Annotated in this window: 54 protein-coding genes and 3 pseudogenes (1 of these 57 only partly in view); 29 read left to right on the top strand and 28 right to left on the bottom strand. The window is 62.8% G+C overall.

What is annotated here, in order from left to right:
* Positions 1-513 carry the beginning of an IS1182 family transposase gene (locus C4S73_RS20360; RefSeq protein ID WP_103874362.1) on the bottom strand. It extends 927 nt beyond the left edge of the window, so only the first 513 of its 1,440 coding nucleotides appear in the window; its start codon is at positions 511-513; the stop codon falls past the left edge of the window.
* A 555-nt stretch (positions 514-1,068) separates the two neighbouring features.
* Positions 1,069-1,668 carry a hypothetical protein gene (locus C4S73_RS28740; RefSeq protein ID WP_244595697.1) on the bottom strand — a complete coding sequence of 200 codons (600 nt, stop codon included), beginning with the start codon at positions 1,666-1,668 and terminating at the stop codon, positions 1,069-1,071.
* A gap of 781 nt (positions 1,669-2,449) precedes the next feature.
* On the opposite strand from C4S73_RS28740, the gene C4S73_RS20350 reads away from it, so the two are divergent.
* From C4S73_RS20350 to C4S73_RS20340, 3 genes are read left to right on the top strand one after another with little or no spacing between them, the layout of a single operon-like run.
* Entirely contained in the window at positions 2,450-3,190 is a 741-nt protein-coding gene (locus C4S73_RS20350; RefSeq protein ID WP_103874361.1) for an ATP-binding cassette domain-containing protein, read from the top strand.
* Between the two features lie 20 nt (positions 3,191-3,210).
* Complete coding sequence (locus C4S73_RS20345) at positions 3,211-4,236, top strand: ABC transporter permease (RefSeq protein ID WP_103874466.1); 1,026 nt, start codon at positions 3,211-3,213, stop codon at positions 4,234-4,236.
* 39 nt (positions 4,237-4,275) lie between these two features.
* Positions 4,276-5,289 (top strand): sugar-binding protein, encoded by a 1,014-nt coding sequence (locus C4S73_RS20340; RefSeq protein WP_103874360.1) that lies wholly within the window; start codon positions 4,276-4,278, stop codon positions 5,287-5,289.
* 158 nt (positions 5,290-5,447) lie between these two features.
* Here C4S73_RS20340 and C4S73_RS20335 read toward each other — a convergent pair whose 3' ends face one another.
* Positions 5,448-5,627, bottom strand: coding sequence for a hypothetical protein (locus tag C4S73_RS20335; RefSeq protein ID WP_200828064.1), 180 nt, complete (start codon positions 5,625-5,627; stop codon positions 5,448-5,450).
* Between the two features lie 102 nt (positions 5,628-5,729).
* On the opposite strand from C4S73_RS20335, the pseudogene C4S73_RS28735 reads away from it, so the two are divergent.
* Together C4S73_RS28735 and C4S73_RS20325 are read left to right on the top strand one after the other, a co-directional pair.
* Positions 5,730-5,849: pseudogene (locus tag C4S73_RS28735) on the top strand (LysR family transcriptional regulator); the annotation flags it as partial.
* A gap of 348 nt (positions 5,850-6,197) precedes the next feature.
* The gene (locus tag C4S73_RS20325; RefSeq protein WP_103874359.1) at positions 6,198-6,383 is read left to right on the top strand and encodes a hypothetical protein; all 186 of its coding nucleotides are present in this window, start codon (positions 6,198-6,200) and stop codon (positions 6,381-6,383) included.
* A gap of 23 nt (positions 6,384-6,406) precedes the next feature.
* Here C4S73_RS20325 and C4S73_RS20320 read toward each other — a convergent pair whose 3' ends face one another.
* From C4S73_RS20320 to C4S73_RS28335, 3 genes are all read right to left on the bottom strand, one after another.
* On the bottom strand, positions 6,407-8,494 hold the full coding sequence (locus tag C4S73_RS20320) for an ATP-dependent helicase (RefSeq protein WP_103874358.1): 2,088 nt from the start codon (positions 8,492-8,494) through the stop codon (positions 6,407-6,409).
* Positions 8,495-8,955: 461 nt separating this feature from the next.
* Positions 8,956-9,432, bottom strand: coding sequence for a Ros/MucR family transcriptional regulator (locus C4S73_RS20315; protein WP_103874357.1), 477 nt, complete (start codon positions 9,430-9,432; stop codon positions 8,956-8,958).
* A 489-nt stretch (positions 9,433-9,921) separates the two neighbouring features.
* Positions 9,922-10,092 (bottom strand): hypothetical protein, encoded by a 171-nt coding sequence (locus C4S73_RS28335; protein WP_160115850.1) that lies wholly within the window; start codon positions 10,090-10,092, stop codon positions 9,922-9,924.
* Between the two features lie 136 nt (positions 10,093-10,228).
* Between C4S73_RS28335 and C4S73_RS20310 the strand changes: the two genes are divergently transcribed.
* From C4S73_RS20310 to C4S73_RS20300, 3 genes are all read left to right on the top strand, one after another.
* Entirely contained in the window at positions 10,229-10,489 is a 261-nt protein-coding gene (locus C4S73_RS20310) for a hypothetical protein (RefSeq protein ID WP_103874356.1), read from the top strand.
* 3 nt (positions 10,490-10,492) lie between these two features.
* On the top strand, positions 10,493-10,933 hold the full coding sequence (locus C4S73_RS28330) for a hypothetical protein (RefSeq protein ID WP_103874355.1): 441 nt from the start codon (positions 10,493-10,495) through the stop codon (positions 10,931-10,933).
* A 70-nt stretch (positions 10,934-11,003) separates the two neighbouring features.
* Positions 11,004-11,204 (top strand): hypothetical protein, encoded by a 201-nt coding sequence (locus C4S73_RS20300; RefSeq protein WP_103874354.1) that lies wholly within the window; start codon positions 11,004-11,006, stop codon positions 11,202-11,204.
* Positions 11,205-11,210: 6 nt separating this feature from the next.
* On the opposite strand, the gene C4S73_RS20295 is transcribed toward C4S73_RS20300, so the two are convergent.
* A complete protein-coding gene (locus C4S73_RS20295) occupies positions 11,211-11,447 on the bottom strand; it encodes a hypothetical protein (RefSeq protein ID WP_103874353.1) in 237 nt (78 codons plus the stop codon).
* A gap of 57 nt (positions 11,448-11,504) precedes the next feature.
* Between C4S73_RS20295 and C4S73_RS28730 the strand changes: the two genes are divergently transcribed.
* The 8 genes from C4S73_RS28730 (at position 11,505) to C4S73_RS20255 (ending at position 17,583) form a co-directional block, all read left to right on the top strand.
* Positions 11,505-11,942, top strand: coding sequence for a methyltransferase (locus C4S73_RS28730; RefSeq protein WP_342210587.1), 438 nt, complete (start codon positions 11,505-11,507; stop codon positions 11,940-11,942).
* A gap of 217 nt (positions 11,943-12,159) precedes the next feature.
* Entirely contained in the window at positions 12,160-12,651 is a 492-nt protein-coding gene (locus C4S73_RS20285; RefSeq protein WP_342210584.1) for a DUF1236 domain-containing protein, read from the top strand.
* Between the two features lie 90 nt (positions 12,652-12,741).
* Positions 12,742-12,993, top strand: coding sequence for a hypothetical protein (locus C4S73_RS20280; RefSeq protein ID WP_103874351.1), 252 nt, complete (start codon positions 12,742-12,744; stop codon positions 12,991-12,993).
* A 59-nt stretch (positions 12,994-13,052) separates the two neighbouring features.
* Positions 13,053-14,951, top strand: coding sequence for an AI-2E family transporter (locus C4S73_RS20275; protein WP_103874350.1), 1,899 nt, complete (start codon positions 13,053-13,055; stop codon positions 14,949-14,951).
* Between the two features lie 340 nt (positions 14,952-15,291).
* Positions 15,292-15,918, top strand: coding sequence for a tyrosine-type recombinase/integrase (locus tag C4S73_RS20270; protein WP_103874349.1), 627 nt, complete (start codon positions 15,292-15,294; stop codon positions 15,916-15,918).
* Between the two features lie 274 nt (positions 15,919-16,192).
* Positions 16,193-17,020: a hypothetical protein gene (locus tag C4S73_RS28325; protein WP_160115849.1), complete on the top strand. Its 828-nt coding sequence runs from the start codon at positions 16,193-16,195 to the stop codon at positions 17,018-17,020.
* Positions 17,021-17,134: 114 nt separating this feature from the next.
* Complete coding sequence (locus C4S73_RS20260) at positions 17,135-17,338, top strand: hypothetical protein (RefSeq protein ID WP_103874348.1); 204 nt, start codon at positions 17,135-17,137, stop codon at positions 17,336-17,338.
* The gene (locus C4S73_RS20255; RefSeq protein WP_103874347.1) at positions 17,338-17,583 is read left to right on the top strand and encodes a hypothetical protein; all 246 of its coding nucleotides are present in this window, start codon (positions 17,338-17,340) and stop codon (positions 17,581-17,583) included. The genes C4S73_RS20260 and C4S73_RS20255 overlap by 1 nt, the downstream gene beginning before the upstream one ends.
* Here the strand turns inward: C4S73_RS20255 and C4S73_RS20250 are convergent.
* On the bottom strand, positions 17,580-18,269 hold the full coding sequence (locus C4S73_RS20250; protein ID WP_103874346.1) for an SOS response-associated peptidase: 690 nt from the start codon (positions 18,267-18,269) through the stop codon (positions 17,580-17,582). The genes C4S73_RS20255 and C4S73_RS20250 overlap by 4 nt on opposite strands.
* Positions 18,270-18,684: 415 nt before the next feature.
* Here C4S73_RS20250 and C4S73_RS20245 point away from each other — a divergent pair, with 415 nt between their 5' ends.
* Positions 18,685-19,257, top strand: coding sequence for a L,D-transpeptidase (locus C4S73_RS20245; RefSeq protein WP_244595696.1), 573 nt, complete (start codon positions 18,685-18,687; stop codon positions 19,255-19,257).
* A gap of 1,141 nt (positions 19,258-20,398) precedes the next feature.
* Here C4S73_RS20245 and C4S73_RS20235 read toward each other — a convergent pair.
* Together C4S73_RS20235 and C4S73_RS20225 are read right to left on the bottom strand one after the other, a co-directional pair.
* Positions 20,399-22,317: pseudogene (locus C4S73_RS20235) on the bottom strand (excinuclease ABC subunit UvrA); the annotation flags it as partial.
* A 1,187-nt stretch (positions 22,318-23,504) separates the two neighbouring features.
* Positions 23,505-25,598: a catalase gene (locus tag C4S73_RS20225; RefSeq protein WP_103874343.1), complete on the bottom strand. Its 2,094-nt coding sequence runs from the start codon at positions 25,596-25,598 to the stop codon at positions 23,505-23,507.
* A gap of 413 nt (positions 25,599-26,011) precedes the next feature.
* Between C4S73_RS20225 and C4S73_RS20220 the strand changes: the two genes are divergently transcribed.
* The 3 genes and pseudogenes from C4S73_RS20220 to C4S73_RS28725 form a co-directional block, all read left to right on the top strand.
* Positions 26,012-26,428 (top strand): CopG family transcriptional regulator, encoded by a 417-nt coding sequence (locus C4S73_RS20220; protein WP_103874342.1) that lies wholly within the window; start codon positions 26,012-26,014, stop codon positions 26,426-26,428.
* A 17-nt stretch (positions 26,429-26,445) separates the two neighbouring features.
* Positions 26,446-27,552 (top strand): extracellular catalytic domain type 1 short-chain-length polyhydroxyalkanoate depolymerase, encoded by a 1,107-nt coding sequence (locus tag C4S73_RS20215; protein ID WP_103874341.1) that lies wholly within the window; start codon positions 26,446-26,448, stop codon positions 27,550-27,552.
* Positions 27,553-27,881: 329 nt separating this feature from the next.
* Positions 27,882-27,998: pseudogene (locus C4S73_RS28725) on the top strand (IS5/IS1182 family transposase); the annotation flags it as partial.
* 2 nt (positions 27,999-28,000) lie between these two features.
* Here C4S73_RS28725 and C4S73_RS20205 read toward each other — a convergent pair.
* Positions 28,001-29,281 (bottom strand): phospholipase D-like domain-containing protein, encoded by a 1,281-nt coding sequence (locus tag C4S73_RS20205; RefSeq protein ID WP_103874340.1) that lies wholly within the window; start codon positions 29,279-29,281, stop codon positions 28,001-28,003.
* Positions 29,282-29,321: 40 nt separating this feature from the next.
* A complete protein-coding gene (locus C4S73_RS20200) occupies positions 29,322-30,908 on the bottom strand; it encodes an OpgD/OpgG family glucan biosynthesis protein (protein WP_103874339.1) in 1,587 nt (528 codons plus the stop codon).
* A gap of 338 nt (positions 30,909-31,246) precedes the next feature.
* Between C4S73_RS20200 and C4S73_RS28010 the strand changes: the two genes are divergently transcribed.
* Positions 31,247-31,576: a hypothetical protein gene (locus tag C4S73_RS28010; protein ID WP_146071446.1), complete on the top strand. Its 330-nt coding sequence runs from the start codon at positions 31,247-31,249 to the stop codon at positions 31,574-31,576.
* Between the two features lie 180 nt (positions 31,577-31,756).
* On the opposite strand, the gene C4S73_RS28320 is transcribed toward C4S73_RS28010, so the two are convergent.
* Positions 31,757-31,903, bottom strand: a complete 147-nt coding sequence (locus C4S73_RS28320) for a hypothetical protein (RefSeq protein ID WP_160115848.1) — start codon at positions 31,901-31,903, stop codon at positions 31,757-31,759.
* A 146-nt stretch (positions 31,904-32,049) separates the two neighbouring features.
* On the opposite strand from C4S73_RS28320, the gene C4S73_RS20190 reads away from it, so the two are divergent.
* Positions 32,050-32,805 (top strand): amino acid ABC transporter ATP-binding protein, encoded by a 756-nt coding sequence (locus C4S73_RS20190; protein ID WP_103874465.1) that lies wholly within the window; start codon positions 32,050-32,052, stop codon positions 32,803-32,805.
* Between the two features lie 59 nt (positions 32,806-32,864).
* Here C4S73_RS20190 and C4S73_RS20185 read toward each other — a convergent pair whose 3' ends face one another.
* The 8 genes from C4S73_RS20185 to C4S73_RS20150 form a co-directional block, all read right to left on the bottom strand.
* Entirely contained in the window at positions 32,865-33,836 is a 972-nt protein-coding gene (locus tag C4S73_RS20185; protein ID WP_103874337.1) for an SMP-30/gluconolactonase/LRE family protein, read from the bottom strand.
* A complete protein-coding gene (locus tag C4S73_RS20180) occupies positions 33,833-35,119 on the bottom strand; it encodes a TRAP transporter large permease (RefSeq protein WP_103874336.1) in 1,287 nt (428 codons plus the stop codon). The genes C4S73_RS20185 and C4S73_RS20180 overlap by 4 nt, the downstream gene beginning before the upstream one ends.
* A gap of 3 nt (positions 35,120-35,122) precedes the next feature.
* Positions 35,123-35,677 carry a TRAP transporter small permease gene (locus C4S73_RS20175; RefSeq protein WP_103874335.1) on the bottom strand — a complete coding sequence of 185 codons (555 nt, stop codon included), beginning with the start codon at positions 35,675-35,677 and terminating at the stop codon, positions 35,123-35,125.
* Positions 35,677-36,690, bottom strand: a complete 1,014-nt coding sequence (locus C4S73_RS20170) for a TRAP transporter substrate-binding protein (RefSeq protein ID WP_103874334.1) — start codon at positions 36,688-36,690, stop codon at positions 35,677-35,679. Before C4S73_RS20170 ends, C4S73_RS20175 begins: the two co-directional genes overlap by 1 nt.
* Positions 36,691-36,755: 65 nt before the next feature.
* Positions 36,756-37,775: a Gfo/Idh/MocA family protein gene (locus C4S73_RS20165; protein WP_103874333.1), complete on the bottom strand. Its 1,020-nt coding sequence runs from the start codon at positions 37,773-37,775 to the stop codon at positions 36,756-36,758.
* Positions 37,772-38,881, bottom strand: coding sequence for an isocitrate/isopropylmalate dehydrogenase family protein (locus C4S73_RS20160; RefSeq protein WP_103874332.1), 1,110 nt, complete (start codon positions 38,879-38,881; stop codon positions 37,772-37,774). Before C4S73_RS20160 ends, C4S73_RS20165 begins: the two co-directional genes overlap by 4 nt.
* A complete protein-coding gene (locus C4S73_RS20155) occupies positions 38,878-39,672 on the bottom strand; it encodes a GntR family transcriptional regulator (protein ID WP_200828063.1) in 795 nt (264 codons plus the stop codon). Before C4S73_RS20155 ends, C4S73_RS20160 begins: the two co-directional genes overlap by 4 nt.
* A gap of 10 nt (positions 39,673-39,682) precedes the next feature.
* The gene (locus C4S73_RS20150) at positions 39,683-40,741 is read right to left on the bottom strand and encodes an Ldh family oxidoreductase (RefSeq protein ID WP_103874330.1); all 1,059 of its coding nucleotides are present in this window, start codon (positions 40,739-40,741) and stop codon (positions 39,683-39,685) included.
* 250 nt (positions 40,742-40,991) lie between these two features.
* On the opposite strand from C4S73_RS20150, the gene C4S73_RS20145 reads away from it, so the two are divergent.
* From C4S73_RS20145 to C4S73_RS20120, 6 genes are all read left to right on the top strand, one after another.
* Entirely contained in the window at positions 40,992-41,786 is a 795-nt protein-coding gene (locus C4S73_RS20145; protein WP_103874329.1) for an ABC transporter ATP-binding protein, read from the top strand.
* Complete coding sequence (locus C4S73_RS20140) at positions 41,783-42,679, top strand: ABC transporter permease (protein WP_244595695.1); 897 nt, start codon at positions 41,783-41,785, stop codon at positions 42,677-42,679. Before C4S73_RS20145 ends, C4S73_RS20140 begins: the two co-directional genes overlap by 4 nt.
* Positions 42,680-42,723: 44 nt before the next feature.
* Positions 42,724-43,731, top strand: a complete 1,008-nt coding sequence (locus tag C4S73_RS20135; protein ID WP_103874327.1) for an ABC transporter substrate-binding protein — start codon at positions 42,724-42,726, stop codon at positions 43,729-43,731.
* 38 nt (positions 43,732-43,769) lie between these two features.
* The gene (gene nanR, locus C4S73_RS20130; RefSeq protein ID WP_103874326.1) at positions 43,770-44,498 is read left to right on the top strand and encodes a transcriptional regulator NanR; all 729 of its coding nucleotides are present in this window, start codon (positions 43,770-43,772) and stop codon (positions 44,496-44,498) included.
* Between the two features lie 37 nt (positions 44,499-44,535).
* Entirely contained in the window at positions 44,536-44,835 is a 300-nt protein-coding gene (locus C4S73_RS20125; RefSeq protein ID WP_103874325.1) for a putative quinol monooxygenase, read from the top strand.
* Positions 44,836-44,928: 93 nt separating this feature from the next.
* Positions 44,929-45,930: an ABC transporter substrate-binding protein gene (locus tag C4S73_RS20120; RefSeq protein WP_103874324.1), complete on the top strand. Its 1,002-nt coding sequence runs from the start codon at positions 44,929-44,931 to the stop codon at positions 45,928-45,930.
* Positions 45,931-46,551: 621 nt separating this feature from the next.
* On the opposite strand, the gene C4S73_RS20115 is transcribed toward C4S73_RS20120, so the two are convergent.
* The 7 genes from C4S73_RS20115 to C4S73_RS20085 are packed head-to-tail and all read right to left on the bottom strand — an operon-like array spanning position 46,552 to position 55,176.
* The gene (locus C4S73_RS20115; RefSeq protein ID WP_244595694.1) at positions 46,552-47,646 is read right to left on the bottom strand and encodes a M24 family metallopeptidase; all 1,095 of its coding nucleotides are present in this window, start codon (positions 47,644-47,646) and stop codon (positions 46,552-46,554) included.
* Positions 47,643-48,863: a M20 family metallopeptidase gene (locus tag C4S73_RS20110; RefSeq protein WP_103874322.1), complete on the bottom strand. Its 1,221-nt coding sequence runs from the start codon at positions 48,861-48,863 to the stop codon at positions 47,643-47,645. The genes C4S73_RS20115 and C4S73_RS20110 overlap by 4 nt, the downstream gene beginning before the upstream one ends.
* Positions 48,864-48,880: 17 nt before the next feature.
* A complete protein-coding gene (locus C4S73_RS20105; RefSeq protein WP_103874321.1) occupies positions 48,881-50,503 on the bottom strand; it encodes a dipeptide ABC transporter ATP-binding protein in 1,623 nt (540 codons plus the stop codon).
* Between the two features lie 4 nt (positions 50,504-50,507).
* Positions 50,508-51,332: an ABC transporter permease gene (locus C4S73_RS20100; protein WP_103874320.1), complete on the bottom strand. Its 825-nt coding sequence runs from the start codon at positions 51,330-51,332 to the stop codon at positions 50,508-50,510.
* Entirely contained in the window at positions 51,325-52,272 is a 948-nt protein-coding gene (locus C4S73_RS20095; RefSeq protein ID WP_103874319.1) for an ABC transporter permease, read from the bottom strand. The genes C4S73_RS20100 and C4S73_RS20095 overlap by 8 nt, the downstream gene beginning before the upstream one ends.
* 19 nt (positions 52,273-52,291) lie before the next feature.
* Complete coding sequence (locus C4S73_RS20090) at positions 52,292-53,845, bottom strand: ABC transporter substrate-binding protein (protein ID WP_103874318.1); 1,554 nt, start codon at positions 53,843-53,845, stop codon at positions 52,292-52,294.
* 11 nt (positions 53,846-53,856) lie between these two features.
* The gene (locus C4S73_RS20085; protein WP_244595693.1) at positions 53,857-55,176 is read right to left on the bottom strand and encodes a M20 family metallopeptidase; all 1,320 of its coding nucleotides are present in this window, start codon (positions 55,174-55,176) and stop codon (positions 53,857-53,859) included.
* 128 nt (positions 55,177-55,304) lie between these two features.
* Here C4S73_RS20085 and C4S73_RS20080 point away from each other — a divergent pair, with 128 nt between their 5' ends.
* Positions 55,305-56,114 carry a GntR family transcriptional regulator gene (locus C4S73_RS20080; RefSeq protein WP_244595692.1) on the top strand — a complete coding sequence of 270 codons (810 nt, stop codon included), beginning with the start codon at positions 55,305-55,307 and terminating at the stop codon, positions 56,112-56,114.
* The last annotated feature ends 128 nt before the right edge of the window (positions 56,115-56,242 follow it).

Genomic DNA, 56,242 nt, shown 5'->3' with positions numbered 1-56,242 from the left:
CTCGGCGACTTGCTCCAGACGCTTCTGGAGCTTGTAGGCCGTGAAGTTCTTGTCGCGGCTGTTCACCGCCTTGAACTTGCTGCCGTCAATCGCGACCAGGGCGCTCCCGAACAGGCCGATCTGACGGCACAGCACCACGAACTGCGCGCAAGCGGCCTGGATGGCCGAGCCATTGTCCTTCCGGAAGTCGGCGATCGTCTTATGGTCAGGCGCCAGTCGGCCGGTCAGCCACATCAGCTCGACATTCCGCTGAGCCTCGCGCTCCAAGCGGCGGCTGGACTGGACCTTGTTCAGGTAGCCGTAGACGTAGAGCTTCAGCAGCGTCGCCGGATGGTAGGCTGGCCGCCCCGTCACCGCCGGCGTCACGCCCTCGAAGCCCAACGCCCCCAGCTCCAGTTCATCGACGAAGACATCGACCACCCGCACCGGGTTCTCATCGGCCACATAGTCGTCAAGACAATCAGGAAGCAGCGTCGGCTGGCGCCGGTCAGAACCTTGGACGAAGCGGCTCAAATCCCACCTCCCGACTGCAACGTCAGGAGTCTAACTCAATAGCGCGTTTTCACACAGCCTCGGCCCATAGCTGACGCTTTCGGCATCCCCTTTCGGGCATCCCGATTTGGCCTACAGCGAGACGCGAAGACTGTCCGTCCCGCAGGGCGTAGTTGAGCGACATTATTCGGTGATCCAGATCGCGCATAAGCTCTCGCCCGGCAAGGTAACAGTCTCAATCCCTCGCTCATCTCCCGAGCATTTTCGTTGTGCAGTCGCGCCGGATAATCTCGATAACAGTCGCGGTGGTGCGCTCAAGATAACTTCGCCCGTCGCTAAGCGCCGTCGGGCTGATGTAGCTCTGCGGCCCGATGTGGGTTGCCAGGGCGAGCGAGTGTACCGTGACCTTCCCGGCGTCCAGCGCCCGGTTCCAGCCGCTGCGTCGCCATAAGCGCCAGCGCTGGACGAAGATTCCTATGCCCACCCGCTCGATCCAGTCGTTCGCGCTGGTGAGCCGGTAAAGGTGGAGCGCATGCGTGAGGTCGTTGGCTCCGTTGTGGAAACCACCGAGCGTGATTAGCCACAGTGAGCGCGAAGCTGGTGGAAAAGCTCCTCGACCGCGCCGGTGGCCACTTGGGCACCACCGCTGTAGCAGAGCAGGACGACTGGCATGCCGCTGGTGGGTTCGTAGCCCGCAAGCTGGAGTTGGTCGGCGATTTGCGACCCCACCGCCCGATTGTAGAGCGGGCGGTACCGTCGGTCGGCAGCCATAAAGGTCTGCATGACGTTATGCAGGAACAGCGTAATGCCCGCGTGCCGCCGGAGCCAATCCCACACGGGACGCCCCATGAGCGGCGCCGCCAATGGCGAATAGGGCTGGATCTGCCCCAGCACGCGCAGCTCAGGTGCATCGGCGATGAGGGCCTTAACGAGTTGGCCGCCGTCGCGCGTGTCGGTGAAGCGGCGCTTGCCGATCCCGTCTAGGTAGACCACGTAGGCGTCTGGCGGCCGCTCTGGATCGGCGCCTCGGGCGTAGGGCACTTCCGACGGGAGCGTGGCGGCAGGTGCGCGCCGGCCGATGGTATAGAGCATTAGCTCGTAGCGAGCGAGCAAGCCCTCGGTAAGCAAGATCGGGCCGATCGCCAGCAGTGTGACGAGCAGGAGATGGTCGCTCACACGTTCTCCTCCCGCGCTCCAGCGATGATCCTCGCGATTAACTGCCGGACCACCTCGACCGTGGCGGCAAGCGCGCCTATCGGCGTCACCGTCGCGCGTCATGACCGACAACGGCTCCGGCTCCAAAGCTCATGCCTGCCGCGATCTCGGCCTGCGCCAGATTCTTCCGGCTTCTGCCAGCGCATGAGCACATATAACCTTCAATCTGCGCGCGCCCCCTACCCCGCGGAATGGCCCGACGAAGGGCTGTCGCGACGATGACGACCAGCTCCAAACCCGGGTCCGGCTCGACCGGGAATCCGACGCTCTCCGCGAGGATGAACCAAAGATCGGGAGGGCGGCCGCGCGTGAATGACGAAGCCGTCTATTGAGCGTAGGATCGTGTTCGGAGCCTTCCGCCGAGAACGCGTTTCGAGGAAATGGGCATGGGGCACGGCAGACGTCCTCGTTGGCGCGCTTATGACAATAGCGGCGCAGGCGGAACTCTGCGCGATCAGCGCGATGCGCCGACATCCACCTCTATCGAGTATTCGGACCCGCGAATTCGGCATCGGCCCAGAAAAGCAATCAATTTTCGAATTAAACTGTTGCAATGACACGCCGATCACTGACCTTCGACGCATCATCAAGTTTTAAATTCCTTATCGATACATAATATCTGTCTTTGGTGGAATTTTGACCATCATAAATTGCAGCAGCTGAAACGAAGGACTTGAGTGACTGCAGCTTGAGCCAGTGCCCGTAGCAGAGGCACGCCTCGAAACAAGGGTGGAATCGACTCATGCCGCTTCTGGAGCTTCAGGGCATCTCAAAGCATTTCGGCGCGATCGAAGCTCTCAAGGGCATCGACCTGGCGATCGATGCCGGCGAGGTCGTCGGCCTGATGGGCGACAATGGTGCCGGCAAATCGACCTTGGTGAAGATTGTCGCCGGCAATTTTCTTCCCTCCGAGGGAGAGCTTCGCCTTGATGGCATCGTCAAGCACTTTCGCAGGCCGGTCGACGCCCGGACTGACGGGATCGAGGTCGTCTATCAGGACCTCGCCCTCTGTGATAATCTGACTGCGGCCGCCAATGTCTTCCTCGGGCGCGAATTGAAACGCCGCATCGGTCCGCTGGTCATCCTTGACTACAAGGCGATGTACGCCCGCGCCGCAGAACTGTTCAAGGAACTGAAGTCGGAGACCCGCCCCCGCGATCTCGTGAAACTGATGTCCGGCGGCCAGCGCCAGGCTGTGGCGATCGCGCGGACACGCCTTGCCAATGCGAAGATGGTGCTGATGGACGAGCCGACGGCGGCGATCAGCGTTCGCCAGGTCGCCGAGGTGCTGGACCTGATCCACCGGCTCAAGGATCGCGGCATCGCCGTCGTCCTCATCAGTCACCGCATGCCGGACGTGTTTTCCGTCTGTGACCGGGTGGTCGTGATGAGGCGAGGACGCAAGGTCGCGGACAAGGCGATTGCGTCGAGTTCTCCTGAAGAGGTGACCGGACTGATCACCGGCGCCATTCAGGCCGCCTGATGCTGCGCAAGGAGCCCTCCATGTCGAGCGACACATTCCGCCCGATCCCGAGCAGTGTCGCCATCGAGGACGTCACGGGCCTGCGGGAGCGGAGCCTCCTGCAGAAGCTGCTCGCGAGCCAGCCGTTCTGGGTGACGATCGCTCTGATCGCCATGATCCTCGTGATGACATGGGATCAACCGGACGCGTTCGCCTCGGCCGACAACTTCTTCAACATCACGCGGAACTTCGCCTTCATCGGCATCATGGCGATCGGCATGACGGCCGTTATCCTCACCGGCGGCATCGATTTATCGGTCGGGTCGATCATGGGGCTCGCCGGCGTCGTCAGCGGACTCGTCCTCCAGGCCGAGGGGCATTGGCTGCTCGCGATCCTCGCCGGCCTTCTCACCGGCGCGGCGGTCGGGGTCGTGAACGGCGTGCTGATTTCCTATGTCGGCCTGCCGGCCTTCGTCGTCACGCTCGGCATGCTGTCGGGCGCCCGATCGCTTGCCATCGTCCTGTCCGAAAACAAGATGATCTACGAATTCGGCCCTTGGGGAGACACCTTCAACGCCATCGGCGGCGGGGCCATCTTCGGCATTGCCAACCCGGTCTGGGTGCTGCTCGCGCTGGCCATCATCTTCAGCATCATCCTGAACTTCACCGGCTGGGGCAATTATCTCTATGCCATCGGCAGCAATGAGAACGCCGCCCGCCTGACCGGCGTGCCGGTCCGGCGGATCAAGCTGCAGGCCTATATCGTCTCAGGCCTGACCGCCGCCCTGAGCTCCGTTCTCATCGTCGGCTGGCAAGGCTCCGCCATCAATGCGCTCGGACAGGGCTACGAATTGCGGGTGATCGCTTCGACCGTGATCGGCGGCGCCGATCTGATGGGTGGCCAGGGCGGAGCCTACGGCGCCGTGATCGGGGCTGCGCTGATCGAGGTGATCCGCAATTCCCTGCTCATGGCCGGGGTCGATTCCAACTGGCAGGGCGCCTTCGTCGGCCTGTTCATCGTATTGGCGGTTCTGCTGCAGCGGATCCGCGGCAAGGGTTCGGCATGAGGAAGACCGGACGACAATAACCACCAGGAGGAGAGGCTCATGAAAACGCTGACTTTAGGTGTCGCCGCGCTCGCACTGCTCGCCGTTGGAGGAGAAGCCCAGTCTCAGGGCAAGAAATACGTCTTCGCCCTGGTGCCCAAGAACATGAACAATCCCTTCTTCGACCAGGCCCGCGACGGCTGCAAGAAGGCCGAGAAGGAACTCAATGGCGCGATCGAGTGCCTTTATATCGGGCCCGGCGAGCATGGCGGCGGCGATGAACAGGTCCAGGTCATCAACGATCTCATTGCCAAGAAGGTCGACGGCATCGCCGTCTCGCCGTCAAATGCGGCAGCGATGGGAAAGGCGCTCGAGGGCGCAAAGAAAGCGGGAATTCCGGTTCTGACCTGGGATTCCGACCTGCTTGCGAAGGACAAGGGCCTGCGCGCCGCCTATGTCGGTACCTATAACTACGACATCGGCGTCAATCTCGCGAAGCTCGTCCAGCAGATCAAGCCGAAGGGTGGCACGATCTGCATCCAGTCGGGTGGTGCGGCGGCTGCAAACCATAACGAGCGCATGCAAGGGATTCGCGATACGCTTGCCGGCGCGAAATCGGCCTCCGCGCCGGGTGCCAAGCTCACCGGCCAGCATGGCTGGACCGAGGCCGCGGGTTGCCCGCTCTATACCAATGACGACTTCCCGCTATCGGTGCAGCAGATGGAGGATACGCTCGGCAAGAACCCCAAGCTCGATGCCTTCGTGCCGACCGGCGGCTTCCCGCAATTCATCCCGCAAGCGTATCGCAAGGTCGCCGAGAAGTATAAGGCCCGCATCGATGACGGTTCTCTTGCGCTGGTCGTCGCAGATACGCTGCCCGTCCAGATGGATCTCCTGAAGGCAGGCCTGTCCAAGGGACAAGTCGGTCAGCGCCCCTTCGAGATGGGCTACAAGACCATGTTCTTCCTGAAGGAAATGAAGGACGGCAAACCCGCCCCGAAGGATCCCACCTATACCGGCCTAGATGTCTGCACGCCGCAGACTGCCGCGACCTGCGTCGGCGCCGGGAGCTAAAGCACCGGCCCGAAAAGTGGATTGCGGTTTTCGGGGCAAAGCCGATGCAATCACAGATGCTTAGCTCGTCATCGGACTGGATACGATATCCGGTCCGATGATCTAAGGCAGGGCGGGATGTCATCCCGCTCTGGCGCTGACTTCGCCCGGGCTCGCAGTCAGCCGCGATACGGAGCCAGGCAGGCGCCCCAGAACAGGCTGGAAAAGTACCGTGTTGGCGGCCCGATCCCGGCAGCCTCCAGCAAGGCAGCGACCTCGTTCTCCGAGGCAGGCGGATCGGCGCCCGGCAAAATCTTGGCGCGCTTTGCCTCGACTTCGTCGGGCCTGGCACCGTGCACGCGCCAGCGCTCTGCCCAGGCCGCCTGCAGCAGAGGTTCGGCAGCATAGGCAAAGCGATTGCCGGCAAGAATGAGAGGAGCGCCGGGCTTCAGCCGTGACGCAAGCTAACCCGTGTTCTGGAGGACTGGATGAAGCCCGTGGCGCCGCTCTGTCTCTATTATCCTGGCCGAAAAAACCCATCTGCCGCGTTCAAAGCATTTATCGATCTTGCTCGCGAATTTACCACTGGCCTGAGAGAGGCTGATGGTCGGTGGGCGCGCCACACTGTCGGCACCAGCGCCGCGTCCTCGCAGTGGCGATGTCTTCGAACCGGTCATGATGCGACCTCAAGCAGTTCGAGCTGACGGGGCAAAGCGCTAGTCAGGGCGCCCCACTGCGAAGCCATCGCGGTGGCATTTCGGTGAAGAAGCGTGAGCGCTCCTTCCAGTGATCAGGGCCGGGTGGCATACGGTGCACGCGCGCCTGCTGGGGCTAAACCAACCCCTGGCAGCAGGGGAGCACCTTGCAAAGGCCACTGCCTGATGGTGCACTAGCTCATCGTCGCCCGCGTCAGAAGGACGGAGAAGTAAATGCCCGAGCATGATCGCGAGGATCTCGACAACCGGATCGCAATCGCCCGCCGAAACATCGCTGAGCTGACGGAGCGGGCAGCCGTTGCATCAGGCGATGCGGCTGAGGAACGGGTGGCCACTAGGATGGAAGAGCAGCAGGCGTTGCTGGACAGCCTCCAAACACAGCGCGAGGCGCTGGGGTAGTTCGTCGTAAATCGGGGCCGCCTTCATCGCCACATGCTCCGCATGCGCGCGGCGACATCGAGTCGGACTGTATTGCTGGATGCGCGGACGTGGCCACCGGCGGGGTTGGTAATGGGCCACGCCGCTTGCTCGAAATGAGGAAGGAGATTGCTCGGGATGAAGCGGGTTCGAGATGCATAGACATGACGGTCGCCTCGCGCCGCTTGCCCGTGCGTGAAAAACCGCTGCGGGATGATCAGTTGAAGATCATCCTTTGCCCTGGTCATGGCCACGTAAAGCAGGCGCCGCTCTTCCTCGATCCCGTCTGTTTCCCCGACCGCAAGATCGATCGGAATACAGCCGTCGACGACATTGAGCACGAAGACCGATTTCCACTCCTGTCCCTTGGCGGAATGGATGGTCGACAGGATCAGATAGTCTTCATCGAGATGGGGTGGTCCTGCTTCATCGCTGGTCGCGTCTGGTGGGTCCAGCGTAAGCTCGGTCAGGAAGCGCTCCCGCGATGGATAGCCTGACGCGATCTGTTCAAGCTGCACGAGATCGGCCCGGCGCGTCGAGAAGTCCTCATGGATTCTCTCAAGATGCGGCTCGTACCAAAGCCGCGCCCGCTCCATCTCGGCAGGCCAGCCGAGGCTGCCCTGACGCAAGACGCCGACTGCTCTGGTGAAATCATCCCAGTCGTCGCCGGCACGGGGCGGCGGCGGCGCGTCGGATAAGGCTCCGATAACGTCGGTGGCGGCGCCGATATGATCAAGCACACGTTGCGCGGAGGTTGGCCCGACGCCAGGGAGCAACTGCAGCAATCGAAAACCCGCGACACGATCTCTGGGGTTCTCGACGAAACGCAGCAGGGCAAGCACGTCCTTGACGTGGGCAGCGTCCAGAAATTTCAGCCCGCCAAATTTCTTGAAGGGAATATTGCGCCGCGTGAGTTCGACTTCGAGCGGGCCGCTATGGTGTGAGGCGCGAAACAGTACCGCCTGTTGCTTCAGCGTCGAACCACCCTCGCGATTCTCCAGCACACGTTCGGCGACGAAGCGCGCCTGATCGGCTTCGTCGCGCACATTGACAAGCCGAGGTTTGGCCGCCGATTCCCGCTCTGTCCAGAGATTCTTCGTGAACCGCTCGCGTGCCAGTTCGATCACACCATTGGCGGCCGTGAGGATTGGCTGAGTGGAGCGGTAATTGCGATCGAGCGTGATGATGTCGGCGGGCGGGCTGAAGATCTGAGGAAAATCAAGGATGTTCCGGATCTCGGCCGCGCGAAAGGAATAGATCGACTGGGCGTCGTCGCCGACCACTGTCAGGCCGCGCCCATCAGGCTTCAGAGCGACAAGGATCGAGGACTGGAGCCGGTTGGTATCCTGATACTCATCGACGAAGAGATGGTCGAAGCGCCCCCCGATGTCGGCCGCGATGTCCGGGTCGCTCACCGCCTGCGCCCAGCACAGCAGCAGGTCGTCGTAATCCAAAACATTCTGCGCCTGCTTGGCCTCGACATAGGCGGCAAACAGCTCTTTGAGCTCCGCAGCCCAGGCCGCGCACCATGGGAAAGATGCGCCAAGCACGGTTTCGATCGGTTGCTCCGCATTCACGCAGCGAGAATAGATCGCCAGGCAGGTGCCCTTCTTCGGAAAGCGCTCTTCGGTCTTCGAGAAGCCGACGTCATGCCGCACCAGATTCATGAGATCGGCGCTGTCTTCACGGTCATGGATCGTGAAACTCGGTTCCAGCCCGAGCTCAGGTCCATAGTCGCGCAGCAGGCGCGCGCCGATACCATGAAAAGTGCCTGACCAGGTCAGGGCGTCCGTCATGACTGCCGCGCCCTCTCCAAGCACGTTCCGCGCGATGCGCTCGACGCGTCGCGTCATCTCTGTCGCAGCCCGCCGGGAAAAGGTCAGAAGCATCATGCGCCGTGGATCGGCGCCGTTCACGATGAGATGTGCGACCCGATGGGCCAGCGTGTTGGTTTTCCCCGATCCAGCTCCAGCGATGACCAGCAGTGGAGTTGGCGCAGAGGTTCCGCTTCCATGCTCGACGGCGCGCCGCTGAGCATCGTTGAGCTTGTCGAGATAGGGCGCTGGACGCGGCGGCGAATCGAGAGCGATCATGCCCCGATTTGACCACGTTTCGTGTTTTGTTCGCAATGGACCCGGCGCGGAGCAGTGCCCATCCGTAGCCGCTACCGTCATCTCCAATTCTGCGACCGGGCGGCGCATGGGGAACTATCGCGTCCCTGAAAGCTCCCTCAATCAGCAGGACGACAGCGACGTATCCCGCCGTGCTGAATGACGAGCGTATCAAGACCAATCCAGCCACCGAGGGTATAGAACACGGAGCCACTGGATACGAGCAAGCGCGTCAGCGACAGAACGAATGCGCGACGCTGGCAGTGACACGAATGACACAATTGACGGCTTGACCGAGTCCGAAGAAGCCGTTCGGCAGGCAGCAGAAGACATCCGAACCGGACAGACGCGAGCCAGCGCGACTGATGAAGTGCCTGTGTTCGACTGGCTTGCCGCCCAAGATCTAGTCGAACTTTGCCACCGGACGTCGGCTGTTCAGAGGATCAGCGCGGCGCCATGGCCTCGGGCGTCCGCTTGGCCGTTGCCTGCTTGGCTAGCTCGACCGGCGGCGGAGGTGCAACAACGGCCTTGCGACCAAGTCCAGCCGCCTTAGCCAATGCCGAGCGAGTCTCGGAATAGGCCGGCGCAACCATCGGATAATCGGCGGGCAAGCCCCATTTCGTCCGGTATTGCTCGGGCGTCAGGCCATATTTGTTGCCGAGATGACGCTTCAGCGATTTGAACGACTGACCGTCTTCCAGGCAAATGATTGCCTCCGGGGTCACCGACTTCCGGATCGAGACGGCAGGGACCAGCGGCGCCGCGGCCGGCGCTTCGGGCTCGCCACCGAGCTTAGATAACGCAGCATGAGTGCTCGCAATCAACGCCGCGAGCTCACCCGCAGGAACATTGTTGTTTGCAACGTATGCCGAGACAATCGACGCCGTCAGGTCGAGGAGCTCTTCGTTATTCTCGGTCATCTCCGGGCCTTTGTCTTGATTTTAAGCGAGGCCAACGCTGCCCGCGGAAGGTGATTAGCCTAGGAAAGGGCGGACGCCAAGTGTTCAAGATTAGAGGCTTGGGCGCCGATCGGGGGTCAAACGGAATGCCGATTCGCATGTGACCTGCTGTGTGCTGATGCTGGGCACCTTCGAAACCCTCAGCCAGAAGGTCTCGAGCGTCTGCTTCACGGCAGAGCATCAATGTCAGCTATTGGCGCAATTCGCCCGGCGCACCTCAATCGCTTCAATGGCTGGCTTGGGTAGCTAGCGGACGCTGGTTGATCCTCGCCGATCAGCTGCGCCAACCTTCGTCGAAAGTCGTGTCGTTATTCCGACGCTTCGAAGTGAAGCGAATTCCGCAATTCTATTTGCGCTTTTCGATCTCGGCCAAATAAGAGCGCACGGCGCGTTCGGTGGAGGTGATGGCTGCTTTATGCAGATACATTGCGCGCGGCTCGGGCTCAGGCCTTAGACTTTCCAAGCCGTGGCCTCATCGCGCGCCATGTCCCATTTCATAAGGGCGCTGACCAATTCGACGAGTTCCGCCGCCGGGGGCGTGCCTTCCTCGCGGTCGGCCAAATTGCGAACCCGCTCGGTCGCGACCTCGTATTCATCAAGGCTGGGAATTGGTGTCGTCATTGGCGTTCTCCTAAGGCCTAAGCGGGTCCTCACCAATTCCGTTCCATGGTCTGGAACAGAGCCCGCTCTGCTCCGTTGAATTGCCACTAGCGCGGTTCGTTAAGGGCGACGGCCACAACATTTAAAGGATTCAGCCATGGAAAACGGCTTCAAGACGATGTCTCAGAGCGCAGATGAAGGTCGCAGTGGAAGCGAACCCAGCGAAGAGGGCCGAGGAAGTGTCGCATCACAGCTGAAGTCGTACGGCGTCGACACGAACCAGATGACCGAAGCTGCGACTGAACGCGCGAGCGAGCTTCAGCAGCTTATCATCGAAGAGATCCGCGCTCGCCCAATGCGAGCCATCGGATGGGCCGCCGCGGCCGGTGTTGTTTTCGGCTTTTGGGCGGCGAAGTAGGTCGTGGGCGCGCTGATCGCATACCTGGCCGCCGAAGCGACAGCGGCCCTGAAACGGAAGGGACTTATCTTTGGCTTGTTGGCCATAGGTGGGTTGATCTCAATTTTTGCGGTCGGTTACGCACTTGACGCCGGGCATAGCGTACTAATGTTCCGCTATGGATCGGTAGCGGCCAGCTTGATTGTTGCCGGAGGTCTGCTGGGGTTAGCCATAGGCTGCCATGTTGCCGCGAAGGTCATTGCTCGGCGACCTCGTATGGTGGAGGCCAAGAAGTTGGCGTCGCCGTACCTTGTTGCTCCCCACCCGGCGCCCTATTCCAAAGAGAGATTGATTGCCGTGGCCGCTGGCTTAGCGGGGGCTGCCACCGCGATAGCGGCGCTCATCAAATTCAAACGCCTTAGGACGCTGCCCCGAGGCAGGTCCGAAATTAGCTACCGCCCATAGGCCAACTCAGCTTGGGCTTCGCCTCGCGCCCACCGCGTTCTGTCTTAACCTCGGGTCTAGGAGAGAGATCATGGATGGTCGGTTGCTAGCGCTGAAACTCAACAAGCAGTTCCCGGGTTGGGACTGGATCGCGGAGGTCGCTGAGAAGGCCGGCGAAACGCGCGACAAGGTCGAGTGGCATTTGCAAGAAGATATGGATCCGCCTGCGAATATAGAGCGCGCCGCGCAGGAACTATTGCGTTCCTCGCTTCCTGAGGATGTCTTCCAGTAGACTTTCTTATGGCGCGGGTGGCTGACGATCCGTCCGACTCAGAAATTGGCTGAACGCCTGTGGGATTTCGACAAATTCTTGATCCTCTTGGGCGAGGTCGAATTCAACCACAGCCTGGGTCAGCTCGTCAAATTCAAGGTCTTCGTCAAACGCTGTTGGATCCGCGAGAAGCTCGGCGGCTCTCAAGATTGCCACCTTGCGTTGCTCGTAGGAGGAAATGCTAAAAGGTGCTGAGCTCGGCATAATAACTCTCCTCTACGCTACTGACGGCAAAGCTAGCCACAGCAACTCGGAGAGTCGATTGCAAAATTTACAGAGTTCGCGACGGAGCCCCGACTTAATCTCCGCGGCCCTCATACTCATGATAGCCGCGGCCGACTGCCGATAGCCACACGCAAAATTCAGCAGGCGGGCCTGACCGACCGGGTAACGGCTGTCGGTGGCGACTTCTTCGCCGATCCATTGCCCACGGCGGACGTCATCACCATGGGGATGATTTTGCACGACTGGAACCTTGAGAAGAAGAAGGTGCTTATTCGGAAGGCGTATGATGCCTTGCCCCCGGGCCGTGCGTATGATGCCTTGCCCCCGGGCGGTGCATTTGTAGTTATCGAGGGCACTCATCGACGATGCAAGACGCGAGAATGCATTCGGTCTGATGATGTCTCTCAACATGCTGAAAGAATTTGGCGATGCCTTCGATTACTCGGGATCGGACTTTGCGGGCTGGTGTCGTGAGGTCGGATTTCGGTACTTCAACATCATCCCGCTGACGGGCCGTCGCGCGCTGCGGTCGCCTACAAATAGCTCGATTGCGATTTGAGTTCGTCGCCCTGGCCCTTGATATTGGCCGAGCGGTTGCTTTTTGGCCGTTTGCCGACCGCTTCGAGATAGCGCGATCCATCGGTTTTGAATTGTTTAGCCGGGCTAAGTCGTTCATTATGAACGGTTATTCATGGAACCTATTTTCTGGCCGCCAGTTTGGATTTGCGGCAGGGGCCACATGAAAGGGAGAAAAACCATGATCAAGAACATTGTTCTCATCGCCGCTCTCGCCATCGTTCCTGCGACCGCATTCGCGCAGTCGAATTCGGGCGCAGCTGGTGGCGCAGCCAGCGGCGCGGCCACCGGTGCTGTCGGCGGTGCCATCGTCGGCGGACCTGCCGGCGCGGCCGTGGGCGCAGTCGGGGGTGCTGCGGCCGGCGCGATCGTCGGAGGTATTGCGGCCGATCACCGGACCGAATTCCGCACGTATGTAAGGGAGCAGAAGGTGCCTTCGGTGGCTTATCGCGAGAAGGTCGTGGTCGGCGCGGTTTTGCCTGACACGGTTACCTATCGCGAGGTGCCGGCGAAGTATGGCAAGACGGAATATCGCTACACCGTGGTCAACGACCAGACTGTCCTGGTTGAGCCGAAGACCCGCCGGATCGTTCAGATCATCGAATGATAGACTGGAGCCCATCCATTATTGGATGGGCTCCTTTCATTTATTCGCCTCGGGGATTTGCCATCCAATAAAGAATTAGGGAGATACACCATGATAAAATCGATTTTGTTCGCCGCTGGTATCGCAGCGACCGCATTCATCGCCGCGCCGGCCCAATCGCAGATTAGGGTCGAAACGAGGATCGATCGGCCTGGCTATGACGGCCCCCGCTATGGGGAGCGGCGAGGGTATGAAATGCGCCGGGTCGAGCGGCGCCGGTTTGATGACTGCCGAATGGTGGAAAAGCGACGCGTCAATCGCTTCGGCGAGGTCGTCGTGAGACGCACACGAATTTGCGGCTGAACATAAAGAGGCAGCGATTCCGTCGCTGCCTCCTTGCACCTGGAATACGGGGCTCGCAGATGTCGCTCGCATCGCCGCAACGCCGACTTACTGCAGAATCCCCAGGTGGGCTTGGGAGCGTCGCAACTTGCGCCTTGATCATTGCAACGCTGTATGTGGGGCGCGAGGTCTTCGTTCCTGTTGCGCTGGCGGTCCTGTTTAGCTTCGTCCTGGCGCCTCTGGTTAAACTGCTCCAGAAGTTTAAACTGCCCCGATCGATCGCTGTAATTAGCGTCGTATTATGCGCATTTGCCATAATTGCGGGCCTGGCGATGGCCATGGTGGGCCAAGCCACACAGCTGGCCGGTGACTTGCCAATTTATCAGAGTACGATGCGTGAGAAGATCGCGTCGCTTAAGGGCTCCGATCCCGGGACGGGTGTGCTCTCACGTGCTGCCGATGTGCTCCAAGACCTTAGTAAGGAGCTCGACAGGCCGAATACCCCGCCGTCAACGCGGCTGCCGTCGGCTGTTCCGGAAACCAGACCCATCCCTGTCGAGATCCACCAGCCCCAACCCGGCGCTCTCGAAACATTGCGCGCTTTTTTGACGCCCCTGATCCAACCGCTCACCACAACCGGCATCGTCTTGATCTTCGTTGTTTTCATCTTGCTCGCGCGCGAAGATCTCAGAAACCGCTTCATCCGGCTAACGGGCACGGATGACCTGCAAAAAACGACAGCTGCGTTCGATGATGCTGCGAAGCGACTGAGCCGGCTTTTTCTGACGCAGTTGTTGGTCAACTGTGGCTTTGGACTGGTCATCGGAATCGGCCTGTGGCTGATTGGGGTTCCCAGCGCCCTCCTTTGGGGCATCCTATCCACGATCCTCAGATTTGTGCCCTATTTGGGCGCCATACTCTCTGCAATTTTTCCGATCGTGATCGCTGCTGCAGTCGATCCCGGATGGACCATGTTGGCTTGGACGGCCGCACTCTTTCTGATCGCAGAACCCTTGGCTGGCCACGTGGTCGAGCCCCTTGTCTATGGTCGTTCTACGGGGCTTTCTCCCGTCGCCATTATCGTTGCCGCAACATTCTGGACCTGGCTGTGGGGGCCCGTCGGGTTGGTCCTGGCTACGCCCTTGACGGTATGCCTCGTCGTGCTCGGCCGTCATGTCGATCGACTGGAGTTTCTTGATGTTCTGCTGGGCGATCGTCCGCCATTGTCGGCACCGGAGATCTTTTACCAGCGTGTCCTGGCTGGAGATCCTGCCGAGGCTGCTGACAAGGCCGAAGAAGTTCTCAAGGAACGTTCTCTCTCCGCATATTACGACGAGGTAGCCTTGGAGGGCTTGCGATTGGCCGCAGCCGACGTTTCGCGTGGCGTCCTTGACGTAGAGCGCCAGTCGCAGATCCTCGATACGGTTCGTGAGGTTTTGGACGATCTCTCCGATCACGATGATCTGAAACCTACCTCTGGCGAGATGACTCAGGATGCGGAAGCCGGCGCAGCGGTGGACCAGACTGATGAGGCGGAAGGTGCCGCCGACTTGCCCATCCTGTCCGAAGATCAGATCGCCGAGGCTTTCCGTGGAGAGGGACGAATTGTCCTAATCGCCGCGCAGTCTAGCCTCGACGAAGCTGCGGCCTTGATGATAGCCCAGATTCTTGGAAAGCACGGCTTGCTGGCGCGCGCCCTGCCGCCCGATACATTATCGAGTGCAAAGTTGTCGGCGCTTGTCCAATCCGAACCCGCATTAATCTGTCTTTGCTATCTAAGCGGAAAAAGCGGTGCTCACATGCGCTATGCAATCAAGCGCCTACGTCGACGCATGCCATCACTCGCGATCATTCTGGCTTCATTCTCCCCGGAGGCAAATGCGGATGGTCTCGGTGAAGCACTGCTTGCCGATCAAAGCGAGACGACACTCCGCGGCACATGCAAAGCTTGCCTTGATCGAGCGTCTGCCGCTGGTTAGAGCCGGACCGGCGCCCACCGTCATCGGCAATAGCGTGCGAGTGCATTCGACAAGCGTCATCTGATCGTGGCTCAAAAGATTGCTTTGGAACATGCAAGTCCAGCGGTCGCTATGAAGTCCTCAGAGAGGCAAAGCCGTCTGGCAGTAGGCGTGCCAGCACGACCGCTGCTGACGGTCGCGGCTTTCCGGAGCCGGGAACGTCCGCTTCTAGGCAGGGAGCCAACGTCTGCAGATGGCGCAAGCTGCGCTCCTCCTCGCGTATTTCACCACGAGGCGTGAGAGACCCGTCCACATTTGATGGAATTTTCCAGGATGCGGCGTCCCAAGAAGGGGATCTGCCGTGGATATCCAGGCGCAGAACCAAAAGCCTCGTAATGCGTGGAACCTCGGTCGCATCATCGGACCGAAGCCGCCTCTGAAGCCAAAGCACATCTGGGCGTTGCGAACCCGACTTCAGCATGAGGGGCGAACCCGCGATCTCGCCATGTTCAATCTTGCGATCGACAGCAAGCTGCGCGGGTGCGATCTCGTTCGCCTTCGCGTCGCCGATGTCGTCCTCGGAGGCACCGTTCGCCTCCGAACCGCGATCGTTCAGCAGAAGACGGGGCGGCCGGTACCATTCGAACTGACGGACTCAGCCCGCGAAGCGCTTACTGCCTGGCTTAGAATGCGAGGTTCCCGAGAAGACGACTGGCTTTTCCCGAGCCGTAGCCGGCACGGCGATCACATTACAACGCGCCAGTACGGCCGCCTCCTGGACAGCTGGGTAGCGCTGATCGGATTGGATCCAGCGCTCTACGGGACGCACAGTCTCCGGCGAACGAAGGTTGCGCTGATCTATAAGCGCACAGGCAATCTCCGCGCCTGCCAACTTCTTCTAGGCCACACGAAACTGGAAAGCACCGTGCGCTACCTCGGTATCGAGGTCGACGACGCGCTTCTCCTTTCGGAGCAAACGGACCTATGAGCTTTGGCACGGCGGGCTCCCCCCGTGCCCCTTCCGCCGTTCGGCCAACGGCAAAGTCGGGTGGTGAGCGGCCCTTAGCTCAACGCCGGAAAGCGGACATCGGCCGCCGCCGACCGGCTCGGGCCCCGCCGGAACAGCGCCCATCACCGCGCCGTCATATATCCGCGCCCTTCGTAACGATCCGTTCTTTCTATCGCCCTTTCCTCATTGTGGAATTTGGCCGAATCCCGGCATGGTGCCGATCTGGATTGGCCTATGCCTGAGGAGACGACTTATGGATGCGCGCGTGGGCGGACGTGATGCAGGCATGAGATATATCGGCAAGGCAGCGCTGCTCGCGGGCGTCAGCGGCGCCGCTCTGGCCATCGCCTGCTGGTTGCCCGCACCGGTAGCGGCTGCGACCTACATGGCCAGCAATGAGACCGAGCTGCGCAACGCCATCGTGGCGGCAAACGCCGATGCCGATTCCACCGCGACGATCCTGCTGACCGGCAGCTTCACGGTGTTGCCCACCACCCCACTGCCGACGCCCACCAAGTCCATGACGATCGACACACAGGGCTTCGTCCTGTCCGCCGTCGTCACTCCTCCTATCACCCCGGGCACCGTCCCGTTCTCCGGCAGTTTTCCTGCCGGCACGCTGACCATCGCGGGCACGCTCGCGGGCGGTCCTTCGACGGCGACAATTGGGGCCGGAGCAGGCTTAAGTTTAAACAGCCAGGTCGCGGCCGGGACTGCTCAGGTCATCAACAACGGCTCGATCTCGGGAGGCGCAGCAAGCGTTAGCGGGCGGTCGGGCGGCCTCGGTGTCGCCATGACGAATGTCTGGACGCTGGTCAATAACGGCACGATCAGTGGCGGGACAGGAATCGCTTTCGCCGGGGCCTCCAACGGTGCGGCCGGCGTCACGATGAGCAGCGGCGGCACGATCATCAACAACAGCAGCGGCACCACTGGTGCTGCCAAGAAGGGCAGGCGCTGGGTCGAGCCGACACTGAAAGCCGAGGTCGTTTTCGCGCCTGGACGAATGACGGCAAACTGCGTCACGCATCATTCAAGGGAGTTCGCGATGATGCCGACGCGGGCGAAATTTTCGAGCTGAAAAACTAGCCTATCCCAATCGTCGCGGTGAAATGGATAACCGCTGCGCGCTCGCTGCGCTTGACTCTGGAATCGGTTTGTTCTGATTTTGTTCTCATAACTGAGGACCTCATCCATGGCATCACCAGCCCCGAAAATTGATGGCGAACTGGACGATATCGAATGCGAAATCGCGGAGCTGATCGCTGAGCACGGCAGCGAACGCGCTGCGATGCGCGCGCTGCTGGCTGACGCTGATCAAGCGGTCTCGCGCGGCTACCTGAAGGGCAAGTTCTCGGAAGGCGCGCGGCGTCCCCAGATCATCGAGGAGGAGCCGTAATGGTTCAGCGCAGCAAACGCAGCATGCCGAGGACCAAGGTCGAGGAAATGAAGGCCGTGCTAAAGCCATTTCACTCGGAGGTTCGCCGTTGGTGCGGCGAGATCCCAATCGGCTCGACGGTGTATGTGGCGCTTGAGAGCTTGAATTCAGCGCTGCTGCTGACCGATCAGCAATTCAACGCCGAAATCGACGGCCGCTCCCAAGGCAAGGGGGATAACGGTCTCCAAGATTTCGATTGCCCCTAGAGGGGCAGTTCATCCGAGAAGGGCTCGATCGTGCGCGGATCGTCGTCGCCTTCGCCAGTCTTGTTGACGCGCTTCGAGACGATCCATTCCCGCAGCTCACGGGGCGGCTGCTTCAGCAATTCCATGCCGCCTGAACCATCCAGCCAGGCGTCGAAATCGCGTCGCAGGAGGATGCAGGGCATCCGGTCGTGATATAGCGAAGTCCAGGCATTGGCCTCGCGGACGATCATCGTGCAGGTCGTGATGTCCTCGCCGGTCTCGGGATTGCCCCAGCTCTCCCACAGGCCAGCAAACGCCAGCAGATCGCCATCGGCGGCGGAAAAGAAGTGAGGCACCCGGTCCTTCTTCTCACCGGTCCATTCGAAGAAGCCCGAAGCCGGAATAATGCACCGTCTGCGTGCATAGGCCTGCTTGAACGTTCCGCTGGCCTCGACGTTCTCGACCCTCGCGTTGAACGTGGCGAGCTTGAAGTCTTTCAGCCCGCCCTTGTGCCAGCCGGGAATGAGACCCCAACGGGCCTTGCGCAACTCGCGGCCCGTCTCCGTATTCAGGATGATATCCACGTCAGTCGTCGGCGCGATGTTGTAGCGAGCACGCAGGTTGGGCCTGTCGGAAGGCACCGTCAGCGGCTGGCTGAAGGCGACAATCTCCTCCCACGAATAGGCTTGGCTGAAGCGTCCGCACATGAACCGGGATCCTGATTGTCGAGCACCAGTCTAGCAGTCCGGAGACGTACCGCCACTGAAGGCCACCAGAACGCGTGGTCCGCTTTTGTGGATTAGGCCCTCAGCCAGAAGGGCCTTTTTGGGGCGCTGGAACGTTTTCTTTTCGCCTCATCCGACGTATCCCCCAAGCCGGACGAACAGCCAGTGTCCGGCGTCGTCGAGTAGTCTGCGCGCTCGTCCTTCACGCTGCGGTAACCACTTAAGCTCATGTCTCTCCTCAACCATTTCCGAGAGACAGCCGATGCTAAGCCGCCGATCTTTTAACCTAGCCGCCCTGTCCGTTGGAGCTACGGGCTTGGCGGGCTGCGGGTCCGGCAGCATCGTTGCCATTCCAGAAATATCGGCGAGTAAACCAAGACGTCCCCAGACGCGCACGTTGGCACGTCCGAACTACGCAGAAGTCTACACGTCTTACCCCGGCGAGCGGTTTGCGGTGCCAACGGTCAATCCTGGCGAAATTGATCCGGAGTACCTTCGCCAGACGGTCGAGTTCAACCGGCAATATGCTCCGGGATCGATCGTCGTCGACCCTGCATCTTACCATCTCTATTTTGTCGAGACGCCAGGCATCGCCACCCGTTACGGAGTCGGTGTCGGTCGCGAGGGCTTCGGATGGTCGGGTGCAGCGAAGATAAATATGAAGCGAGACTGGCCTGATTGGGTGCCGCCGCGGGAGATGGTCGAGCGCGACCCTGAAATAAAAGCCACGCTCGAAAAAACACCCCGAGGTTTGGGCGTGCTTGGCGGGGCCAAGAACCCGTTAGGGGCACGGGCCATGTATCTCTTCGATCAGGGTGGCGATCTCGGATACCGCATCCACGGGACACTTGAGCCCTACACGGTTGGGACGAATGTTTCGTCCGGCTGCGTCCGTATGATCAACCAGGACATCATTCACCTGTACGCACGCGTCTCTCTTGGAACGCCTGTCACCGTGCTTCCCGCATAGGGTTTCTGGCGGGGGGCGATGTCGTGGCGGACAAGAGTGCCGGCCGTGGCTAGCTGACGAGCGTCGGCGTGGGCGCGCCTCGCTCCAACATGAATGTAGCCGAACCATTTCATTCACCCAGCGTTCCTATCCCGACGGCTTTAATCGCCGAGAGCAAACAGGGAGAGTCCCCATGCGTCGGTTTGTACTTACAGCAACTATCGCCCTTGGAGCGGCCGCGATGATCGTCGGTGCCGCTCCTGCGGTGCAGGCGCGCGAAACACTTCCAGCTAGTGTCGCGAGGCAACTCGACAACCAGCCGATCGAGTTCACCATGACTGAAGCGAAGCGAGAACGGCTCATGTTCATTCAAGAGAACATGAATCGGCAGAGATACTATGGCCGCGGCGATGGCTACGGCGGACCAGGATATGGCCGCGGGTACGGTTATGGCCCGCGCCATGGTGGTCCGCCGCCTTGGGCGCCCGCTCACGGCTATCGCCGGAACCACTATGATCGCTGGTAGTTTTGAGCGCCTGGCGAGATCGTTGGGCGGCCCGGGTTTGACTTCGAAGGATGGAAGACCGGCAGGGCTGCCAAGCCCTGCCAGGGTGTTTCCCACCCCCGTTGGCTAGCAGCCTCGGCGTTGCGGATTCGAGTTGCTTTGATCCGACACCGACAGCATCAGGCCGAGCGGGCAGAACCGTCGGCGCGTAATTAACTCCTTTTGTCGGGGCGACGCGCTCGCCGGTTCGGTTGATCTTGACCAGGAGATTCAGAACACGCTGTCGTGACGCGTCATGACGAACGCAATGGCTGGCAAGCCGTTGTCGGCTGTGAACGCCCCGTCTTCCCAAGCGCATGGTGATGCCATCGCCGGACTTGCCATAGTTCGCTTTCTCACCGTCAGAATGCGCCGTTCGGGGTCCGCGCTTTCTCCTGTCGGTTGCGTCAGATAGCGGCGCGACCGTACGGAGTTGTCCCAAGCAGTGGCTGCTTCCTGACTGCATGCCTGTGATCGCGGGGTGCGAGAGCAGCGGAGTTCGTTTCAAGTCCAGGGCGCGCAGCATGCCAATGAAACCGCGAACCTGAGCTCGCATAATCTCGTCGCCGCCATACGGGGCAGCCGACGTGTCGAGCACAATCAGGCCGGGATCGTGCCGCGATAGCGGATCTCGAGCGTCTTGGGGCTGTAGCGCGTGCCGTGACAGGCCGGACAGGCGGCATACACGCTCGGCAGGAAGAGCAGCTCGACCATCACGAACCCTTCCCCCTCGCAACGCGGGCAGCGGCCCTTGGCCACGTTGAACGAGAAGCGGCCTGCGTCATAGCGCCGTTTCCTGGCTTCGGGGGTGGCCGCGAACAAGGCACGGACATGGTCGAACAGGCCCGTATAAGTCGCGAGGTTGGAACGCGGGGTGCGGCCGATCGGCTTCTGGTCGACCTCGATCAGCCGCCTGACACCTTCGAGCCCGCTGTGGATGCGCCCCTCGGTTGCGACAGCTAGGCGGTCCTCGAGCGCGGCTTCGCCATCAGTCTCCTCTTCGTCCGCGACCGGAGCGCCGAGGCCAGCGGCAACCAGCTCGACCAGTGCCTGGCTGACAAGGCTCGATTTTCCCGAGCCGGAAATCCCGGTGACGGTGGTCATTGCGCCGAGCGGGATGGCGCAGTCGACATGCTTCAGATTGTTGCGCGAGATCCCCTCCAGCCGCAGCCAGCCGACGGGCTCGCGCCCTTGGCTCGTCATCCCGCCTCCCTCGTCGAACAGGTGGCGTCTCGTCTCCGACGCCGCGACCTCGCGCAGCCCCTCGATCGGGCCGCTGTAGAGGATCTCGCCGCCATGCTCGCCGGCGGCGGGGCCGACATCGACGATCCAGTCGGCCCGGCGGACGACGTCCATCTCATGCTCGACCACGAACAGCGAATTGCCGACCGCCTTCAGGCCATCGAGCGCCCGCAGCAGCGCCTCGGTATCGGCGGGATGGAGCCCGGCGGAAGGCTCGTCCATGACATAGATGACGCCGAACAGGTTGGAGACGACCTGGGTGGCGAGCCGCAGCCGCTGCAACTCGCCAGGCGACAGGGTCGGTGTGCCGCGCTCCAGCGTCAGATAGCCGAGGCCGAGGTCGAGGAGTACGGACAGCCGGCGGCACAGATCGCCGGCGATATGCGTGACCACAAGGGCTTTTTCCGGATGGGTCTTGCGCAGCGATGTTAGCTTGGCGGCTTTCGCTTCGGCATAGGGCGCGAAGATCGTCGAGAACCGGGCCATCGGCAGACGGCTCATCTCGGCGAGGTCGAGGCCCTCGAAGCGGACCGACAAGGCTTCCCGGCGCAGCCTCTTACCGTCGCAGAGCGGGCAAAGCCGTGCGATCATGAAGCGCGCGGCGCGCTTCTTCATCATCGCGCTCTGGGTGGTCGCATAGCTGTGGGTGACATGGCGCTTGGCGCTTGAGAAGGTGCCCATATAGGCGGGCTCGATCTTCTGCTGGATCGCGCGCTGGATCCGGTCATGGTCCCAGCCGGGATAAACCGGGATCTGGGGCTGGTCCTCTGTGAACAGGATCCAGTTGCGCACCTTCTTCGGCAGGTCCCGCCACGGCGTGTCGACGTCGATGCCGTGGCTGATCACGATGTCGCGCAGATTCTGGCCGCCCCAGGCCGTCGGCCAGGCGGCGACGGCGCGCTCGCGGATTGTCTTGGAAGGATCCGGCACCATCGAGGCCTCGGTAACCTCGTGGATGCGGCCGAGGCCGTGGTCACGCTGCCGACCGAGGAGCGGGTGGTCGGCGATCCGCGCTGCTGCTGCAATGCCACCGCCGGAGGCAGGCCTTCGATCGCATCGACCTCGGGTACTTCCATCTGATGGAACAGGCGACGCGCATAGGGCGAGACCGATTCCAGATAGCGGCGCTGCGCCTCGGCATAGAGGGTGGAGAAGGCGAGCGACGACTTGCCCGATCCCGACACGCCGGTGAAGACGACCAGGGCGTCGCGCGGGATGTCGACATCGACGTTCTTGAGATTGTGTTCCCGCGCTCCACGAACCCGGACGAACCCCGAGGCCTTGACGTCTCGCATGCGAACCTCCTCGACCCCGGACATGAAGGCGTCGCGGACCTGTACGATTGAAATGCGGCGCCGTTGGGAGCCTGCTCTGGACGACGCGTCTGCGCGATGACCGACGAGGCCGCCACACGCCGCCGTGCTCGCGACCGTTCATATTGCCGCCGGCTCCGTGGGTGAGGTGCCGCCTGACGCCATATGCTAGAACAAGGGTCGTAGCGGCTTAGACCCCTCGATCGTTCATTGGGCGGGCCGGGGACGACGACCGCCGCATCAGGCCGGCCGTGCCGCGGGTCCGCCCGCAGCCGCGAACAGCTTGACGGTTTCACGGTTGAAGGCGGCCATGTCGTTGGGGCTTCGGCTGGTGACAACGCCCCGGTCAACCTGGACGAGGGATCACTGCTCTGGCTGGCGGAGTGAAGCGCTGGCCTGTTCTCGCCCAGCGATAAGCAAGTGACTACACTGCCCGGAAGCGGACACTCGGGACGTCCGCAATTTCGGAAGCTGATCTTGCCGGAAGCGGGCCGAAGTTCAGTCCGCGCGGTCCGCTCGATTGGGACGCAATGGCCAGGTTGCGGAAGCACTTCGCCTTAACTGCGGCACTTTTAGCTTAAACACTCCGAAGGCCCTATCGAAGTATTTCAATGGGTTATGGCGCGGCTTGATAGCCAATGCGGCAAACTTCGCCTTTCCCTACAACTGGTGTAGGGACACCCGAAGTTTGCCGCAGTTTCCGGCCAGGCGACGATCATGCCCTCATTGCCACGCAGGCGCCAGAGTCACGAGGGTGCTCGCCCTCGTCGCCTGCACTGGTGAGCAACCGCGGTGCTCCCGCGAGCTCGGGCGGCAGTTCCTCATCACCATCGAAATTGAGCGCGATGGCCAAGCTTCGACGTAGATGGTGGCGCCGAAAGATCAGGACATCGGTCTCCGCCGAGAACAGTTGGAAGCCGCCGACGCAAAGCGCAGTCGGCGGTAGAGCGAGAGCATGCCTCCTTAGAATTCAGGCTGGAACGCGGTCCACCGATGCTGGACTTTCCCGGAGCCCAAAAATGGCGAGCCAAATAGAAGCCCATATCGTCGGGATCGGCGCCTTACATTGCTGGGATCGCCAGCGGTTGCAGGCACCTGCGTCGGCACAAAGGTTTGCGGCCGACAAAACGTACCTGCGACGCCGCGTTCTGCCTCGCGCAGCGGCATGGTCAGGCCAGCATGCGGACGTTGGGCTCGCGAACCCACTGCCGCGTGCGGGCAGGAGCCAGGAACGCCTCGACCGACTTGCCGAGCACGACGATGCCGTCATCGGCCTGGACGCCGGCCTTGTCGAGCAATGGCTTGGCTTCAGCGCTGTGGCCGATCGCCTTGAGGTGACCGAAGGCATCCTTGGCGAAATCGATTGCTGCACCTTCCTTCATCAGCATCTGGCAGCCGGCTTCAGAGAGGATGATCGCGACCGCGTCGAAGATCACGGAGGGCGAGCCCGCAAGCTGCCCGTCGGCTTTCAGCATATTGCCGTCCTTGAGCGTCACACCACCGATCTTGGGCGCGACGATCTTGACCGTTCCGCCCTCCCCTTCGACCGCCGCTCTGACGGCTGCGACCATGGCTCCGTCCGCACCGTCCGAGACGAGGATGCCGACCGATCGACCCTTCAGCGTCTCGGGATATTTGCCGACGATCCGGAGCGCAGGCGACGGCTCCATGTCGGCTGGCGCCACCGCCGGCTTGGAGGCTTTCGGCAATGCCATGCCAAGGCCGGCGGCCACGCGCTGTGCCAGAGTTTCGTCGACATTCACGAGGTTGGCCATCACGCGGTTACGGACATGCTCCAGCGTGACCTTGGAAAGCTCAAAGACCAGTGCGCTCGCCAAATGCGCCTGTTCGATCTCGCTCTGCGAGCGGAAGAACAGGCGTGCGTGGCTGTAATGGTCCGCGAAGCTGTCCGCACGCAGGCGAACCTTGTGGTCCGCGACCGAAATCGCTGCCGTGCGAAAGCCGCCGACGGGGTCCTCGCGCGGGCCGCCGACCTCGCCGGCTTCCGAAAGAGAGTTTGGCTCGTAATTGGCCCGGCCTTTAAAAACCTGCGTCTGCATGTGGCCGTCGCGCTGCAGGTTCTGAAAGGGGCAGCCCTTGGCCCTGTTGATCGGAATCTGATGAAAGTTCACGGTTCCAAGGCGCGAGAGCTGCGTGTCCTGATAGGAGAACAGGCGCCCTTGCAACAGGGGGTCTTCCGAGACATCGATGCCCGGCGGCATGTTGGTCGGCAGGAAGGCGGCCTGTTCGGTCTCGGCGAAGAAGTTGTCCGGGTTGCGGTTCAGCACCATCCGCCCGATGACGCGGATCGGCACAAGCTCCTCGGGGATCACCTTGGTCGCGTCGAGGATGTCGAAGGGCAGCGCGTCCGCCTCGGCCTGGCTCAGCAGCTGCACGCCGAATTGCCATTCCGGAAAATCGCCCTTGGCGATCGCCTCGTGAAGATCGCGGCGATGATAGTCCGGGTCGGCGCCGGCGATCTTCACCGCCTCGTCCCAACAGGTCGATTGCGTGCCGAGCTTGGGACGCCAATGGAACTTGACGAAGATCGGCTCGTCCTTGTCGTTGAGCAGACGGAAGGTGTTGACGCCAAAACCCTCGATCATCCGCAGCGAGCGCGGGATGGTGCGGTCGGACATCGCCCACATGATCATATGGGTCGATTCAGGCATCAGGCCGACGAAATCCCAGAAAGTGTCGTGGGCGCTGGCGGCCTGCGGATAGCCGCGATCGGCTTCCATCTTCACGGCATGGATCAGGTCGGGAAACTTGATCGCGTCCTGGATGAAGAAGACCGGGATGTTGTTGCCGACGAGATCCCAGTTGCCTTCCCTGGTGTAGAACTTGACCGCGAATCCCCGCACGTCTCGCGGCGTGTCGACCGAGCCCGCCCCGCCGGCGACGGTCGAGAACCGGGTAAAGACCTCGGTCTTGACGCCGACCTCGGTCAACACCTTGGCGCGGGTGAACTCGCCGAGCGACTCCGCCAACTCGAAAAACCCGTGGGCCGCCGAGCCGCGCGCATGGACGATGCGCTCGGGGATGCGCTCATGGTCGAAATGCTGGATCTTCTCGCGCAGCACGAAGTCCTCGAGCAGTGTCGGCCCGCGGCCGCCGGCCTTCAGAGAGTTCTGGTTGTCGCTAACAGGGACGCCGTGATTGGTCGTGATGCGGGCCTCCGGCGCCGATGCCGTCTGGTGCAGCTCGCCGCCATTGCCGGAGCTGGCTCTCGTAGGAGTGGTGTCGCGCGGGGAACGGGCCATGAGTCTTGTCCTTCGTTCAGGTGCTGAGGCTTTTAGGCGAACGAAATTGAACGGCTCAAAGTTCCGGCACGAGAGCGCGGATTCGAGTTCAGAGTCGTGAATGTTTTTTGCTTCGTTATGCCCTTTCATGTGCCGTCGACGGACGTTTACGACTTCGATCCGATAGCCGCACCGAATGTGCATGATCCTCATCCTCGCCCGTCCCGGAAAACTTCAATCGAACCCGCCCAGCGTCGATGTTCCTCCTGCAAGGTCGAGAGTTTGGGCATTCCCGCCCCTTCGTCGGAGGGCACTGCCTCTGATCTCTCACCAACCTTTTGGCAGTCGCGCTCGTCGATCGAGCGGATGAGTCGGGAGCGTCAATTGACTTGCCGCCCTTGACGCCCGGGTAAAAACATCCATATGCCATCCATATGGATGGCTTCTGGATACCCCGAATGAAAACACCTGATAGTGAGAAGCTGACGGTCAACCTTGGCTTCGTGGACCTCGGCCGGATCGATCTGCTTGTCCGGGACGGCTTCTACTCGAACCGCTCCGACTTCATTCGGACCGCCATTCGCAATCAGCTCACGACCCACGCCGAGGTCGCAACCCAGGCAACGACACGCCTTTCATTGGAACTGGGCCTCAGAACCTACACGCGCGCCGATCTCGAAGCTGTGGCCAAGGCCAAGGAGCAGCTTGAGATTCGCGTGCTCGGGCTCGCCGTCATCGCCGATGACGTCCCGGCTGCGCTCGCCAGAAGCACCATCGCGTCGATCACCGTCCTGGGTGCGTTGCATGCATCCGGAGAGGTCAAGGCCGCCTTAGCGGACCGCCTGTCGTAACAAAAAAGGACGTCACCATGCATTGGCACATTAAAGGCGCCATGGCTGATGCCATGGCGCGTCTGAAGACATCCGACGTCGCCGGCGCTACCGCGGCCATTCGGCAGGCACTGGCCGCACGCACACGAGGCGTCGGGGTCCAGCCGACCTCGAAGAAAGTCGCAGCGGATGATGATGCCGGCGCTCCGCGTCTACGCAGGCTAGGCGACATCCTGAAGACCTTGGGGGCACAGCGCGCAACATACCGACGGTTCCCGCCCGCGTCCGACGAGGCAACCCCGGCAGCAGATGAGGGCGACGACCGCTTCGTCTCACGAAGCCATCGATCGGCGGCTGGGCTGCTGAACTACAAGCTTTATGTGCCCGCCAATCTGGATCGCGAACTGGCACTGGTCGTGATGCTTCACGGCTGCACCCAGGATCCCGACGATTTCGCGCGGGGAACCCAGATGAACCGTCTTGCCGACGAATTCGGGCTCATCGTCGCCTATCCCCACCAGCCGCGCTCCGGAAACGCTCAGGGCTGTTGGAACTGGTTCGACATCCGTCATCAGCAGGCCGGCTCCGGCGAGCCGGCGATGCTGGCCGCGCTGGGGCAAGAACTGGCCAGGGAATTCAAGATCACCCCAGGGCGCGTCTTCGCCGCGGGATTGTCGGCTGGTGCCGCAATGGCGGAGGTGCTGGCCGAAACTCATCCTACGGTCTTCGCCGCCGTCGGTTTGCATTCCGGTCTACCCTACCGGGCCGCCCACGACGTCATCTCCGCATTCGCGGCGATGAAGGGCAATGGAAAAACTGCGCCCTGCATCGGCGTCCAAGGCAGGCGCAAGATCATCATCCATGGCACGGCGGACGCGACCGTCAGTCGGTCCAATGGCGACGCGTTGTTCGAGCGCATGCGCTCACAAAATCCGGGATCTTCGGTCGTGATGTCCGAGGTCCGATCTGGGAGCCGGACCGCCACGCGCCAGGTGCTGATCGGCCCCGCCGGCGAAGCACTGGCGGAATATCTGCTGATCAATGGCGCCGGCCATGCCTGGTCGGGCGGCCATCGCAGCGGCACGTTCGCCGATCCAGCCGGCCCGGACGCGTCGCGCGAGATGATCACATTCTTCCTGCGTTGACGCCCAGTCGACGGGCGAAGCGATCAAACGCTTCCGTGAGGATACGGCGACGCAATCTGTCGGCCGCCGAAGCCGTTCATGTCGGAGGTGGGAAACGATGCCCGAAGGAGCGCACCTTCAGGCGCCGCGATCCCTGCGCCCGAAAATCGCGGCCATCAGCCCCCAAATGCCCATCCATTTACCGGCTCCACCCATCCGTGTCGCCGCGAGAGCAAGCGCTGCCGAGACGAGCCGGGGACGGCGACCGCTGGCGGCACGCTCTCGTCGGCCGGGGCACGCTCGCGGTGATCTCCAACAAGATCAACCGCGTGAGACGATTCCCCTTCGATTCCGTGGCCTATAAGGGCCGCAACGCCGTCGCGCGCGCCTTCTGCCGCCTCAAAGACTTCCGAGCGATCGCAACACGTTACGACAAGCTCGCTCGAAACTTCCTTGCAGGCATCTGCCGTCAGATTTGCGACCGCGCAAGGCTTGAGAGCCAATCGGAGAATTTTTCGTTCGCCGAGCGGTTTTGCCAATCTGCAAAGGTGTACGGCTTGGAGGCTGCAGCATCCTTGTCGAACGTGGCAATCTGAATGCTGGCAAAACGTTGATCGAACAGATTGACGTTTGCTTCGTCGTTGAGCCTCAAAGCGCGGTCATCGATGTTCGTCGAGCCGACCGACGTCCAGATGTCGTCGACAATCACAAGCTTACAATGGAAGAACGTGGGCTGATACTCGCTGATCTTCACGCCGGCTTGAAGTAGATCGCCCCAAAGGTGCCGGGATGCTTTCCTGACGATGCGCGCATCGGTCTGAGGCCCGGGAATGATGATCTGAACCTCCACACCACGCTTGCGGGCCTCAAGGAGCTGTTGTCTGATCAGGTCGTCGGGAACGAAATAGGGGGTGGCGATCCGGATATTCTTCTGAGCGGAGGCAAGCGCCGTCATCAGCATCAGGTGCATGACATTGCGCTGATGCGTCGAGCTGATCACCACCTGGGCAGCTTGATCGCCTGCGGGGGATATATCCGGAAAGAAGCGGTCGCCTAGCAGCAAATCGCCGGTCGCTTCGATCCAATGCTCGGCAAATGCCGATTGGAGCTCTGCCGCTGCAGGCCCTTCCAAGCGATAATGATTGTCGCGCCATTCGCTCGGCGCGCGCGCATCACCGTTCCATTCGTCAGCGATGCCCACACCACCGGTAAACCCAACGCGCCCGTCGACAACCAGCAATTTCCTGTGTGTGCGATTATTCAGCCGATCGATTGTGTACCAAGTGATCGGGCGGAACCGGACCACCTCTACGCCGGCGTCCTGCATTCGCTTGATGAGCCCTTCGTCCATCGGAATGCTTCCGACCCAGTCGAGCAGGACCTTTACGGTCAGCCCCTCACGGGCTTTTGCCGAGAGCGCATCGGCGAATTCGTTGGCGATGGCGCCACGCCAGTAGATATACGTCTCGAAACTGATCGTCTGCCGCGCTTCGCGTATTCCGCGCAGCATCGCGGGAAAGATCTGGACGCCGTTGACGAGGGTTTCGACCTTGTTTCCGGGCACGTAGTTCGACCCGAAGAGGGCGCCCATGGACGCCTTGAGCTGTCGATCCGACGATGCAAGATGATGCGGAAGTGGTTGCCGCAATTGGTGCGGCTCGGGCAACAAATTGCCGACGACGAGGCAACCAACGCCCCCCACGGCAGCCGAGAATAGAGCGATGATGAAAGGGTGTTGTCGTAGCTTCATTGGCAATCGAACGTAGAGGTTGCGAGGGCGCCGATTGCGATCATTTCCTGGGCGGGTGCGCGAGCAATTCGTCGGCCGGAACCGACCAGGTAGCGGTCCAAGTCTCACTCAATGTGCGTTTTCGCGATTTAAGGAAGATTCTGAGCTCCGCCGACTGACCATCGGGTAACGTCGCATCGACAATTACGCGCACTCCTTTCAGCGGCGAGTTGAATGTTAGGATCTTAGAGACGATCGAACCGCTGGTCGTCGTTGCGACAAGTTCCACACGATCGGGTTCGCTTTGGTAGTAGGCCAGATCGCCACCGGCAAAATCGACAATGAAACGTTTTGTGCCCTTGCCATCGGTCACGCCATCCTCGACATCCGAGCCGTTGAAGCTCTGCTGCGCTTGCGCGTACGAGTGCAGATGCCATGTCGTCGATACCGCGGTTATGCGATATCGGAACTCGGCAGGTTGGCCGGAAGGCAGCGGTTTATTCGGCGTCCAGCACGCGACGACATTGTCAAACGCCTCGTTCGTAGTCGGAATTTCGATCAGATCGATCCGGCCATCCCCCCAGTCGCCCTGAGGCGTAACCCAATAGCCTGGCCTCGCCTCATAACGTGCTTCAAGATCCTGATAGCTTCCGAAGTCCCGGTCGCGTTGCATGAGACCAAAGCCGCGCGGGTTCTTGTCGCCGAAACTCGAAATGCGCAACGCCTTCGGATTGCGAATGGGCCGCCAGATCCATTCACCACTCCCGGATTGCATCATCAAGCCGTCGGAGTCGTGAATCTCTGGCCGAAAATCTGAACGTTGGGTCAGATCGCCTTCCCCGGCCTGAAACATCGACGTCAATGGTGCGATCCCTAGCCGCTCGATGTCATTCCGAGGGATGATCGTCGCAGTGACATCCACGGAGGTTTCGCGGCCTGGGCTAACGACATAGCGATAGGCACCGGCGACCGATGGGGAATCAAGGAGCGCGTAGATGACGAGGTCCGTCGCGTCGCGCGACGGTTCCTCCACCCAGAGCGCTCGCATGAATGGGAACTCCTCCGGCTGCTTGCCACCGACGTCCAAGGCAAGTGACCGTGCCGAAAGTCCATAGCGATGACCGCGCCCGATGAGACGGAAATAGCTCGCGCCCAGGAACGAGATGACCTCGTCCTGAATCTTTGGGTCGTTGAGGTTGGTCGTGACAGCGAACCCCGCAAAGCCAAGTGCAGGTGAGAGTCCTTTCGGAACGGGCACCTTGCCGTACTCGAAAAGGCCCGTCGTAAACGGTATCGGGATCGCGTTGCCATGGTTGATTATGTGAACCTGCACCGGCTTGTCATGAAGGAAGCCAAGATGGAATGGCAGAAGACGATAGTCTGAGCCGCCGTCGCGCCAAAAGGCCTTGTCCCGACGAAATCGGATTTCACGATAGCTGTCATAGGTCAGCTTCGATAACTCGGCCGGAATCTTGGAGCTTTCGGCATCGAAGGGCTGATTTGCCAATGCCTTCGCTCGCTCAACCACGTCATCGTAGCTGAAGCCTTTGCTGGAATTGGCGGTAGCCTGAGTCCGCGCTGCGCTGTTCGCAAACACGCAGGCGGTGGATAGCAGAGCGAGAATGGTGCGACGAGACGGTACGGACATGGCTATCCCCAGCCCGAAACGGCAGCCAATCTGCGATCGAGAGCTTCCTTAGAACGCCACTAACGTGGATCAGTTCCAGGACGGCTCCATATCGAAGGGTCTGCTTGGCGGCGGTGCGCCATAAGCGGACATTGGGAGGTCGCCCGGAACCGGACATTATCTCGACGGGCAAGAGTGCTCGATCCGCTTCCGATCCCATTGGAACGTAAGCAACCTTCGCTGGATGAGGCACCGCACCTCTAAACACAAAATGCCAGGGCGTTGGGCGTCTCGGTCGACGTCTTGCGGCTGCTTGTTGCGCTTTCGTGCAGGACGGCGAGCCCTTAATGTTTGCGGAGATGACGATCGTTAACCGCCTTAAGCATCTCTCTGAAGTAGGTACGGTGATCCATTGTCCGGAGATGACCCTGCTCGCCGCCGATGACGAGCCACCGATCGTCATCGGCGAAGGCGAACTCAGGGTACTGACCGAGACTTCATTCGGGTATCGGGTGAAGCCGACATTCTCGAAGAGGCTATGGCGGCGTTCCGGCGCTCATTCGATCAATGCCTGCCTACATCGGGGAGGCCGGCTGGGCGCTCCACGTCTACCATACGGCGAAGGTCGATGCCCGGCTCGCGCGCTGGAGCAGGCAAAAGGCCGTACCGAACCGAGCGGGCATGATTGAGCCGCAAGGAGGCCCCCATGCTCAAAATAGCGAACAAAAATTGATCGTCGCCAAAGCCAAAGCTATCCAACGGCACGCGCGCAGCGGACGGCTACACGTCATACCTCAGCATCCACGAGCCGTGGGTATGATGTTCAATTTCCGAAAGCGCGGCGTCCAGTGACCGGTAAGGGCCGGGCGTCAGGTGTGCCAAAATCGCAGCCCTTTCCCTCCGATGACAACACGATATGCGCCGTTGAGGCTCAGTTCGACATAGCCCGCTGAGCGGCTGAGCAGATCCTCGATCGACCATCGCGACTTGCCGTTTTGCCAAACGATAAGGTCCATGCCGCGCGCCCTGGCCCGGGGTATGGTCAGGCTGGAAGGATGTCGGCTATCACTGGGCCGTGTTGCTCGACGGCACGGTGAAGGCTGGCCGGCGGGAGGCCGACGTCGGCTCCCATGTTGCCGGGCACGACACGGGCACGCTCGGCGTGGTGTATGTCGGCGCCGTCGACGCCAAGGGCAACCCTAAGGATAGCCGGGCGAAAGCTGGGCAGGTTGTGTCGCTGATCGGTGCCTCCGGCTCAGGCAAGACGACCTTCCTGCGCTGCGTCAACCTGCTCGAGGAGCATGACGGCGGCGAGATCCTGCTCGACGGAGATCCGATCGGCTATACCGAAAGCGGTGGGAGGCGCAGGCGGCTCAGCGAGACGAAAATCTCCGCCCAGCGCGCCCGCATCGGCATGGTCTTCCAGCAGTTCAACCTGTTCCCGCATCTCACCGCAGCCGAGAACGTCATGCTCGGGCTGGTGAAAGTGCTCAGCAAAAGCAAGGCCGAGGCAAGGGAGATCGCCAACCATTGGCTCGGCCGAGTCGGGCTGGCGGAGCGCGGCGAACACTACCCCTACCAGCTTTCGGGCGGCCAGCAGCAGCGCGTCGCGATCGCGCGCGCGGTTGCGATGCAGCCGCGCCTGCTGCTCTTCGACGAGGTGACCTCGGCGCTCGACCCCGAATTGGTCGCAGAGGTGCTCGGAGTGATGCAGTCACTGGCGGAATCCGGCATGACCATGTTGCTCGTCAGCCACGAGATGCTGTTCGTACGCGACGTCTCCGACCATGTCGTCTTCCTCGACCAGGGCCTCGTGGCCCAGGCCGGCCCGCCAGCCGAAATCTTCGACAACCCCGAAAGCGAGCGATTGCGCAGCTTCCTCGGGCGTTTCCACGGCCTGTTCGGCCAGCGCGGCTGAGGCGCGGCCAGAAGGGTACAGTTCTTCCCACCGCTATTATGCGCCAGCAGACGCTGGTTTCAGTACAACCAATGCACGGGTGCAGTGCCGCTAGCAGTCAACCGCACCTGGGCAATACGGTCGCCGAGCAGACATCCGAGATAGGCAGTTCGCAAGTCCGGCCCGCCGAAGGCGATGCTCGACAGGTTGCGCAGCTTGACGGCCGGGTTCGAATCCATATGCGGACGGCCGAGCTCATTGGCGATGAAGGCTTCCTCCACCCAAGCGACATGGGCGGCGTCGGTCTCGCTGAGGACGATCTCGACGGAACCGCCCTCAGGATCGATCCGCAGGAGTTGGTTCGCGATCACGCCGGCGATCCAGACCTTGCCCTCGACGTCGAAGGCGAGACCGTCGGGAAACTGGCCTTTGCCGAATTCATGCACGATCTGCTTTGGGCCGAGACGCGCGCCGGGATTGATCGGGAAGCGGCTGAGCCGCCGGCCATAGGTCTCGTTAACGTAGAGCCAGCGTCCGTCGGGCGAGATCTGACATTCATTGGTGAAGCCGAGCCCGTCGGCCACGATACGCGCGCCGCGCTCGTCGAGCACCGCGACGTAGCCGGTCGCCGAATCCAGCCGGTAGTCGAGCGAGCGCGGCTTCAGCCGCGTCGAGATCGTGAGCCAGAGCCTGCCCGCCTGGTCGCGCACGACATAGTTGGATGGCGGCACCGGCCGACCTTCGATCTCGGTCAACACGGGCGAAATCTGGCCCTCGCGTGTCAGCCGCCAGACGCCACCAAGCTCGCTACCCAGATTGGCGATGAGGAACGAGCCGTCGGGCTCCAGCGCGATGCCGTTGGGCCGCAGGCCCTCGGGCAAGTCGGCGGTCGTGCCGGTATAGAGCGCCTGCGATCCGTCCGGCCTGAGATGCGCGACGCCGCCGCGCCAGTCGGCCGTGTAGAGATCGCCGGCTTTGGTGGCGAGAACGCATTCCGGCCGGACCAGGCCGTGTCCGAGCAGGGTGACATCGGAGAGCGGGATCTGGTTCATCCGCGCATGAACCAGACCAGCGCCATCGGGATCGCCTCGATATAGGTCACGGTGAACAGCACGATCAGCGCGATGGCGAACATCGGGATCAGCTCGCGCGAGATCGCCACCATGCCGACGCGGGCGATCTTGGCGGCGACGAAGAGCGTTCCCCCGACGGGCGGCGTGTAGAGTCCGATCACCAAGTTGAACACCATGATCAAGCCAAGATGCACCGGGTCGATGCCGAAGGCCTTGGCGGTCGGGATGAAGAGCGGCGCGGTCAGCATCAGCGAGGGGAGCGGCTCGAGGAATATGCCGACCAGGATCAGCGCGACGTTGAGCAGCAGCAGGAAGACATATTTGTTTTCGGAGATCGCCAGGATCGCTGCCGCCAGATTGGCCGGGATCTGCTCGACCGTGATCAGCCAGGACAGCGCCCCGGTTGCGCCGACGACGAGCATGACCACCGCGCTGGTGCGGAAGGAATGCAGCAGCATCTCGGGCACCTGGCGCGGCTTGACCTCGCGATAGACGAAGAGCGCCAGGATAAGCCCGTAGAACACGGCGATCGATGCGGCTTCCGTCGGCGTGAAGATGCCGCTGAGGATGCCGCCGAGGATCACCACCGGCATGCCGGTCGCCGGCAGGATCGCGACGAAGCTACGCCAGATCTCACGCCGGCTCGGCATCGCGCCGCCGAGATCGCAACCCAGCGAGCGCCCCTTCCAGACGCAGAGCAGGATCAGCGCAAAGGCGAGCGTGAAGGCCGGGAACACGCCGGAGACGAGCAATTCGCGGATCGAGACATTGCCGACGAAGCCGTAGACCAGCAGCGGGATCGAGAGCGGCATCAGCACGCCGATGGTGCCCGCGACGGCGATAAGCGCGCCAGCGAAGGCGCGCGGGTAGCCGCGCTCGGCCATGCGGGGGATCATGATCGAGCCGATCGCGGCGGAATCCGCCACCGCCGAGCCCGACACCGAGCCGAACATGGTGCAGGCCGAGACCGTGACGACGCCAAGCCCGCCCGGCATGAAGGCGAGCAGCGAACGGGCGAAGTCGATCAATCTTTTTCCCACGCCACCATGGGTGATCAGCTCGCCCGTGAAGATGAAAAGCGGGATCGCCGCCAGATGCAGCGGCTCGACGCTGGAGATGTAGGATAGGAAGATCGCCTCCAGCGGATAGCCCTGACCGAAGATCCAGATTGTCGAGATGGTGGTCAGGAGCAAGGCCCAGACCAGCGGCATGCCGAGCAGCGCGAGCGCGAAGAAGATCGCGCAGATGACGGCGAGAACCATGTCTTAGTCCATGAAGGCTTCTTGAGGGATCGGTTCGCCCCGCGCGAGCAGGCTGATCTCGTAGGCGACGTAGACCAGCGCCAGCGCCGAGCCGACGGGCATGGCGAGGTATTGCGCGCCCATCGGCCAGTGCAGCACCGTCATCTCCTGTTCCATCGTGCCCTGCGCGATACTCAGCCCGTACCAGACCAGGAAGCCGAGCAGGGCGACAACGCCGAGGCGGGTCGCGATCTCCACGATGCGCGTCCAGGCCGGCGGCATTGCCTCGACGAATTCGGTGATGCGCATATGAGCGCCTCGTCGCGCCGCCGAGGCGCCGCCGAGGAACGTCGCCCATAGCAGCACGAATTCGCCGAACTCGGTGTTCCAGGCGATATCGCTGTTGAGCAGCACGCGGGCTGCGACATTGGCGAACATTACCAGCAGCAGCATGACCGCGAGTACTGTCACGACGACGTCGATCGCATCGCCAAGGAGGCGCAACGAGGCGGGCTCTTTCCGGCCGGGACGGTAGAAATAGAACGAACCGTCTGCGGCCGCTGCGTCGGGCGCCGCCATCAGCCCATGCTCTTGCGGATATCGGCGGCTTCTCCGATCATCTGGTCGACCGCCGCCGCGCCGAACTCCTTGCGGGCGCGCTCATTGGCGCCTTCGGCCGCCTTACTCCAGATGGCGAGGTCCGGTTTGGTGATGATCGCTCCCTTGGCGGTCATCTCGGTGAGCAGCTTGTCGTCATTGGCGCGGACCTCGCGGCGATTCCAGTCGCCGGATTCCTTGGCGGCCTTCATCACACCCTCCTGGTCGGCCGCGCTCATGCCCTTGAAGCTGCGCTCTGCCATTGCCAGCCAGAGCGGCGAATAGACGTGGTTCGACAGAGTGATGTATTTCGCGACCTCGTAGAAGCGCTGCGAAAAGATCGTGTCTATGGGGTTTTCCTGGCCCGACACCGTGTTCTGCTGGATGCCGAGATAGACCTCGGTCACCGGCATGACGACGGGCGAGAAGCCGATCGATTCCATGATCCAGCGTATCATCTCGACGGGGGCGATCCGGAGCTTCTTGCCCTTGGCGTCGGCCGGGCTGCCAAGCGGGAAATTGGTTGTGAAGCAGCGAAAGCCGGCCTCCCAGTTGCCGATCAGCCGCATGCCCTTGGCCGGTAGCGCAGCCGCCTGCTTCGCGATGAAGGGCGAGGTGTCGTAGAGCTTCCAGCCCTGCTCGTAGTTCTCGGCAAGATAGGGCAGCGCGATCAGCGAGAGGTCCTTCACATGCGGGGTGAAGGTGACGACGCCGGTGACTGCGAAATCGAGACCGCCGATCTGAAGTTGGTCGAGCGACTTGGCGTCGTTGGCAAGCTGGCCCGAATGGTAGACTTGGACCTTGTAGCGGCCTTGCGTGTTCTTCTCGACAGCGGCGGCGAACATCTCGGCTGCCTGCTGGCGCGCGCCGACCGACGTGTCGGTATGGCTGAAGCGCAGCACCTTGGCGCTCTGGGCACGCAGGATGGTCGGAAAGCCGGTGATGGTGAGGCCGGCTGCGGCCGTGCCCTTCAGGAGATCGCGTCTGTTGGTCATGGTATCCTCCCCGGATATGATTGTTTTCGCCAGCCGGGCGGCTTGGTGCCGCCTTCTCGTGGATTTTAGACGGTGATGAAGCGGCCCTCCGCTGCCGAGCGATAGACCGCCTCCTCGATGTCGAGATTGCGCAGGTAGTCGCGGCCGGAATTGGCGAGCGGCGTGCCGGTCAGCAGATGATCGACGATGTGACGCGACTGCCGGTAGACGCAATCGCCGCCATAGCCTCTATCCGCCCAGGCATAGGCGTGCTCGCGCTCATCGCCGCCACGCGGGCGGACGAACAGCTTGCCGAAGCCGTCGAGCCGGATCACGCTCTCGGTTCCTTCGACCAACAATACGCCGTTGGTCATGCGCGTATCCTTCGCCGGATGGTCGACATGGCGGTTGCCGTCGAACAGTCCGGCGGCTCCGCTGGCAAAGTCGAAGATCACGTATCCGGCATCCTCGCCGGCGATGACCGGGTTGATCCGGCGCAGCCGGGCGAAGACGCCGGTGATCTCGCCCATCAGGCAGCGGAACACGTCGATCAGGTGGATGCCGGTCTCGTGGATCAGGAAGCGCGGCATGCTTTGGAAATAGGGCTGGCGCGACAGATAGGCCTCGTGCCCCTGACCGTCTCCCGGTCGCAGCCGGAAACTGATGTTCAGCGGCGTACCTACGGCACCCGAAGTGATCAGCCGGCCAGCTTCCATGAACCAGGGCATGAAGCGGAAATTCTCATGCACGGCCAGCATCACCCCGGCCTCCTCGGCGAGGCCGACAATGGCCTGCGCCTCGTCATAGGCCGGTGCCAGCGGCTTCTGGCAAATCATCTTGACGCCGCGCCGCGCCGCCGCCTCGACGAGGGCGCGGTGCGTCTGCGGCGGCGTGACGATGTCGATCAGGTCCGGGCGGACCGCATCCAGCATCGCCTCGGCATCGTCGAAGGCCTTCGCGCCGTCGAACAGGGCGACCGCAGCCTCGCGCTTTCCGGCATCGCGATCCGCGACACCGACGACGCGAACGCCATCCATGCGGCTCCACGCATCCTGGTGGAACCGGCTGAAATAGCCGCAGCCCGCGATGGCGACCGTCAGCGTCATTGCGGATCGGCTTGTCCGTTGCGGATCAGCTCGGCGATGGTGTTGCCGATATGGCGTGTGCCGTGGCGGCCGCCGATGTCGTAGGTCCGCAGGTTCATCGTGCCGAAGGCGTGGTCGACGCTGAGCTCGATCGCGCGGGCGGCATCACGCGCCGCGCTGCTGCCATGGCGCTCGCCGAGCCAGTCGAGCATCATCGCGACCGACAGGATCATGGCGGTCGGGTTGGCGACGCCCTTGCCCGCGATGTCCGGGGCAGTGCCATGGCTGGGTTGGAACATGCCATGAGCCGCGCCGATATCGGCCGAGGGCGCAAAACCCATTCCTCCGATCAGGCCTGCACCGAGATCGGAGAGAATATCGCCGAACAGGTTCTCCGTCGGCAGCACGTCGAAATCCCAGGGTCGACGGACGAGATCGAGAGCCATGGCGTCGATGTAATGATGGCGGGCATCGATGTCGGGATGCTTCGCCGCGGTCTCGTAGAAGACCTTCCGCATGAAGGCGAAGGAACGGAACACGTTGGCCTTGTCGACCAAAGTCACGCGCCCGGGCGTTCCGCGTGTTTCACGGCGATTGCGCGCGAGCTTGCAGCAGAAATCAGTCAGCTGCTCGGTCACTTTCCGGGTGATGACCTGGGTGTCGCGGGCCTCCTTGTCGTCGATGATCTCGCCCTTGCCGCGCGAGGCGAACATGCCCTCCGTCGATTCACGGACGATGACGAGGTCGATATCTTTCCAGCGCTCATGGGCTAGAACCGGCGGCACGCCGGGGATGGCGCGGATCGGCCTGACACCGGCATAAAGTTCGAAAGCCATGCGCATGTCGAGCTGCGGCGCGATCTCGGTACCGTCAGGAAAGCGGATATCCGGCCAGCCCATCGCGCCGAACAATATGGCATCCGATTTGCCCGCGCGCTCGAGCCCGTCTTTGGGAAGGATCGCGCCGGTCTCCTTGTAGTGGTGAGCTCCGCCGGGAATGTGCTCCTGATGGAAGGACAGCTCGAACCGCTTCTCTACCGCTCCGAGAACGGTCGCCGCCGCCTCCATGACTTCGAGGCCGATACCTTCGCCCGGCATCACGGCGAGATGGAAGGAGTTTGACGTCATAGTCTTTGGATTCCGTGTCGTTCGATGATGGTGGTAAGTTCGCGGCCACCGCGCTTTCTGTGAGCGTGGTAGATTTCACGGGCGTGCTCGACGTCGCCTGCGAGGATGGCCTCGACCACGGCCCGGTGCTCGGCGGTCGACTGCAGGGGCAGCGGCCGCAGTGAGAGCGTGAACATTCGGGCGCGATGCGCCTGGTCCCAGACCTGCATGATCATCGCTGCCAGTCGCCGGTTTCCGCAGAGCTTGGCGAGGTTCAGATGGAAGGCCTCGTCCGCTGCTGCCCAGGCCTGCAGATCAGGCTCTCCCTCAAGCGCGGCCTCCATCGCATCGCAGGAGTCAACGAGACCCGCGAGCTCGGCCCTGTCAGGCCTGCGTGCAGCCAGAAGCTCGACGGCCGTCGGCTCCAGCGACATCAGCACCTCGTAGATTTCACGCATGTCGCCGGGCGATAGAGCCGAGATGCGGACACCGTGCCGCGGCACGATCTCCAGCAACCCGTCCTGCTGCAACCGGACGAAAGCCTCCCGAACCGGAGTGCGCGAGGCACTCAGCTCCGCGGCCACCTCGCTTTCGAGGATTTGCGCACCAGGCGGGTAGCGGTTGTCCAGAATCTGCTGCTTGAGCCGGGCATAGACCGTCTCGGTCGAGCGCAGGGCTCGGCTGTTCACGGTTGCATGGGGCTGGTTCAGATCCATCGAATCCAACAACGTATACGTTAATACATGCTCACGGGTATACGGGCCACTGATGTGATTGGCAAGAGCCTGCGACGCGAGTTCAGGCGCCGACATCGAGCCGTCTTCAGCCGAGGCTGAGACCGTATTTCGCACCGAGCTCATTGAGTTCGTCGAAGACGGCCGCATTCAGCGGAATGCCACGCTCGCGCCGCTCGAGAAGTGCAAGATGCTCGCGCTCTCCGGGCAGATAGATCCGCTCGACACCTGGCGCTTTCCTCGTCCCCTGGATGTCGGCGAGAGCTTTCGACATGCGGGCGTAGTAGTGGTCGAGATCCTCGAAGGCCGAGATCGGCAGCACGCCGAAGAGATGGCCGACATTCTGCGGTGTCGTCGTCTGCTCGTACATATGGGTCACTTCGGAGCCGAAATAGGCGCCTGACAGCATCGTGCTGAGCAGGCCGATGCCGAGCGTCAGGGCATAGCCCTTCGGCCCGCCAACCGGCAGCACGAAGCCTTTCAGCGCCTCGACCGGATCGGTCGTGGGGGCGCCGTCCGGGCCGCTCGCCCAGTCGGACGGAATCGGCGTGCCGTCCTTGGCGGCGACGATGATCTTGCCGCGCGCTGCGACGCTGCAGGCCATGTCGAGAACGACGGGAAAGCCGTCTCGCGTCGGGAAGGCGAAAGCGAACGGATTGTTGCCGAGAATGGCCTCGGCTCCGCCCCATGGCGTCATGTGGTTAATGCCGCCGATGGTGAAGCTCAGGCCGATCATGTCGTGCCTGGCGGCCATCTCGGCGTAGTGGGACGCGGCACCGTAATGGTTGCTGTTGCGGACCGAGACGAAGGCGCAGTCGCCGTCGCTGGCCTTCTCGAGGGCAATCTCCATCGCTCGGATGCCGACGATCTGGCCCATGCCATTATCGCCATCCAAAACGGCGGTGGTGCGGGTCTGGCGGAGAATTCGCGGCTGCGGGCGCGGGTTGGAGCCGCCGTCCTCGATGCGCTGGATATAGATCGGCAAACGCACCACGCCATGCGAGGCCACCGCGCGCAAGTCGGCTTCGACGAGGTTGTCCACGATCAGGATCGCCTCGTCGTCCGGGACGCCGACTGCGATGAACATCGCCCGGCAAAAGGTCTTCAGGGCGTCCTCGCCGACAATGACGAATTTCTCGTTGTCCATGGGTGTTTCCTGTCTCGAGCGGTCGGCGCCTCTGGTGCGGGTGCCTTCGTCGGAGGTTTGACATGTCTGGTATGATAGGTCTACACGTAGACCAATAACAAGCCGCAGCCGCCCGTCGAGCGAGCATGGGGCACCCGAGGAAAACAAGGAGAAGGGCGTGACCTCGTCAGCCATTGCTCAGCCACGCCATATCGCTGGCCCGTTACGGTCCGGAGGCCGCGCATCGCCGGCGCCGGGCGCCGATACGGTGATGCCCAAACTGCTGGAGGTGGAAGGGCTGACGCTCCAGTATAAGACGCCCCAGCACCTCGTAACGGCGACCTATCGGGTCGATTGCGCCGTCCACGACCAGGATCGCTATGTCATCCTGGGCCCGTCGGGCTGCGGCAAGTCGACGATGCTCAAAGCCATCGGCGGCTTCATGAAGCCCGAGGAAGGGCATATCCGGCTGCGTGGTCGCGAGATCGTGGGACCCGGCCCCGACCGGATGATGGTGTTCCAGGAATTCGAGCAGCTGATGCCTTGGAAGACCGTCATGGAGAACGTGCTGTTCCCGATGCGGATTTCCGGGCGCTTCAAGCGCAAGGACGCGATGGAGCGGGCGTTGTCGGTGATCGACAAGGTGAAGCTGACGAAGTTTCGCGACGCGTATCCGCACACGCTGTCCGGCGGCATGAAGATGCGCGTCGCAATCGCCCGCGCGATGGCGATGGAGCCGGACATCCTGCTGATGGACGAGCCCTTCGCAGCCCTTGATGCACTGACCCGGCGCAAGATGCAGGACGAGCTGCTGCAGCTCTGGGAGCAGGTGCGCTTCACCCTGATGTTCGTGACCCATTCCATCGAGGAGGCGATCATCGTCGGCTCTCGCATCCTGGTTCTGTCGCCGCATCCGGGCCGCGTGCGTGCCGAGCTCGACGCCTCCGAACTCGATTTCCGCTCCGTCGGGACGCCCGAGTTCGGGGCGTTGTCCCAGAAGATCCACGGTCTGTTGTTCGAGCACGAACTCGGCCACGTGCCACAGCCGGAGGAGCCGGAGCTATGAGCATGGTCAGCCTTGGACGCGGTGAAGGGGCCGCCCTTCCACGCCGCCCTGAATTCGAGATTCAGCCGATCGACGCCAGCGGCATCGGCGAGGTGGCGCGGCCGCTCTCCACCCTCGAGCGGACAGTCAATAACGACGCGGTGCGCAAGGTGGCGATCCTGGTCGTGCTGGCGGTCGTCTGGGAGTTGTATGCGCGGTGGCTCAGCAACCCGCTGCTCTTCCCGTCCTTCGGGGAGACGGTCGCCACCTTCGTCGGGGACCTCACGAGTGGCACGCTGCTTGATCGCGTGGCGACGTCGATGCGGTCGCTGCTGCTGGGTTATGGGGCGGGGCTCGCGCTGGCGGCGGTCATGACGACCATCGCCGTCTCGACCCGCTTCGGCACCGATCTCCTCAACACCCTCACCGCCATGTTCAACCCGCTGCCGGCGATCGCGTTGCTGCCGCTGGCTTTGATCTGGTTCGGGCTGGGCATGGGCTCGCTGATCTTCGTCATCGTTCACTCCGTGTTGTGGGCGGTATCGCTCAACACGCTCACAGGTTTCCGCTCGGTGCCGGAGGTTCTCCGGATGAGCGGCCGCAACTACGGCCTCAAGGGCGTGCGCTACGTGATTTACATCCTGATCCCGGCCGCTTTCCCAGCGATCCTGGCAGGGCTCAAGATCGGCTGGGCCTTCGCCTGGCGAACCCTCATCGCGGCGGAGCTCGTCTTCGGTGTCTCGTCCCGTTCGGGCGGGCTGGGCTGGTACATCTTCGAGGCGCGCTCCGAGCTCGATACTGCGCGGGTCTTCTCCGGTCTGCTCGCCGTCATCCTGATCGGACTCCTCGTGGAATCGGTGATCTTCCGGGCGATCGAGAAGCGCACCGTGCAGCGCTGGGGCATGCAGAACTGAGCGAGCCGGGCCAACCGGCCGACGCCTTTGGGGAGTGAGGACAAATGAGACATTTCGTTCAGCTGGTGGCCGTAGCGGGTCTGGCCCTTTTCGCTACCACCGCGTCGCGTGCGGAAGTCGGCGAGATCAGGGCGGCCCAGCAATACGGGCTCAGCAGCCTGCCGCTGATGATCATGGAGGACGGTAAGCTTGTCGAGAAGCACGCCAAGGCGCTCGGTCTGGGCGAACTCAAGGTCAGTTGGATCAAGCTCGGCAATCCCGGCGCCATCACCGAAGGGCTCGTATCGGGCAGTCTGGATTTCGGCAGCGGCGGCGTGCCCTCCCTGCTAACGCTGTGGTCGCGGACTCAGGGCACGGCCATGGAGGTCAAGGGCGCAGGCGCCATCGTCAACATGCCGATGGAACTCCTGACAACCAATCCGAAGGTGAGCTCGATCAAGGATTTCACGGATCAGGACCGCATCGCCGTGACGACGGTGAAGGTCTCGAACCAGGCGCTGCTGCTGCAGATGGCCGCCGCCAAGGAATTCGGTACCGCCAATTTCGGCAGGCTCGATCCGCTGACGGTCTCCTTGCCTCACCCCGAGGCCACCTCGACTCTGCTGTCGGGCTCGGGCGTGATCTCGGCACATTTCTCCGCCCTCCCGTTCCAGCACATGCAGAAACGGGACCAGCGGGTGCGCAAGATCCTCAGCAGCTATGACGTACTCGGCGGGCCGGCGACCAACACGGCGATCTACGCGACCAAGCGCTTCCGCGACGCCAATCCCAAGGCCTATCAGGCCTTCGTCGGAGGCCTGCAGGAGGCGATCGAGCAAATCAACAAGGACAAGCGCGCGGCGGCGGAAACCTATCGACGGATGACCGGTACGAAAGAAGGCGCCGACGAGATCTACGCCATGATCGCGGCGCCCGAGGTCGAAATGACGTACACGCCGCATCAGACGATGAAGATGGCGAGCTTCATGGCCGAGACAGGGCGCTTGAAGATTGCCCCCAAGGATTGGAAAGACCTGTTCTTCGACAATGTCCATAGTCTCCCCGGCAGCTGACCACGCCACCCGCGGGTGAACATTCGAGGAAATCAAACATGATCCCGGGAGCAATCGTCCCCGACCAGCGGCCGATCCGGCGCCGCAAGCTCTATGAAGACGTGGTCGAGCGGCTCGAGGCCGCGATCAACGAGGGCCACTACGCCCCGGGCGACCAGTTGCCGGCCGAGCGCGAGCTGATGGAGGCGTACGGCGTCGGGCGGACCGCCATCCGCGAGGCCCTCTTTGCGCTCCAGCGTATGGGGCTGATCGCGATCAGCAGCGGCGAGCGGGCGCGCGTCTCACAACCGAGCGCCGGCACGATGATCGGCGAGCTCTCGGGCATCGCTCGATATATGCTGGCCAAGCCTGGTGGCGCGCGCCACTTCCAACAGGCGCGCATGATGTTCGAAGTCGGCGTCGCCGCGCTGGCGGCGGAAACCGCGACCGCAGACGATATCGTCAGGCTCGAGGCGGCGCTGGCTGCGAACCTGGCGGCGCTCGACCAGGGGCGTGCCTTTGAACGCACCGACGTGGCCTTTCATTTCGTCCTGGCGGAGATCCCCCGCAATCCGATCTTCACGGCCCTCCATGACGGGCTGAGCGAATGGCTGACCGAACAGCGGACCACGTCGCTGAAGGCGCGCGGCTCCGCGGAGGCGGCCTATGCCGCGCATCGACGCATCTTCGAGGCCGTGGCGAAGCATGATTCCCAGGCCGCAGCTGACGCGATGCAGGCGCATCTCTCCGAGGTCGGCGACTACTATTGGAAGGCGTCGGGGGGCTGACCCCCGTTGCCCGACCCGCTCTAGAACAGGACCCGCCATGGCGCGCTTCACGATCCTCGTCCGCTTCCGCGTCTTCGACGGCCAAATGGCAATCTTCCTGCCGCTGATGATCGAGAATGCCGAGGCGTCGCGCCGTGACGAGCCCGGCTGCGAGCGCTTCGACGTGCTGCGTCCCGACGACCAGCCCGACTGCATCCTGCTATACGAGATCTATCGCGACCGCGCCGCCTTCGACGAGCACTGTGCGAGCGCCCACTTCCAGCGTTTTGACTCGGCAACCAAGGCCCTTGTTGCCGAAAAGCAGGTCACGGTCCTCGACCTGTTGGCGGAGGCGTAAGGCCCCGTCTTTGACCAAGCCACGAGGGTGGCTCGAACCGCCCCTTCCATCTGGGATGAAACACGGCCTGCGGGTCGGCACGGAGACGATAAAATGAAGCGATTTCTCACGGCCGCAGCAGCGGCCACGTTCCTGATGGCCGGGTCGGTCTCCGCGGCGCTGGCCGAGGCCAAGACGCTTCGGGTCGCGAAGCAGTACGGGCTTGGCTACATCCAGCTTATGATGATGGAGGATCAGAAGCTCGTCGAGAAGCACGCCCGGGAGGCGGGCCTGGGCGAGATCACGGTCGACTGGTCAACCTTCCGCTCCAGCGACGTCATGAACGACGCGCTCATCTCGGGAAATCTGGACTTCGCCAGTCTGGGCCCGACGGGGATCATCACGATCTGGTCGAAGACGCGCAACAACTTCGATGTCCGTGTCGCCAGCGGCATCAACGCCATGGCATGGACGCTCAACGTGCGCGACCCCTCCATAAAGTCCCTGCGGGACTTTACCTCGGACCACCGAATTGCCGTGCCGGGGGTCAAGGTCTCCGGGCAGGCGACCGCGCTGCAGATCGCGGCCGCGAAGGAATGGGGCGACAAGGAGTTCGAGAAGCTCGATTCCCTGACGGTCTCGCTCTCTCATCCCGATGCGACGGCGATGATGCTCGGCGGCAAGTCTGAGATTGTCGCCAACTTCTCCTCGCCACCGTTCTCGAACGTGCAGCTCAAGAACCCGGAAGTACGCGCGATCCTGAATTCAGACGACATTCTAGGGGGGCCGATCTCCTTCAACGTGATCGCGACCACTGGTAAATTCCGGAGCGACAACCCCAAGCTCTACGGCGCCTTCCTCGCGGCGCTGAAGGAGGCGACCGAGATCGTTGGCAAAGACAAGGGCGCTGCCGCCGAGACCTATCAGCGCCTGACGAAAGACCGCTCGTCGAAGGAAGAGCTAGTCGCAATCCTGACCGACAAGACGACCCGCATCACGACGGATGTTCTCAACCTCGGCGCCTTCACCGATTTCATGGGCAGGGTCGGGCGGCTAAAAAACGCGCCGGCGGACTGGAAGAAGGAGATGCTTTTTCCGGAAGCCACGGCGCGCTGACACTCGTCGATCGCAGTGCGTCAGCCAATACGGCGGCCCTCATGGAAATTTTCCCCCGGAGGTTGACGCCGGGCACTGCGATCCGCGATGTTCGATCGACCTTCAGAGCGATACGAAATCCATACGCGCCCCTCCCCTGCGAAAGGTCGCACGTCGATGCGGTCGAGCGCTAGCCGCGGGGGTTAGGTTCGATCGCGCCCGCAAGGTCGATGAATATGCGCATCGGTCGTTCTGTCGGACGTCCATCGCCTCGGCCCGCCTGCGGGCTTGGACTCGGCCGGGTGTCCATCCGAACGCTCGGGAATGCCGGTTTCCGAGCGAGGCGGCCGACTGGAGCTGGAGAAAGGTGCCCGGAGCGAACGTCAGCAATTGTCCCGGCCCCCCGTGCTCTCTTGCCGGAAGCGGACCATCCAGATGTCGTGTATGGGCCAAAGCGCCCCGTCGCTGGTTCGTGTGGAATGCGCCAAGAGCAGACACTCGGTGCCCGCCGCAGAACGGACATTCGCCACAACGTCGGATTCACGAGCGCCCTGTTAAATCGTGGTCCGCATCAAGGTCGAAGCCGGTGAAGGGTGAAGCTTTAATGCTCGGTGCTTGAGAGCAGCTTCCGGGGCAGCAAGCTCAGTCGCCTGCAACTTCGGCTTCGATCAGGATCGATTCGCTGAAACCCAACCCGCCTGCTGTCGTATACATGTGAAATACCATGCCCTCTTCAAGTCTCCAGCGCGCGTTCGGCAGGAACACGCCAGAAAAGTCGCTGGGGCGCGGGGTGCGGCCATAGAGCCCGAGAGTATAGCCGGTGACGTTGTCGTAGATGGGGCGCAGACCTTCACGAAGTACGGCTTCGCGCAGCACGGCATCGACCTCGCAAGCCAGGGCACCAGGCCGCATTGCTGCGAACTGACGGTCCTGGAGCGCTACGAGACGCTCGGCGAGCGGCAAAAGCCCACGCTTGTCCCCGCCGATCAAGACCGGACGCATCAGGCGGGCGCCATAACCACGCAGTTTCGGAATCAGTTCGACATGCAGGATGTCGCCCTCGCCGAGCGGCTGAGCCGTCATGACGCCGTGGAGGAATTCGTGGTCGCCGATGCCGGGCAGGATCGGTCCGGTTTCGCCGGTATCGGCACCGTTCTCCAGAAAGCAGGTGGCGGCGATGGCGGCAGCGGCTCTCGGCGAAAGCCCGGGACGCGCCCTTTCCGCGATTGCTCTCATCGCCTTGTCGGCAATGCCTGCGGCCTGGGCGATCAGGCCGATCTCGGCCGGCGACTTCACGGCTCTGAGCAGATCGCTCGCCTGCGGCAGATCGACGAAGCGAGCTTGCGGCAGAAGCGCCGCCAACCGATCGCGCGTCGCGGCCGTAAAGCCGTAAGACGCATGATCGGCGCCGATCCGCGCCTTTGCGAGGCCGCGGCGACGGATTTCATCGGCCATCACCGCATGCGGCTTGGCGGTATCGGGAAATCCGAGAATGTCGGCAAACCAACATGCGGTGCGACAGGGTTCGGCGTCGAGGTCTCGCAATACGAACCAGGGCTCGCCCTCCAGCGGCAGGAAGGCGGCGCGGTACATCGTCTCGGAGACGGTGTAGCCGGTCAGCCATGCCAGGAACTCGGCATGGTCGATCAGCAGCAGCTCCGCGCCGGCCTCGGCCATCGCGGCGCGGGCCTTGGCCACCCGCGCGGCGAATTCTTCGCGCGGGAACAATGGGCTCACGCGGCTTCGCAGATATCGAGGATGGTCAGCATGTAGATGCGGACCATGTCGAGGAAGTCGCGGATCTCGACGCGCTCGTCGGGCATGGTGTTGTAGCGCCCGCCCGGCCCGCAGACGATACCCTCCATGCCGACCTCGGCATAGAGATGGCCGGCATCGGTGCCGAAGAAGCCCGGCGGCTTGATTGCGCCTGTGGGCTGCTTTTCGCCGCGCACAGCCTCGTAGGCGGCGTTGACGACCTTGACGATGCGCGCGTCCTTGGCGACCTCGAAGGCCGGCATCGACTGATGGCCTTCCTTCTTCTCGATGCGGATGGAGGCTTTCAGGCCTGGAAAGCGTTCCTCCAGCGCGGCGAGCTCGCGCTTCATGTCGGCGAGTGCGCCTCCTTCCGTCTGGCCTGGCGCGTAGCGGCCGGAGCCCTTGAGCTTGCAATAGTCCGCGACCTGCGGCGCACGCCATTCGTGCAGTTCCTTGCCGAGCGCGCCATGGACGACGCCGACATGGACGCGGTTGATGGACTCGTGCTCGGCGCTCGGTGCGCCGGAGAAGGTCATGCCGTTGAGACGCGGAATCAGATCGCAGGCCGCCATGATCGCGTCGACCGCCTGCTCGCGTTTGGAGAGGTGACGGGTGTTGCCGACGAGCTCGATCACGAAGGAGAAGGCGCAGGCATGCATGGTCACGGCCTGCACGTCAGTCGGCTCGCTGTTGACGAAATAATCGGCGCGGATGCCGCTTCGGATCGCCGCGACCGTGCCGACGCCGCCCTGAAGTTCGCCGACGACATAGGTCAGGATCACGTCGCCCTTCAGCTTCACGCCGGCATCGAGCAGCGTCTTCACAGCGCAATATGAGGCTGCATCGCCAGCCTTCATGTTCGAGACGCCGATGCCGTAGATGAATTCCTCGTCGACAAGCCCGCCCCAGGGATCGACTGTCCAGCCTTCGGTTGCCGGGTTGGTGTCGAGATGGCCGTTGAACAGCAGGCTCTTGCCGCCGCCGGTGCCTTTCCAGCGGCCGATGGCGTTGGCGCGGCGGCCCTCGTCGAACGCCTGTGCCTCGGCCTCGATGCCCATAGCCTTCATCTGGGCGACGACGTGGTGCACCAGCTCCTTCTCGCCTTCGGTCTCGGAATAGCTCTTCTGTTTCGCCCAGCCGGAGAGCAGCGCGAGGCAAGCTTTCTCGTCGAGCGAATGGATCAGGTCGCGGGGATTCATGGCGATGGCCTCTGATGTCAGGCGGCAGCCGTGGCCGGAGCGGGCACGGCCTCGAGCAGGGAGCGGGTGTAGGGGTGCAGGGTTCCGCCGGAGAGCGCGGTGACGTCGACGAGATCGACGAGGTCGCCGCGATACATCACCGCGACGCGGTGAGCGATCTGCCGGACAAGGTTGAGATCGTGGGTGATGAAGAGATAGGCCGTGCCGAAGCGCTTCTGCAGATCGACGAGAAGCTCGATCACGGATGCCTGTACGGAGACATCGAGCGCCGAGGTGATCTCGTCGCAGATCACGAGCTTCGGCTTCGAGGCGAAAGCGCGCGCAATCGCGACGCGCTGCTTCTCGCCGCCCGAGAGCTGATGCGGGTAGCGGTCGGCATAGGAGGCTGGCAGCCTGACCTGCTCGAGCAACTCGCCGATGGCGGCCGCATCCTTGCGGGCGCCCGGCTCGCCATAGAGTTCGAGCGGCCGCGACAGGATCTCCCGAATGCGCTGGCGCGGATTGAGCGAGGAATCCGGATGCTGAAAGATGATCTGGACGTCGCGGCGATAAGCGCGGTCCATGTCGCCGAGGCCGGTGATGCGCCGGCCGGCGAAGCGGATTTCGCCCTCGAAGCGGTTGAGGCCTGTCATCGCCTTGGCCAGCGTCGACTTGCCCGAACCCGACTCGCCGACGATGCCCAGGATTTCCCCCGGCATCACCGCGAGGCTCACCTCGCGATTGCCGGTGAACTGCGTGTTGGCGCGTCCGAGCAGCCTTCCCAGAAAGGGCTTGCGGCCGTAATGGACGCTGACCTTTTCGACCTCCACCAGCGGCTCGCCGGAGCGCGGCGCGGCAGCCTCGACGAGGCGGTGGTCGGGCCGGGGCACGGCGGCCAGCAGCTTGCGCGTATAGGCATCCTGCGGCCGGGCAAAGACATCCGCGACCGCGCCCCGCTCGACAATCCTGCCGCGATGGATCACCGCGACCGTCGTCGCGATCTGCGAGACCAGCGCGAGGTCGTGCGAGATATAGAGCGAGGCGACGCCGGTTTCCGCCTGCAACTCCTTGAAGAGGTCGAGAATCTGGCGGGCGGTGATGACATCGAGCGCCGTCGTCGGCTCGTCGAAGATGATGCATTCCGGCTGGCAGGCGAAGGCCGTGGCGATGACGACGCGCTGCTTCTCGCCGCCGGACGCCTCGTGCGGATAGCGCCGCATCATCTGCTTGGGAATTTTCAGGCCGACATGGGCAAGGCGCTCCTCGCCCTCGGCCCATGCCTGCTTACGCGTGAGGCCACGGTGGCGCACCAGCACCTCGGCCAGTTGCTCGCCGAGCGGCAGCGTCGGGTTGAGCGAGGTGCTCGGGTCCTGGAATACCATCCCGATGCGCTTGCCGCGGATCGCTTCGATCTCAGCCTCGGAGGCCTTCAAGAGGTCCTGGCCGGTCAACCGGATGGCTCCGGCCTCGCGTGCGCTCTTCGGCAGATGGCGCATGATCGCCCAGGCCAGAGAGGTCTTGCCGGAACCGGATTCGCCGACGAGTCCCAGCACCTCGCCCTTCGCGATGGACAAGGCCACATCGTCCAGCGCGCGGGTGAAGCCGGCGGGCGTCGCATAGTCCAGACAATAGCCGGCAATGTCGAGGATCGGGGTCGCCATCGCCTCAGCTCCTCGGGTTCAGCGCGTCGCGCACCCCGTCGCCGAGCAGGTTGAAGCCGATCGCGACCAGCGCGACGGCGAGGCTCGGCCACAGGATCATCCAGGAACTCAGATGCATGAAGCGGCGCGCCTCCGAGACCATCAGCCCCCATTCGGAGGCAGGTGGCTGGGCACCGAGCCCGAGGAAGGAGAGCGTCGCAAACAGCATCACCGCGAAGGCGACGCGGATCGTCATCTCGACGATGATCGGTGCGACGACGTTGGGCAGCATCTCGCGCCCCACGATGAAGGCCGCACTTTCGCCCCGCGCGATCGCCGCGTTGACGTAGTCCTGTTTGCGCACGGCAAGTGCGACCGAGCGCGTAACGCGGGCCATGCCGGGTGCGAAGGCGAGCGCGATCGCAAGCAGCGCGTTGAGGCTGCTCTTGCCGAGGAGGTTCACGATCAGCAGCGCCAGCAGCAGGCTGGGGATCGACATGATCGCATCGACGGTGCGCATGATCGCCTCGTCGCTGCGCCCGCCCAGAAAGGCCGATATGGTGCCGATGACAGCGCCGACCAGCGTGCCCAGCGCGGTTGCCACCACGGCCATGACGACGGTAGCACGCGCTCCGTGCAGCAGGCGACTCAGGATGTCGCGACCATATTGGTCGGTGCCGAGCCAGAATTGCGCGCTCGGCGGCTTGTAGCGCATCAGCGGCGCCATCTTCTCGGGATCGTAGGGTGCCAGCCACGGCCCCATGGTGACGACGAGCAGGATAAAGCCGACGATCACGAGCCCGAGCGCGCCCTGCGGCGAGCGGAGCATGCGCCTGAGGATCTCAATCATACTGGATCCTCCGGTCGAGCCAGGCATAGGCGACGTCGGCGAGAAAATTGGCGACCGCGTAGGTCGTCGCCATGATCAGCGCACCGGCCTGGATCGAGGGCAGGTCACGCGCCTGGATCGCGACAATGAGCTGGCGTCCGATACCGGGCAGAGCGAAGATTTCCTCGACCACGATGACGCCGCCGAGGAGGTAGCCGACATCGAGCGCGACGATGGTGATCGTGGGCAGCAGCGCGTTGCGCAGCGCGTGCTTGAACAGCACCTGCCTGTTCGACAGGCCCTTGAGCCGTGCCGCGCGGATGTAATCGGATTGCAGCACGTCGACGAGTTCCGAGCGGACCATGCGCGAGACATGGGCGATCAGGATCATCGAGACCGTGAGCACCGGCAGCACCAGGTGCCGCAAGCCGCGCAGCGGGTCCTCGGTCAGCGGCACATAGCCGGTCGCGGGTAGCCACTGCAGCCAGTCGGCCAGCACCAGTACCATGAGCGTCGCGGTAACGAATTCCGGCAGCGAGACGCCGACATAGGACAGGAAGCTGACGCCGAGATCGGCTGCCCGGCCGCGCCGGACCGCCGCAATGATACCGAGCGGGATCGCGAGCACCAGCATCAACCCGATCGAGAACAGGGCGAGCAGCAGCGAGCGTCCGAGCGCCTCCAGCATCGCGGGTGCGACCGGCTGACCGGTACGCATAGAGAGACCGAAGTCCCCGCGCAGCACGCCCGCGAGCCAGTGCAGGTATTGCATCCAGATCGGGTCGTTCAGCCCCATCTTGAGACGCAGTGCCGCCAGCGCATCCGGCGTCGCGTTTTCGCCCAGCATCATGACGGCGGCGTCCGCCGGCAGGATCTGGGTGATCGCGAAGACGATCAGCGACACGACCAACAGCGTGTAGCCGATCAGCAGGATTCGCTTGAGGATGTAAGCTGGCGACACGAAGCTGCTCGCTATCCGCTCAGCCGCGCTTCGGCGCGTTGGCGCCGAGCGAGACGTGATCGAGCCGGAAGACGGCGCCGCGCGGATGCAGTTGATAGCCTTCGACCCATTCGCGCCGGGCTGCGAGCAGATCGAAGAAGGCTGGAATGATCGAGGGCACTTCCGCGTACATCAATTTCTGCGCATCGGCGTAGAGCGCGCGGCGCTTGGCCTCGTCAGCCGTGGCGCGCGCCTCGAAGACGAGCTTGTCGAAGGCGGCGTTGTTCCAGCGCGTCTCGTTCCAGGCGGCGTTCGAGGTGTAGAGCAGCGAGAAGATGGCGTCGGCGGTCGCCTGCATGTTGTAGAAGCCGACATAGAACGAGCCCTTCTTCCAGACCTGATCGAGATAGGTCGCGTGCGGCATCGTCTCGACCTTGATGTCGAAGCCGGCGGGCTTGGCCATCTCGCGCAGCGCCACGGCGAGCTGGGTGCGCTGGCCGGGTCGGTCCGAAGCGATCAGCGTCGCTTCCAGCCCCTTCGGGTAGCCGGCCTCCGCCAGCAAAGCCTTGGCCTTGGCGATATCGGCCTGTTTGGCCGGCAGGTCGGCATAGAACCGATAGGCTGGGTTGAGTGCCGTATCGTTTCCGGGGGAACCGAAGCCTTCGGTGACGAAATCGACCATCGCAGCGCGGTCGACTGTGAGCGCCAGGGCCTGGCGCACGCGGATGTCGTTGAAGGGTTTCTGGTCGCAGCCGAAATTGACGTTGCAGAACTGACCGGAAGGCACGCGCAACGCCTTGATACCGGAGGCTTTCTGCAGCCGACCGAACTCGGTCGGTGGGGTGGTGCTGATGAGATCGGTGTCACCCGCAATCAGAGCGGAGGCCTCGGCGCTCACATCCGGAAAGACCACGACTTCGACCTTGTCGAGAAAGGGGCGCGCCTTGTCGTAATAGGCCTCGTTGCGGGCAACGACGATCTGCCGCTCCGGTTCGAAGGAGACGAGCTTGAAAGGTCCCGTACCGATCGCCTGACGGTCGAGCTTCTCCAGCCCGCCCTTGATGACGGCTGCCGGCACGATCTTGGCGTTGGTATAGGCCAGCGTCACCGGCAGATCGGCGAATGGCGCCGACAGGCTGAAAACTACGGTGTTATCGTCCTTGGCCGCGACCTTGGCGATCGGCCCGACATTCTGGCGGGCGGGCGAAGCCGTCTTGGCGTCGAGAATGGCCTCGAAGGTCGCGACCACGTCGGCAGCCGTGCAAGGCGAGCCGTCATGGAAGGTCAGGCCCTTGCGCAGGACGAAGGTCCATTCCGTGAGGTCGGCGGAATTCGTCCAGGATTCGGCGAGATCGGGCTCCGCGCTCATGTCGACCTTGAGGCGCGTCAGGCCGGAATACAGCAGCTCGGCGACGAGATATTCCGGATTCACCCGGGTGACGAGCGGATTGAGCTTGGAAACCGCCTGGTCGACGCTGACGCGCAGCGTACCGCCGCGGCGCGGCGTCTGCGCGAAGGCCTGCAGGCCGGACATGGCGAGGCCGCTCAGAGCGGCTGAGGCGGCGAGGAAATCGCGACGATGGATGCTCGGCATGGAACGCTCCTTCAGCTCTGTGGAAGATCGGGATTGAGCTCGGGCCTGAAATCGGCCGCGAGGTAGGCGAGCACGGCGCTCGCCAGCGAGATGATGTCGGATATCGTCGTATACTCGCCCGGCGCATGGACGTTGCGGTCGGGACGGCCCAGCCCGCCGAGCAGCACTTCCTGCCTTCCGGTAGCCCGCTGGACCCAGCCGAAATCGGAGCAGCTCGCGGCTCCCCAGCGGCGGAAATCCTCCGGCGCGTAGCCGAAGCCCATGCCGACGGCGGCTTGCCAGCGGGGCCAGTGCGGGCCGGCCGGGTCACTGGTTGGAGCAAGATGACCGGTCAGCACCGTCTCGACGGTCAGGCCGGGCACTGAGGCAACAGCCCGGCGGACCGTGTGATCGATCTCCGCGAGCGCTTCGTCGAAGGCTTCTTCCGGCATGTACCGGCGGTTCAACGTGAGTTCGAGCAGGGCCGGCACTTGTCCGCCAGCCGTACCGCCGTCGATCGTCGCGATGTTGAGTTGCGCGGCAAGCGCAGGCTTGCCCGGCGGTGGAGGTAGTGCGGATACCCGGCTTGCGACGCGCGCTTTCAGTGCTGCAAGCGCATTGAGCAGCGGCAATGCCCCCTCGATCGCGTTGAGCCCGCTCCCCTGCCGGTTGCCTTCGCCTGCATGGACCGCCTGTCCGCGGACACGCACCAGGAGGTTGAAAAGGCCAAAGCAGCCAGCCCAGATGCGAGCCTCGGCACTGCCGTTGAAATTGACGATATGGCCGCCGAGCCGGCCCTGCTCGGCGAGATAGCGGATGCCGGGATAAAGGCCGCCCTCCTCATCGGTGCAGAACAGGAGCATCGGATCATAGGCAAGTTCGATGTTGCAGGCTTTGGCCGCCCGCAGCGCCAGCAGCACGGCGGCGATGCAGCCCTTCATGTCGGCGGCGCCCAGCCCGCTGAGGCGCTCGCCATCGCGGGTCATGGCGAGCGGATCGGTAGTCCAACCTGGTGCCGCAGGGACCGTGTCGACATGGAAATACAGCCCGCAGACCGGCTTGCCGCTCCCACGGGTCGCAATGAGGTTCGCCCTGACGCCGTCGGCCGGGCCGTTCGGCACCCGCCAGAGTTCCTCGGGCACATCGATGCGCTCGGCTTCGAAGCCGAGCGGGCGCGTCATCGTCTCCATCAGCATCGCGAAGTCGCCATAGCCCTGTCCCGGCGGGAACGAGGTGTCGAGCGCTATCATCCGGCCGAGATCGATCACCGCATCCTCGACCGCGCCGGCGATCCAGGCCGATGCGCGCGACAGAGCCACAGTCTCGTCCTCAGCCCGGACGGCAGTCATCATCGCAATACCCCGTCCGGCTGGGCTGCGCGAACGCGATCTGCCATGGAGATATCGAGGGTGGCGGCTTGCTTGGCCATTGGCGGGCTGAGCTCTTTCATATAAACTATATAGAAATAGGACTCATCTGTATGCCTCCTGTCAACGCTAAAAAAACGACCGCGCCTGCCGCGGGATTGATCAATGGCGGTGATGTGGCGTCGATGCTGCCGAATCTCACGTCCTTTGATTCAGCGCCGCTTTATGAGCGGGTGAAGCGGCACATGTCTGAAGCGATCCTTGTCGGGGAATGGCAACCCGGCATGGTTTTGCCCAGCGAAACGGCATTGGCACAGGGGTTCGGTATCGCCGTCGGCACGGTTCGTCGGGCGATGAGCGATCTGGTCGCCGAGGGATTGCTGTCACGCCGGCGCAAGACGGGCACGGTGGTCACGGGCCGCGCGCCACACCATTCGCTCCGCTTCTTCTTCCAGTATTTCCGTCTCCATCGAGCCGATGGCAGCCTGGCAAGATCGACGAGCCAGTTCCTAACGATCGAGACGCGGGAGCCTACGTCCGAACAAGCCCAGCGCTTGCAGATCAAAGGTGGCGGTGTCGTCGCGATCCATCGCATTCGGCATGCGGATGGCCGCCCCGTCATGCATGACAAGTTGTTGCTGGCCGAAGAAAGATTTCCGGACCTACCCCGCGAACCGGCAGCCCTGCCGCCGCTGCTCTATCTTCATTTGCTTGAGCGCTACGGCATCCGCATCTCGGCGGTTCGCGAGCAGATCACAGCTGACCTCGCCAATGACGAGGACATAGCCCTTCTGGATCTCGCCGGGCGGGAAGCGGTGCTGGCCATCGACGAGGTTGCTTACGACCAGGCGGGCCTGCCCACCATTCTCGGCTGGCACCGCGCCAGCACGCGCGCTCACGCTTACATAAACGAGGTTCGGTAGGCGCCGATTGCGAAACTTGGCGTGTTGCCTGGAAGCAGGTTTTCACTTCAGGCCGATTGCGGCCGTTGGAGAGGTCGCCCGAGCCGACATCACCTGGACATTCAGCTTTCGAGAGGCAGGTTTTTGCT

Source organism: Allobosea lathyri, from assembly GCF_900108245.1.
Lineage (GTDB): Bacteria > Pseudomonadota > Alphaproteobacteria > Rhizobiales > Beijerinckiaceae > Allobosea > Allobosea lathyri.
Note: the sequence above shows the minus strand (reverse complement) of the source record. Positions and strands in the feature narration are given on the sequence as shown.

Bases quoted from the DNA above. Each gene is read 5' to 3' on its own strand.
- C4S73_RS20350 (WP_103874361.1), top strand. From the start codon at position 2,450: ATGCCGCTTCTGGAGCTTCAGGGCATCTCAAAGCATTTCGGCGCGATC.
- C4S73_RS20345 (WP_103874466.1), top strand. From the start codon at position 3,211: ATGTCGAGCGACACATTCCGCCCGATCCCGAGCAGTGTCGCCATCGAG.
- C4S73_RS20340 (WP_103874360.1), top strand. From the start codon at position 4,276: ATGAAAACGCTGACTTTAGGTGTCGCCGCGCTCGCACTGCTCGCCGTT.
- C4S73_RS20325 (WP_103874359.1), top strand. From the start codon at position 6,198: ATGCCCGAGCATGATCGCGAGGATCTCGACAACCGGATCGCAATCGCC.
- C4S73_RS20320 (WP_103874358.1), bottom strand. From the start codon at position 8,494: ATGATCGCTCTCGATTCGCCGCCGCGTCCAGCGCCCTATCTCGACAAG.
- C4S73_RS20315 (WP_103874357.1), bottom strand. From the start codon at position 9,432: ATGACCGAGAATAACGAAGAGCTCCTCGACCTGACGGCGTCGATTGTC.
- C4S73_RS28335 (WP_160115850.1), bottom strand. From the start codon at position 10,092: ATGACGACACCAATTCCCAGCCTTGATGAATACGAGGTCGCGACCGAG.
- C4S73_RS20310 (WP_103874356.1), top strand. From the start codon at position 10,229: ATGGAAAACGGCTTCAAGACGATGTCTCAGAGCGCAGATGAAGGTCGC.
- C4S73_RS20300 (WP_103874354.1), top strand. From the start codon at position 11,004: ATGGATGGTCGGTTGCTAGCGCTGAAACTCAACAAGCAGTTCCCGGGT.
- C4S73_RS20295 (WP_103874353.1), bottom strand. From the start codon at position 11,447: ATGCCGAGCTCAGCACCTTTTAGCATTTCCTCCTACGAGCAACGCAAG.
- C4S73_RS20285 (WP_342210584.1), top strand. From the start codon at position 12,160: ATGGAACCTATTTTCTGGCCGCCAGTTTGGATTTGCGGCAGGGGCCAC.
- C4S73_RS20280 (WP_103874351.1), top strand. From the start codon at position 12,742: ATGATAAAATCGATTTTGTTCGCCGCTGGTATCGCAGCGACCGCATTC.
- C4S73_RS20275 (WP_103874350.1), top strand. From the start codon at position 13,053: ATGTCGCTCGCATCGCCGCAACGCCGACTTACTGCAGAATCCCCAGGT.
- C4S73_RS28325 (WP_160115849.1), top strand. From the start codon at position 16,193: ATGGATGCGCGCGTGGGCGGACGTGATGCAGGCATGAGATATATCGGC.
- C4S73_RS20260 (WP_103874348.1), top strand. From the start codon at position 17,135: ATGGCATCACCAGCCCCGAAAATTGATGGCGAACTGGACGATATCGAA.
- C4S73_RS20255 (WP_103874347.1), top strand. From the start codon at position 17,338: ATGGTTCAGCGCAGCAAACGCAGCATGCCGAGGACCAAGGTCGAGGAA.
- C4S73_RS20250 (WP_103874346.1), bottom strand. From the start codon at position 18,269: ATGTGCGGACGCTTCAGCCAAGCCTATTCGTGGGAGGAGATTGTCGCC.
- C4S73_RS20225 (WP_103874343.1), bottom strand. From the start codon at position 25,598: ATGGCCCGTTCCCCGCGCGACACCACTCCTACGAGAGCCAGCTCCGGC.
- C4S73_RS20220 (WP_103874342.1), top strand. From the start codon at position 26,012: ATGGATGGCTTCTGGATACCCCGAATGAAAACACCTGATAGTGAGAAG.
- C4S73_RS20215 (WP_103874341.1), top strand. From the start codon at position 26,446: ATGCATTGGCACATTAAAGGCGCCATGGCTGATGCCATGGCGCGTCTG.
- C4S73_RS20205 (WP_103874340.1), bottom strand. From the start codon at position 29,281: ATGAAGCTACGACAACACCCTTTCATCATCGCTCTATTCTCGGCTGCC.
- C4S73_RS20200 (WP_103874339.1), bottom strand. From the start codon at position 30,908: ATGTCCGTACCGTCTCGTCGCACCATTCTCGCTCTGCTATCCACCGCC.
- C4S73_RS28010 (WP_146071446.1), top strand. From the start codon at position 31,247: ATGACGATCGTTAACCGCCTTAAGCATCTCTCTGAAGTAGGTACGGTG.
- C4S73_RS28320 (WP_160115848.1), bottom strand. From the start codon at position 31,903: ATGGACCTTATCGTTTGGCAAAACGGCAAGTCGCGATGGTCGATCGAG.
- C4S73_RS20185 (WP_103874337.1), bottom strand. From the start codon at position 33,836: ATGAACCAGATCCCGCTCTCCGATGTCACCCTGCTCGGACACGGCCTG.
- C4S73_RS20180 (WP_103874336.1), bottom strand. From the start codon at position 35,119: ATGGTTCTCGCCGTCATCTGCGCGATCTTCTTCGCGCTCGCGCTGCTC.
- C4S73_RS20175 (WP_103874335.1), bottom strand. From the start codon at position 35,677: ATGGCGGCGCCCGACGCAGCGGCCGCAGACGGTTCGTTCTATTTCTAC.
- C4S73_RS20170 (WP_103874334.1), bottom strand. From the start codon at position 36,690: ATGACCAACAGACGCGATCTCCTGAAGGGCACGGCCGCAGCCGGCCTC.
- C4S73_RS20165 (WP_103874333.1), bottom strand. From the start codon at position 37,775: ATGACGCTGACGGTCGCCATCGCGGGCTGCGGCTATTTCAGCCGGTTC.
- C4S73_RS20160 (WP_103874332.1), bottom strand. From the start codon at position 38,881: ATGACGTCAAACTCCTTCCATCTCGCCGTGATGCCGGGCGAAGGTATC.
- C4S73_RS20155 (WP_200828063.1), bottom strand. From the start codon at position 39,672: ATGTCGGCGCCTGAACTCGCGTCGCAGGCTCTTGCCAATCACATCAGT.
- C4S73_RS20150 (WP_103874330.1), bottom strand. From the start codon at position 40,741: ATGGACAACGAGAAATTCGTCATTGTCGGCGAGGACGCCCTGAAGACC.
- C4S73_RS20145 (WP_103874329.1), top strand. From the start codon at position 40,992: ATGCCCAAACTGCTGGAGGTGGAAGGGCTGACGCTCCAGTATAAGACG.
- C4S73_RS20140 (WP_244595695.1), top strand. From the start codon at position 41,783: ATGAGCATGGTCAGCCTTGGACGCGGTGAAGGGGCCGCCCTTCCACGC.
- C4S73_RS20135 (WP_103874327.1), top strand. From the start codon at position 42,724: ATGAGACATTTCGTTCAGCTGGTGGCCGTAGCGGGTCTGGCCCTTTTC.
- nanR (WP_103874326.1), top strand. From the start codon at position 43,770: ATGATCCCGGGAGCAATCGTCCCCGACCAGCGGCCGATCCGGCGCCGC.
- C4S73_RS20125 (WP_103874325.1), top strand. From the start codon at position 44,536: ATGGCGCGCTTCACGATCCTCGTCCGCTTCCGCGTCTTCGACGGCCAA.
- C4S73_RS20120 (WP_103874324.1), top strand. From the start codon at position 44,929: ATGAAGCGATTTCTCACGGCCGCAGCAGCGGCCACGTTCCTGATGGCC.
- C4S73_RS20110 (WP_103874322.1), bottom strand. From the start codon at position 48,863: ATGAATCCCCGCGACCTGATCCATTCGCTCGACGAGAAAGCTTGCCTC.
- C4S73_RS20105 (WP_103874321.1), bottom strand. From the start codon at position 50,503: ATGGCGACCCCGATCCTCGACATTGCCGGCTATTGTCTGGACTATGCG.
- C4S73_RS20100 (WP_103874320.1), bottom strand. From the start codon at position 51,332: ATGATTGAGATCCTCAGGCGCATGCTCCGCTCGCCGCAGGGCGCGCTC.
- C4S73_RS20090 (WP_103874318.1), bottom strand. From the start codon at position 53,845: ATGCCGAGCATCCATCGTCGCGATTTCCTCGCCGCCTCAGCCGCTCTG.
- C4S73_RS20085 (WP_244595693.1), bottom strand. From the start codon at position 55,176: ATGATGACTGCCGTCCGGGCTGAGGACGAGACTGTGGCTCTGTCGCGC.
- C4S73_RS20080 (WP_244595692.1), top strand. From the start codon at position 55,305: ATGCCTCCTGTCAACGCTAAAAAAACGACCGCGCCTGCCGCGGGATTG.